Annotated in this window: 53 protein-coding genes, 2 tRNA genes, 2 pseudogenes and 1 riboswitch (1 of these 58 only partly in view); of the genes and pseudogenes, 26 read left to right on the top strand and 31 right to left on the bottom strand. The window is 70.4% G+C overall.

Translation table 11 applies throughout. The features are described 5' to 3' along the window. The first annotated feature begins 48 nt into the window (after window positions 1-48). Both ACGFMK_RS13825 and ACGFMK_RS13820 read left to right on the top strand, forming a co-directional pair. On the top strand, window positions 49-393 hold the full coding sequence (locus ACGFMK_RS13825) for a response regulator (RefSeq protein ID WP_392761990.1): 345 nt from the start codon (window positions 49-51) through the stop codon (window positions 391-393). A gap of 318 nt (window positions 394-711) precedes the next feature. Continuing rightward, complete coding sequence (locus ACGFMK_RS13820) at window positions 712-1,230, top strand: hypothetical protein (RefSeq protein ID WP_392761886.1); 519 nt, start codon at window positions 712-714, stop codon at window positions 1,228-1,230. Between the two features lie 243 nt (window positions 1,231-1,473). On the opposite strand, the gene ACGFMK_RS13815 is transcribed toward ACGFMK_RS13820, so the two are convergent. Together ACGFMK_RS13815 and ACGFMK_RS13810 are read right to left on the bottom strand one after the other, a co-directional pair. Beyond that, a complete protein-coding gene (locus tag ACGFMK_RS13815) occupies window positions 1,474-1,803 on the bottom strand; it encodes a TetR-like C-terminal domain-containing protein (RefSeq protein ID WP_392761883.1) in 330 nt (109 codons plus the stop codon). Between the two features lie 280 nt (window positions 1,804-2,083). Continuing rightward, window positions 2,084-2,980, bottom strand: coding sequence for an alpha/beta hydrolase (locus ACGFMK_RS13810; protein WP_392761881.1), 897 nt, complete (start codon window positions 2,978-2,980; stop codon window positions 2,084-2,086). Window positions 2,981-3,025: 45 nt separating this feature from the next. Here ACGFMK_RS13810 and ACGFMK_RS13805 point away from each other — a divergent pair, with 45 nt between their 5' ends. Continuing rightward, complete coding sequence (locus tag ACGFMK_RS13805; protein WP_392761878.1) at window positions 3,026-3,502, top strand: MarR family winged helix-turn-helix transcriptional regulator; 477 nt, start codon at window positions 3,026-3,028, stop codon at window positions 3,500-3,502. A 108-nt stretch (window positions 3,503-3,610) separates the two neighbouring features. On the opposite strand, the gene ACGFMK_RS13800 is transcribed toward ACGFMK_RS13805, so the two are convergent. Then, window positions 3,611-4,048, bottom strand: a complete 438-nt coding sequence (locus ACGFMK_RS13800; RefSeq protein WP_392761876.1) for a MarR family winged helix-turn-helix transcriptional regulator — start codon at window positions 4,046-4,048, stop codon at window positions 3,611-3,613. 164 nt (window positions 4,049-4,212) lie between these two features. On the opposite strand from ACGFMK_RS13800, the pseudogene ACGFMK_RS13795 reads away from it, so the two are divergent. Continuing rightward, window positions 4,213-4,962 (top strand): annotated as a pseudogene (locus ACGFMK_RS13795) (SDR family NAD(P)-dependent oxidoreductase); the annotation flags it as partial. An 8-nt stretch (window positions 4,963-4,970) separates the two neighbouring features. Here the strand turns inward: ACGFMK_RS13795 and ACGFMK_RS13790 are convergent. Beyond that, entirely contained in the window at window positions 4,971-5,333 is a 363-nt protein-coding gene (locus ACGFMK_RS13790) for a nuclear transport factor 2 family protein (protein WP_392761873.1), read from the bottom strand. A gap of 114 nt (window positions 5,334-5,447) precedes the next feature. Here ACGFMK_RS13790 and ACGFMK_RS13785 point away from each other — a divergent pair, with 114 nt between their 5' ends. The 3 genes from ACGFMK_RS13785 (at window position 5,448) to ACGFMK_RS13775 (ending at window position 8,089) form a co-directional block, all read left to right on the top strand. Beyond that, window positions 5,448-6,275: a MerR family transcriptional regulator gene (locus ACGFMK_RS13785; RefSeq protein ID WP_392761871.1), complete on the top strand. Its 828-nt coding sequence runs from the start codon at window positions 5,448-5,450 to the stop codon at window positions 6,273-6,275. A gap of 252 nt (window positions 6,276-6,527) precedes the next feature. Next, a complete protein-coding gene (locus tag ACGFMK_RS13780; RefSeq protein WP_392761869.1) occupies window positions 6,528-6,851 on the top strand; it encodes a hypothetical protein in 324 nt (107 codons plus the stop codon). Window positions 6,852-7,768: 917 nt separating this feature from the next. Then, window positions 7,769-8,089, top strand: coding sequence for a hypothetical protein (locus ACGFMK_RS13775; RefSeq protein ID WP_392761867.1), 321 nt, complete (start codon window positions 7,769-7,771; stop codon window positions 8,087-8,089). 1,016 nt (window positions 8,090-9,105) lie between these two features. Here ACGFMK_RS13775 and ACGFMK_RS13770 read toward each other — a convergent pair. After that, a complete protein-coding gene (locus ACGFMK_RS13770) occupies window positions 9,106-9,555 on the bottom strand; it encodes an ATP-binding protein (protein ID WP_392761864.1) in 450 nt (149 codons plus the stop codon). Between the two features lie 155 nt (window positions 9,556-9,710). On the opposite strand from ACGFMK_RS13770, the gene ACGFMK_RS13765 reads away from it, so the two are divergent. Next, window positions 9,711-9,881, top strand: a complete 171-nt coding sequence (locus ACGFMK_RS13765; RefSeq protein WP_392761861.1) for a hypothetical protein — start codon at window positions 9,711-9,713, stop codon at window positions 9,879-9,881. 736 nt (window positions 9,882-10,617) lie between these two features. Beyond that, entirely contained in the window at window positions 10,618-11,091 is a 474-nt protein-coding gene (locus tag ACGFMK_RS13760) for a hypothetical protein (RefSeq protein WP_392761860.1), read from the top strand. Between the two features lie 77 nt (window positions 11,092-11,168). On the opposite strand, the gene ACGFMK_RS13755 is transcribed toward ACGFMK_RS13760, so the two are convergent. Beyond that, on the bottom strand, window positions 11,169-11,522 hold the full coding sequence (locus ACGFMK_RS13755) for an STAS domain-containing protein (RefSeq protein WP_392761858.1): 354 nt from the start codon (window positions 11,520-11,522) through the stop codon (window positions 11,169-11,171). Window positions 11,523-11,649: 127 nt separating this feature from the next. Beyond that, window positions 11,650-13,479 (bottom strand): GAF domain-containing SpoIIE family protein phosphatase, encoded by a 1,830-nt coding sequence (locus ACGFMK_RS13750; protein ID WP_392761857.1) that lies wholly within the window; start codon window positions 13,477-13,479, stop codon window positions 11,650-11,652. Between the two features lie 41 nt (window positions 13,480-13,520). Between ACGFMK_RS13750 and ACGFMK_RS13745 the strand changes: the two are divergent. After that, window positions 13,521-13,835: pseudogene (locus tag ACGFMK_RS13745) on the top strand (hypothetical protein); the annotation flags it as partial. Between the two features lie 759 nt (window positions 13,836-14,594). On the opposite strand, the gene ACGFMK_RS13740 reads toward ACGFMK_RS13745, so the two are convergent. The 3 genes from ACGFMK_RS13740 to ACGFMK_RS13730 all read right to left on the bottom strand — a co-directional run bounded on the left by ACGFMK_RS13740 (window position 14,595) and on the right by ACGFMK_RS13730 (window position 17,178). Next, window positions 14,595-15,083 carry an ATP-binding protein gene (locus ACGFMK_RS13740; protein WP_392761852.1) on the bottom strand — a complete coding sequence of 163 codons (489 nt, stop codon included), beginning with the start codon at window positions 15,081-15,083 and terminating at the stop codon, window positions 14,595-14,597. 318 nt (window positions 15,084-15,401) lie between these two features. Next, a complete protein-coding gene (locus ACGFMK_RS13735; RefSeq protein WP_392761850.1) occupies window positions 15,402-16,577 on the bottom strand; it encodes a CU044_5270 family protein in 1,176 nt (391 codons plus the stop codon). After that, window positions 16,570-17,178 carry an RNA polymerase sigma factor gene (locus ACGFMK_RS13730; protein WP_392761987.1) on the bottom strand — a complete coding sequence of 203 codons (609 nt, stop codon included), beginning with the start codon at window positions 17,176-17,178 and terminating at the stop codon, window positions 16,570-16,572. Before ACGFMK_RS13730 ends, ACGFMK_RS13735 begins: the two co-directional genes overlap by 8 nt. Before the next feature lie 340 nt (window positions 17,179-17,518). On the opposite strand from ACGFMK_RS13730, the gene ACGFMK_RS13725 reads away from it, so the two are divergent. Then, a complete protein-coding gene (locus ACGFMK_RS13725; RefSeq protein WP_392761847.1) occupies window positions 17,519-17,857 on the top strand; it encodes a tyrosine-type recombinase/integrase in 339 nt (112 codons plus the stop codon). Between the two features lie 398 nt (window positions 17,858-18,255). On the opposite strand, the gene ACGFMK_RS13720 is transcribed toward ACGFMK_RS13725, so the two are convergent. Then, window positions 18,256-18,328, bottom strand: a tRNA-Lys gene (locus ACGFMK_RS13720). A 166-nt stretch (window positions 18,329-18,494) separates the two neighbouring features. Here ACGFMK_RS13720 and ACGFMK_RS13715 point away from each other — a divergent pair. Beyond that, window positions 18,495-19,691, top strand: a complete 1,197-nt coding sequence (locus ACGFMK_RS13715) for an Ig-like domain-containing protein (protein ID WP_392761846.1) — start codon at window positions 18,495-18,497, stop codon at window positions 19,689-19,691. Here the strand turns inward: ACGFMK_RS13715 and ACGFMK_RS13710 are convergent. Further along, entirely contained in the window at window positions 19,688-20,026 is a 339-nt protein-coding gene (locus ACGFMK_RS13710; RefSeq protein WP_392761845.1) for a winged helix-turn-helix transcriptional regulator, read from the bottom strand. The two genes, ACGFMK_RS13715 and ACGFMK_RS13710, sit on opposite strands and share 4 nt — an antisense overlap. A 75-nt stretch (window positions 20,027-20,101) precedes the next feature. On the opposite strand from ACGFMK_RS13710, the gene ACGFMK_RS13705 reads away from it, so the two are divergent. Then, window positions 20,102-20,779: an alpha/beta fold hydrolase gene (locus ACGFMK_RS13705; protein WP_392761842.1), complete on the top strand. Its 678-nt coding sequence runs from the start codon at window positions 20,102-20,104 to the stop codon at window positions 20,777-20,779. Here ACGFMK_RS13705 and proP read toward each other — a convergent pair. From proP to orn, 3 genes are all read right to left on the bottom strand, one after another. Beyond that, window positions 20,776-22,203: a glycine betaine/L-proline transporter ProP gene (gene proP / locus ACGFMK_RS13700; protein WP_392761985.1), complete on the bottom strand. Its 1,428-nt coding sequence runs from the start codon at window positions 22,201-22,203 to the stop codon at window positions 20,776-20,778. The genes ACGFMK_RS13705 and proP overlap by 4 nt on opposite strands. 119 nt (window positions 22,204-22,322) lie before the next feature. Continuing rightward, a tRNA-His gene (locus ACGFMK_RS13695) sits at window positions 22,323-22,398 on the bottom strand. A gap of 74 nt (window positions 22,399-22,472) precedes the next feature. After that, window positions 22,473-23,081, bottom strand: coding sequence for an oligoribonuclease (orn, locus tag ACGFMK_RS13690; protein ID WP_392761840.1), 609 nt, complete (start codon window positions 23,079-23,081; stop codon window positions 22,473-22,475). A 114-nt stretch (window positions 23,082-23,195) separates the two neighbouring features. On the opposite strand from orn, the gene ACGFMK_RS13685 reads away from it, so the two are divergent. Together ACGFMK_RS13685 and ACGFMK_RS13680 are read left to right on the top strand one after the other, a co-directional pair. Beyond that, complete coding sequence (locus ACGFMK_RS13685; protein WP_392761837.1) at window positions 23,196-24,725, top strand: helicase HerA-like domain-containing protein; 1,530 nt, start codon at window positions 23,196-23,198, stop codon at window positions 24,723-24,725. A gap of 73 nt (window positions 24,726-24,798) precedes the next feature. Next, complete coding sequence (locus ACGFMK_RS13680; RefSeq protein ID WP_392761835.1) at window positions 24,799-25,176, top strand: DUF3224 domain-containing protein; 378 nt, start codon at window positions 24,799-24,801, stop codon at window positions 25,174-25,176. A gap of 123 nt (window positions 25,177-25,299) precedes the next feature. Here ACGFMK_RS13680 and ACGFMK_RS13675 read toward each other — a convergent pair whose 3' ends face one another. From ACGFMK_RS13675 to ACGFMK_RS13665, 3 genes are all read right to left on the bottom strand, one after another. After that, window positions 25,300-26,313 carry a S1C family serine protease gene (locus tag ACGFMK_RS13675; RefSeq protein ID WP_392761832.1) on the bottom strand — a complete coding sequence of 338 codons (1,014 nt, stop codon included), beginning with the start codon at window positions 26,311-26,313 and terminating at the stop codon, window positions 25,300-25,302. A 109-nt stretch (window positions 26,314-26,422) separates the two neighbouring features. Further along, a complete protein-coding gene (locus ACGFMK_RS13670) occupies window positions 26,423-27,745 on the bottom strand; it encodes a M20 family metallopeptidase (protein ID WP_392761830.1) in 1,323 nt (440 codons plus the stop codon). A gap of 9 nt (window positions 27,746-27,754) precedes the next feature. Then, a complete protein-coding gene (locus ACGFMK_RS13665; RefSeq protein ID WP_392761827.1) occupies window positions 27,755-28,525 on the bottom strand; it encodes a class I SAM-dependent methyltransferase in 771 nt (256 codons plus the stop codon). 165 nt (window positions 28,526-28,690) lie between these two features. Here ACGFMK_RS13665 and ACGFMK_RS13660 point away from each other — a divergent pair, with 165 nt between their 5' ends. The 3 genes from ACGFMK_RS13660 to ACGFMK_RS13650 all read left to right on the top strand — a co-directional run bounded on the left by ACGFMK_RS13660 (window position 28,691) and on the right by ACGFMK_RS13650 (window position 32,059). Further along, the gene (locus tag ACGFMK_RS13660; RefSeq protein ID WP_392761824.1) at window positions 28,691-29,608 is read left to right on the top strand and encodes a DNA-3-methyladenine glycosylase family protein; all 918 of its coding nucleotides are present in this window, start codon (window positions 28,691-28,693) and stop codon (window positions 29,606-29,608) included. Window positions 29,609-29,863: 255 nt separating this feature from the next. Continuing rightward, a complete protein-coding gene (locus ACGFMK_RS13655; RefSeq protein WP_392761983.1) occupies window positions 29,864-30,586 on the top strand; it encodes a M50 family metallopeptidase in 723 nt (240 codons plus the stop codon). 240 nt (window positions 30,587-30,826) lie between these two features. Then, window positions 30,827-32,059 carry an aldehyde dehydrogenase family protein gene (locus ACGFMK_RS13650; RefSeq protein WP_392761821.1) on the top strand — a complete coding sequence of 411 codons (1,233 nt, stop codon included), beginning with the start codon at window positions 30,827-30,829 and terminating at the stop codon, window positions 32,057-32,059. 21 nt (window positions 32,060-32,080) lie between these two features. Here ACGFMK_RS13650 and ACGFMK_RS13645 read toward each other — a convergent pair whose 3' ends face one another. Then, entirely contained in the window at window positions 32,081-32,350 is a 270-nt protein-coding gene (locus tag ACGFMK_RS13645; RefSeq protein ID WP_392761820.1) for a hypothetical protein, read from the bottom strand. Window positions 32,351-32,405: 55 nt separating this feature from the next. Here ACGFMK_RS13645 and ACGFMK_RS13640 point away from each other — a divergent pair, with 55 nt between their 5' ends. After that, entirely contained in the window at window positions 32,406-33,497 is a 1,092-nt protein-coding gene (locus ACGFMK_RS13640) for a dihydrofolate reductase family protein (RefSeq protein ID WP_392761817.1), read from the top strand. Window positions 33,498-33,546: 49 nt separating this feature from the next. Here ACGFMK_RS13640 and ACGFMK_RS13635 read toward each other — a convergent pair whose 3' ends face one another. Further along, window positions 33,547-34,755, bottom strand: a complete 1,209-nt coding sequence (locus ACGFMK_RS13635) for a chitinase (RefSeq protein ID WP_392761815.1) — start codon at window positions 34,753-34,755, stop codon at window positions 33,547-33,549. A 414-nt stretch (window positions 34,756-35,169) separates the two neighbouring features. Here ACGFMK_RS13635 and ACGFMK_RS13630 point away from each other — a divergent pair, with 414 nt between their 5' ends. Next, window positions 35,170-35,568, top strand: coding sequence for a hypothetical protein (locus ACGFMK_RS13630; protein ID WP_392761813.1), 399 nt, complete (start codon window positions 35,170-35,172; stop codon window positions 35,566-35,568). Here the strand turns inward: ACGFMK_RS13630 and ACGFMK_RS13625 are convergent. From ACGFMK_RS13625 to cobN, 3 genes are all read right to left on the bottom strand, one after another. After that, window positions 35,543-36,625 (bottom strand): ISAs1 family transposase, encoded by a 1,083-nt coding sequence (locus ACGFMK_RS13625; RefSeq protein WP_392761980.1) that lies wholly within the window; start codon window positions 36,623-36,625, stop codon window positions 35,543-35,545. The genes ACGFMK_RS13630 and ACGFMK_RS13625 overlap by 26 nt on opposite strands. A gap of 269 nt (window positions 36,626-36,894) precedes the next feature. Then, window positions 36,895-38,100 (bottom strand): IS110 family transposase, encoded by a 1,206-nt coding sequence (locus tag ACGFMK_RS13620; RefSeq protein ID WP_392761977.1) that lies wholly within the window; start codon window positions 38,098-38,100, stop codon window positions 36,895-36,897. A 333-nt stretch (window positions 38,101-38,433) separates the two neighbouring features. Further along, entirely contained in the window at window positions 38,434-42,024 is a 3,591-nt protein-coding gene (cobN, locus tag ACGFMK_RS13615) for a cobaltochelatase subunit CobN (RefSeq protein ID WP_392761810.1), read from the bottom strand. Between the two features lie 49 nt (window positions 42,025-42,073). Then, window positions 42,074-42,185: riboswitch (cobalamin riboswitch) on the bottom strand. A 146-nt stretch (window positions 42,186-42,331) separates the two neighbouring features. Between cobN and ACGFMK_RS13610 the strand changes: the two genes are divergently transcribed. Next, a complete protein-coding gene (locus ACGFMK_RS13610; protein WP_392761808.1) occupies window positions 42,332-42,502 on the top strand; it encodes a hypothetical protein in 171 nt (56 codons plus the stop codon). 20 nt (window positions 42,503-42,522) lie between these two features. Then, entirely contained in the window at window positions 42,523-43,251 is a 729-nt protein-coding gene (locus tag ACGFMK_RS13605; RefSeq protein ID WP_392761805.1) for a hypothetical protein, read from the top strand. Here the strand turns inward: ACGFMK_RS13605 and ACGFMK_RS13600 are convergent. Genes ACGFMK_RS13600 through ACGFMK_RS13590 form a run of 3 tightly spaced genes read right to left on the bottom strand, consistent with a single transcriptional unit; the run spans window position 43,248 to window position 45,253 of the window. Beyond that, entirely contained in the window at window positions 43,248-43,481 is a 234-nt protein-coding gene (locus tag ACGFMK_RS13600; protein WP_326943654.1) for a helix-turn-helix transcriptional regulator, read from the bottom strand. The genes ACGFMK_RS13605 and ACGFMK_RS13600 overlap by 4 nt on opposite strands. A gap of 3 nt (window positions 43,482-43,484) precedes the next feature. Next, window positions 43,485-44,330, bottom strand: coding sequence for an ABC transporter permease (locus ACGFMK_RS13595; protein ID WP_392761802.1), 846 nt, complete (start codon window positions 44,328-44,330; stop codon window positions 43,485-43,487). Then, the gene (locus tag ACGFMK_RS13590; RefSeq protein ID WP_392761799.1) at window positions 44,327-45,253 is read right to left on the bottom strand and encodes an ABC transporter ATP-binding protein; all 927 of its coding nucleotides are present in this window, start codon (window positions 45,251-45,253) and stop codon (window positions 44,327-44,329) included. The genes ACGFMK_RS13595 and ACGFMK_RS13590 overlap by 4 nt, the downstream gene beginning before the upstream one ends. A 109-nt stretch (window positions 45,254-45,362) precedes the next feature. Here ACGFMK_RS13590 and ACGFMK_RS13585 point away from each other — a divergent pair, with 109 nt between their 5' ends. From ACGFMK_RS13585 to ACGFMK_RS13570, 4 genes are read left to right on the top strand one after another with little or no spacing between them, the layout of a single operon-like run. Further along, entirely contained in the window at window positions 45,363-45,677 is a 315-nt protein-coding gene (locus ACGFMK_RS13585) for a DUF6191 domain-containing protein (RefSeq protein ID WP_392761796.1), read from the top strand. 4 nt (window positions 45,678-45,681) lie between these two features. Beyond that, window positions 45,682-46,746, top strand: coding sequence for a precorrin-3B synthase (locus ACGFMK_RS13580; protein ID WP_392761794.1), 1,065 nt, complete (start codon window positions 45,682-45,684; stop codon window positions 46,744-46,746). Further along, window positions 46,743-47,366, top strand: a complete 624-nt coding sequence (locus ACGFMK_RS13575; protein ID WP_392761791.1) for a precorrin-8X methylmutase — start codon at window positions 46,743-46,745, stop codon at window positions 47,364-47,366. Before ACGFMK_RS13580 ends, ACGFMK_RS13575 begins: the two co-directional genes overlap by 4 nt. Further along, window positions 47,363-48,853: a precorrin-2 C(20)-methyltransferase gene (locus tag ACGFMK_RS13570; protein WP_392761789.1), complete on the top strand. Its 1,491-nt coding sequence runs from the start codon at window positions 47,363-47,365 to the stop codon at window positions 48,851-48,853. The genes ACGFMK_RS13575 and ACGFMK_RS13570 overlap by 4 nt, the downstream gene beginning before the upstream one ends. Before the next feature lie 60 nt (window positions 48,854-48,913). Here the strand turns inward: ACGFMK_RS13570 and ACGFMK_RS13565 are convergent, their stop codons facing one another. The 5 genes in view from ACGFMK_RS13565 to cobM are tightly spaced (at most 33 nt apart) and all read right to left on the bottom strand, a layout consistent with a single transcriptional unit that may run on beyond the window. Then, window positions 48,914-52,009, bottom strand: a complete 3,096-nt coding sequence (locus ACGFMK_RS13565; protein WP_392761787.1) for an arabinosyltransferase domain-containing protein — start codon at window positions 52,007-52,009, stop codon at window positions 48,914-48,916. A 33-nt stretch (window positions 52,010-52,042) separates the two neighbouring features. Continuing rightward, window positions 52,043-52,687: a 5,6-dimethylbenzimidazole synthase gene (gene bluB, locus ACGFMK_RS13560; protein WP_392761784.1), complete on the bottom strand. Its 645-nt coding sequence runs from the start codon at window positions 52,685-52,687 to the stop codon at window positions 52,043-52,045. Then, complete coding sequence (locus ACGFMK_RS13555) at window positions 52,684-53,409, bottom strand: cobalt-precorrin-6A reductase (RefSeq protein ID WP_392761781.1); 726 nt, start codon at window positions 53,407-53,409, stop codon at window positions 52,684-52,686. The genes bluB and ACGFMK_RS13555 overlap by 4 nt, the downstream gene beginning before the upstream one ends. Further along, window positions 53,406-54,422 (bottom strand): Gfo/Idh/MocA family protein, encoded by a 1,017-nt coding sequence (locus tag ACGFMK_RS13550; RefSeq protein WP_392761778.1) that lies wholly within the window; start codon window positions 54,420-54,422, stop codon window positions 53,406-53,408. Before ACGFMK_RS13550 ends, ACGFMK_RS13555 begins: the two co-directional genes overlap by 4 nt. Then, window positions 54,419-54,992, bottom strand: partial view of a precorrin-4 C(11)-methyltransferase gene (cobM, locus tag ACGFMK_RS13545; protein WP_392761776.1) — the 3' portion only. It continues 185 nt past the right edge of the window; the window shows 574 of its 759 coding nt (coding positions 186-759); the start codon falls outside the window, past its right edge; its stop codon occupies window positions 54,419-54,421. The genes ACGFMK_RS13550 and cobM overlap by 4 nt, the downstream gene beginning before the upstream one ends.

The following is a 54,992-nucleotide window of genomic DNA, read 5'->3' as shown; positions in this document are numbered from 1 at the left end:
CCGCTTCGAGGTGGGGGCACCACCACCCACGTCGAGGAGGCACCCGCGCTGGTCGAGTCCTGCGCGGCCGATCCGGCGCTCGTCGATCTGGCCATGCCGCCGCTGGGCGGAGCGGCCGCGATCCGCCAGATCAAGCGGCGGCACCCGGCCACCCGCGTGCTCGCGCCGGCCGGATCGGACGATCTGGAATTCGCCGAGCGGGCGCTGCGCGCCGGAGCGGACGGCCTGGAGACCCGGGACATCGGCGGCCGGATGCTGGTCTCCGAACGCACGGCCAAGCGCGTGGTCGCCTCGTTGCTGAACCGGATCGGCGCGGCCAACCGGGTCGAAGCGGCCGGCCTGGCCGGGGCCTACGGCCTGCTCGACCACGATCCCGCGGACCGTCCACAGTAGAGGCTCCGGCCGTCCGCCGCACCGATCATCATGTGCTTTCTCGTGCTCAACACTCCCTTTGCCGGTTGTGCGGTTCAGTCGATCCGCTGTGCCAGCCTGGCGAACCCCGTCGACAGCCCGGGAGCACCCGCCGTTCAGCCGTTCGGCGTCAGCGTTCGCGGGCTGAGAACCGTCGATCTGCCGGAGCGGGCTTGATGGACAAGCCGGATTACGTCATCGGGGTGATGGTGCGGCCCGCGGCTAAACGCCCCCGGCGCCACGAGCGTGACGTGATCGGTTGACCACGTTCGGCTGCCGTACATCCGAAGGAGACAGCACATGCGATCGTTGATCGGCAAGTTCGTCCAGGGAGTTGCCGGGTCCGGATTCGGGTTTGCGGTCGTGGGGCTATCGCTGGTGACAGCGAGTGTTCTGGCCCCACCCGCGTCTGCGACGCCCAGGACGGCACCCGGTTCCGATGTGCCCGTGTCGGCCGGGGCGCCGGCGTCCGCTCAAGCGATACCCGGCGGTTTCTACTGCGGCAACGCGACGTCGCCGGTGGTCTGCATCCCTTGCCGGCCCGACAAGGGAGAGCCCACGTGTGCCTACGCCCCGTTCGAAAGCGCAGCCACGGCGATGCGCTACGTCATGATCGACAACCACGCCTCGGGCGGTGAGCGGTGCCGCCTCTACGTGGACGGAGTGGGGCTCTACAACTGGATCTACATCGACGCCGGTGATTCCAGCGAACACGAGATCGGCACCATTCCGGCCGGGCGCGGATACAACGTACGGTGCCAGGCACGGGCGGCGCAGCCGTCCGATGCGGGAATCGGCGGAGTGATCTACTACTACTAGAAGGATCCGGCACGGCGGCGGCAGCCCTGTCGCCGCCGGAGGCGGAGCTTGCGGCCGGCGATGATTCCGTCGCCGGCCGCTCACGAAACCGCGGTCGTCGTCTCAAGCCCGGATCCCGTCGTACTCTGTCGCCGAAGATGCTGCGGCCCTGCGGAGGTCGACGATTCTGCCCGCATCGTGCCGTTGCTGGCCGCTGCATCCTGGTCACCGGCCGGTCGGCGACCGCGACGTTCTCGACGAGGGTCAGCGAGTGGCGGTGCCGTGGGTGCGGGCGGCGATGGCCTGCAGGCCGCGGTCGATGAAGGCGATCGTCCAGGCGAAGCTCTCGTCGACATCGACATCGATCTGGAATCCGCCGCCCGCCTCGAAAGTGGTGAATCCGTGCATCGTGCTGCGGAGCATGCGCACGGCGTGGATCTCCTGGTCGGGGTCGAGCTGGTAGCCGCGCAACATGGCGGCCGCGGAGTCGATCATCCGGCTGGCTGCGGCAATCAGTGGGTCGTCGGGCCCGCTCGACCGGGCCGCGTTGGCCGCCGCGAACCGGCCTGGGTGCGTCCTCACGTAGATGCGCATCGCCTGGCTCGCCATCGTCCGGCGTGCCATCCGTCGCGGCGAAGCGGCCGCCGGTGCGGCGCGGTCATGAACCACGTCCGGACGACGCCCGAGCCGGCTCGGGCCCAGTTGCAGCCGACCGCGGAAAGGCTACGTGGGCAGCTGGTGGAGTTCCTCCTCGTGCGCGTCGCGGTGCCGGAACGCTGATCTTGCGCCCGCCGTGGTCCTCGAACGGCGTGGTGCGACGTGCCCGGCGATGCATGCCGATTGCCCAGCCGGCCGGCGCGGTCGCGACCCCCGGTCAGTCGCGGACGCGCTGACGCAGGAAGAGCGCGGCCCGGTCGAGCGCTTCGTCGGCCTCGTCGAGCATGCCGGTGAACGACTGGAACACGTGCGGGACCTTCGCGGTGATGTCGAGGACGACGTCGACCTCCGCGTCGGACGCGCGCATGGCGAGCCGGCGCGCGTCGTCGAGGAGCATCTCGTTCGTGCCGACCTGCACCAGCACGGGCGGCAGACCGGTCAGGTCGGCGGTCACCGCCGGGCTGAGCAGTGGGTGGCGGCGGTCCTGATCCGCGACGTAGAAGCTGCTCATGCGGTCGAGGCTCGCGCGGTCGAGCAGGGGATCCGCGGCTGCTTTGGTCACCATGCTCTCGCCGGTCCGGGTGGCGTCCACACCTGGCGAGAACGCGACGATCGCCGCCGGCACGGGGAGCCCGGCGTCGCGCGCGGCGAGTGCGCCTGTGATCGTCAGCCCACCGCCGGCGGAGTCGCCGGCGAAAGCGATCGACTCGGGCGCGCGCCCCTGTTCGAGGAGCTCCCGGTAGGCCGAGACCACGTCCTGGACGTCCGCTGGGAACGGGTGCTCCGGCGCCAACCGGTAGTCCAGGGAGATGGCGGGGATCCCGGTTCTGACCACCAGGCCCGCGGTGAGGCCGAGTGCCGTGCGGGGAGAGCCGACCACGTGCGACCCGCCGTGCAGGTAGAGCAGGGTCCCGGAGCCGGGTTCGGCGTCCGGGCTGATGTGCAGCGCGGGGCGTCCGCCCAACGACGCGTCGCGCATGTGGATGCCTTCCGGCACCGGTAGCGAGGCCATCAGTTTCGCGAAGTTTTCGCGGGTCTCCGCGACGGACTGCGCTGCCCCGACACCGGCGCCGCGAAGCTGCGCGTCCAGGCGTTCACGCTGAACTGTGGACATCGTCCCGCCTTCCCTTGAGGAGTTCCTGCCACTACAGTATATGCCATGGCAGATAGTGCAAGGGCAGATTCTCTCTCGCTCGACACGCTGTTCGCGGACCTCGTGCGGGTGGAGACGCGGCTTTACAACGCGGTCACCGACCGCGTGAAGGCGGAGGCCGGCGTCGCGGGAGGCTACTTCGAGCTGCTGCGTCATGTTCGCGATCACCCGGACGCACGCGTCGCGGACCTCGCCTCCGCCTTCGCGATCGGCGTCGGAACGACCAGCAAGATCGTCGACCGCCTGGAGAAGCAGGGCTGGCTGGAGCGTCGCCCGAATCCGGCCAACCGCCGCTCGTCTTTGCTCATGCTGACCCCCGAGGGCGAAACGGCCGTGTCCCGGGCGGAGCCTGTCTGGCGGGTGGCGATCCAGGAGATCCTCGGCGGGGCTGTCACCGCTGATGAGCTGACGGCGCTTTCGGCGACTCTCCACGCCCTGCGCTCGAACCTGGAACGACGTCAACTGGGGCTCCCGGCCGGATGAGGTGAATCCCTCGCATGCGAGGTGCCTGCATCTCCGGGCGGCCCCCCGGTCGTCGGTGGCGGCTGGAGCACCACCGTCGCCTCGCCGTTAGCCTGGATTCGAGCGGGGTCACCTGGTGACGTCCGCGTCGGTCGTGCCGGCTTCGACGGTGTCCAGAAGGGCTCGCAGCGAGGCGAGCTGGCCGGCGTCAAGGGCGCCGAAAGCCTGCTCGACAGCCTTCTCGCCGGCGGCGACTCCGGTCGCGAGCGTGGCGCTTCCCGCCGCCGTCAGCACGACCAGCTTGGAGCGACGGTCGCCCGGGGCGGCCGTGCGCCGGACCAGACCGTCGCGTTCCAGTGCCTCCACGGCCTGGGTGATCGAGCGGGGGGCCATCGTGAGGTTCTCGGCCAGCGCGGCCTGGTTGACCGGTGCGTGCCGGTCCACCGCCTGCAGCAGCTTCAAGCGGGCCAAGGAGATCCCGTCCGCGGCCAGCTGCTCGTCGATCTTCCGGCGCACCTGGTGGGCGACCTCCAGATAGCGCAGCCCGAGGGCGGCCACCTCGCTCATCGTCACTCCTCGACTGGTTCGTGAGGTACCTCAGTACATGCTAGCGTTGCTGAGGTACCTCACGAACAAGGGTGTGACATGCACGTCGTCATCACCGGTGCCACCCACGGCCTCGGCCGGCTCGTCGCTCTCGACCTGGCGCGGCGGGGAGCCGAACTGACCGTCGTCGCCCGCGACCGCGAAAGGTGGACGATCTGCGCCGCGAGGTGGGCGACGCGGCGATCGTCTCGGCCTGCCAAGCCGATCTCTCGAACCTGCGCGACGTGCGACAGGCCGGGGAACGGATCCTCGCTGGCGCCGACGCGATCGACGTCCTGGTCAACAACGCCGGCCTGCACGCCTTCTCGCAGCGGGTCACCGGAGAGGGCTTCAGCGAAATGGTCGCCGTCAACTACCTCGCCCCCTGGGTTCTGACGACCACGTTGCTGCCCAAGCTGACCGGATCCGTTTCCGCGACGGTGGTGAACGTCGCCTCGCAGGCGTCCCGGCACTCGGGCGGCCTCGACCCGGCGCGGGACCTTCGGTGCACCGAGCCGTACACCCGACGCGGATCCAGCGCCTGGTACGGCCGCACGAAGCTGATGGACATCATGTTCACCCAGGAACTCGCCCGGCGGCTCGCCGGCTCGGGTGTCACCGCCAACTGCTGCGACCCGGGCTTCACCACGACCGGGCTGGGACGTGAGCTGCCCTTCTCGGGTGTCCTGCACAAGATCCTGACCGCGGCCCGGGTCGGCGACCCGAGCCGGGGCGCGGCGATCATCACCAGGCTCGCCACGGATCCGGCGTTCGCCGAGGTCACCGGCGGGTACTTCGCCCGCACCGGGCGAAGGCTCGAATGCCCGGCTCCGGGAAGGTCCGCGGAAGCGCAGCGCGAGCTGTGGAACGCCACCGAGGCGGCGCTCACGGACTGAGCACTGCCTCAGTAGGGGGCCGGGGTGTTGCGCACCACGATCAAGGTGGTGATCTTGCCGTCTTCGACGCTGAAGTAGTTGGTCAAGACGAGCTCGGCGGGCAGGTTCGTCTTGTCGTACTCGCCGTCGTAGCGGGCGCTGACGATGACCTGGCCGTGGTGGTGGCGCACGTCGATGACGTCCATGGTGACCCGGTCACCGACGATCTCGTGCGCGATCCACTCCCGGATGGACGCCGTGCCCGCGAACTCGCGGTGCACGTCGTTGACCACGGCGTCGTCGTGGAAAGTAGCGGCGATCCCGTCGAGGTCGAAGGCGTTCACCGCCGCGATGTGCGCTGCGACGACGCCGGGGAGGTCGGTGCGGTCCATGGTGGTTCCTTCCGTCGGGTTGTACCGCTGATGCTGGGCCCGGCGGTCAGGGGAGAGGCAAGCGGTGATCGGCGCGTGGACCTTCCGGCAGGGGGAAGGTCCAGAATGGAGGCCATGCGAGCAGGACTGACGGTCGGCGAGTTCTCCCGGGTGACGCACCTGAGCGCGAAGACACTGCGCCACTACCACGACGTCGGACTGCTCGAACCGGCCGACGTCGACTCCTCGACCGGCTACCGGTACTACTCGCTCGACCAGGTGCCGGCGGCGCAGGTGATCCGCCGCCTGCGTGACCTGGACATGCCGGTCGCCGACGTCAGGGCCGTCCTGTCCGCCGAGGACGTGGCCGGCCGCAACAAGCTGATCGCGGTGCACCTGGACCGTTTGGAGGCGAAGCTCGTCGAAGCGCGGACGGCCGTCGACGCGCTGCGGGACCTCCTGCGGCGATCCCCGGCCGGTCCGGTGGTCGAGCACCGTTCCGTGCCGGCTCAGCCGGCCATCGGGATCCGGGCGGTCATCGACCGCGTCGACGTGCTGAGCTGGTGGCAGGGCGCGCTGGGGGAGCTGAACGGGATCGTCGGCGCGCAGCGCCTTCACCGGACCGGGCCCAGTGGCGGCCTGTTCGACAGCGACCTGTACGAACACGAGCGAGGCGAAGCGGTGGTGTTCGTCCCCGTCGACGGCGCGGTGCGGCCGGTGGGTCGGGTCACGGACTTCGTGGTGCCTGCGGCGGAGCTGGCGGTCACGGTGCATGAAGGCCCGCTGGACGACATCGACCTCACATACGGCGACCTGGGCACCTACGCCGCCCGTCACGAGATCGGCGTCACCGGACCGCTACGGGAGTACTACCTGCGCGACCCGATCGAGACGTCGGCCGAACGCGAGTGGCGGACCGAGGTCGGCTGGCCGATCTTCCGCTCCGACAGCGCGCGCGGCTGATCACCGGTCCAGCATCGCCAGTCTGCCGGCCCGGCGTCCAGGACCTGCTCCACACCTGGGCCGCCCCAAACGCACCAGTGGGCGGTCAGCTGACCGAGCCGCTCACCACGCCCTTGCGCGGGCCTCGGCGCCGCATCCGGGCGGGTGATTGCCGAGTCGACCGGTGGGGCGTGGACCTGTACCAGCTACGACAGCCGGGACCGGCCCGTCCAGGTCAAGGTGCCCGCGCGCACCGATGCCCCCGTACGGACGGTGACCCACGACTACGCGGTCGGCGGGGTCCCGGTCACCTCCTCGGTGAGCGACGACAAGGGCACCCAAGGCAACGCCGGCCTGAACCCCAACCGGACGCGCCTGCTCGACCAGACCGCCGCCGGCACCGCGGAAACCCGGTACTGCTACGACGCGGCCGGCCGGTTGCTGGCCACCGAGGGTGCCGCCGCCCTGTCCGAATTTACCTACGACGCCAACGGCAACGCCACCGGCTGGAAGGGAGCCGATGGTACGACCACGTTGACCTGGACGGCTCCGACCGCAACATCGGCGTCAAGTCGACCGGTCCGAACTCGGCGCTGAACGCCGACATCGCCTACACCCGGGACGTGACCGACCGGATCGTGCGCCGCGACCCGCGTGACTGCGACAACAACACAGTCGTCCGGTACGGCTACACGAGCGACGGTGACACGGCGGACCTGACCTTGTCCGCCGATGGCCTGCTCGCGCTGACCCTGCCGGGTGGTGCCCTCTACACGACGAGGCTCCGATGGAGCGTTCACGCCGACCCGGTGCTGTCGACCGATTCGGCGGGCCCCCAGATCGGCGATCTGCGGGCCCTCGATCCGTACGGGCAGCCGTTGAGGGCCTCGGGTGCGGTCGACGCCCAGAACGTGCCGGACAACGCCCCGGGCTCGATGGACTACGGCTGGCTCGGGCAGTATCAGCGCCCGTACGAGCACACGGGCGCCGTGTCCATGGTGCAGATGGGCGCTCGGCCGCTTCCTCTCCGTCGACCCGGTCGACGGAGGAGCCGCCAACGACTACGACTACGTCGCGGGCGACCCGATCAACGCGATGGACCTCGACGGCAACTCCTGGTTCAGCTCCATCGTGAGTGTCGTGACCAAGGTGGCCGAAGTCGCCTCGTGGATTCCCTGACCGATCGGAACGATCGCGAGTGGGGCCGCCGCGGCCGGGAACGCGATTCAGGGGAACTGGGGAGCCGCGGCCCGGTACGGTGCGCAGGCCCTGGCCGGGATCGGAACGGCCGCCGCCGGCGCGGCGATCGGTGCTTACAAGGCCGTCAAGTTCGCCCGCGGGGTCGGCACGATCCTCAAGGCCGCCCGACGTGCACAAGGACCCTTTGCCAGGAAACTGTTACAAACGCCGCAGCGTCCGCTGGGTATCCCGCAACGGGAAACGTCAGTACCGCTTCTCCGGAGAACGAGGGACGGCGTGGTTGGCAGTACGACACTGACCTGCGGGAGGTGCCAATGGAGCACGACACGTCGAACGGCTTCGCGTTCGCTGACCGGATCGCCGAAGTGATGGACGGGACGCGCTTCGAGGGGTACCTCCACGTCACGGTTCCGGAGCTCGCCAAGAGCTCTCGCACCGGCGATGCCACGTATGTCGACATGGTGTTCGCACGACGGGACCTGGACCAGCCGGAGCACTGGCGGTACGAAGATCGCGCAGATCCGGGGACGGACAGCGCGCAGGAAAGAACTGGAGACGGCGCGGCTCGACTGGTACGGCGAGCGGTTCGGGTTGCGCTGGTTGGACAACGAGGCAACGGCGAAGGTCCGTCTTGAGGTGTTCCACGACGGGGCCGAGCTCACGTAGGACGGTCACTTCCTCGTGGGGAACTGCACGGTTGCGAGTCAACCGTGCAGTTCTTCGATCGTGAGACCGGCGGCAGACGCTCGAATTCGTGACGACGCCCAGCGAGCGAGGGAGTGGCGCTGCGGGCTGCAACGGTCGGCCCAGTGTCGGCGGCTGGGTCGTGAAGGCTTTGCAGCGCCCTAGCTTTGCGGCAACGTTTCGGCGCCTCGAGTCGGTTGGGGGCTCGCGCCGTGATCGTCCGGAAAGACTCAGAGGTGCCTGGCATTCGGATGCGAGGGCGAGTTCATCGACGTCGGTCTCGGTCTTGAGGAGTTCGATTGCGCGAGGTAGCAGCGAAGGTTGCTCGAGAAGCGGCATGGGGCTTGGCTCCCGACGTCGCCAGCCGCGGTTCGACACCGTTGTCATCGCGTTGCGGTAGGTGACCTCGCTCATGAACTTGAGGCTGACGTTCCACTGCTGTTTGAGCTGGCCCAGCCGACGCCAGTCAGCGAGATCGTCACGGACAAGCGGCTCGTCGCCGTCCTCGGGCAGCGAGTGATCGAGGTCGAGAAGTGCCGTGCGAACGGATGCCACCTGGCGGCGATGATCCTCCTGGGCAGCCTGCTCGAGGGTCTGCTGCTCGACGCGGCGGAGAACCGGCCGATCCCGAGTCCATCTGGGACGAACCGGAAGCGAAGACTGAAAACATCCGGCCCGCCAACCGGGCCGACAAGCTTTCGCTGCAGTCGTTGATCTACGCTGCGCATCGTCTCAAGTGGATCGACACGGACGCCGGTGTTCGTCGGTACTGCCAACGACCTCGGCCGGACCCGGCCCGCCGGGCCGGGCGACCGCCGGGAAACTCCGCCCGACGACACCCCTGGGCCCTGGGGGAGCCGGAGCAGGTCCAGCTGACCCCGTGATCACGGCCATTCGAGAAGCCGGACTTGCCCTGTGCCCGTGACAGCCGGCCGGCCGCGTCAGCAGCAGATCGCCGCCGGGTTCCCTACCGCGCGTCGAGGGTGATCTCGGCCCACACGGTCTTCCCCGTCGAGCGCTGCCACTGTCCCCACGCGACGCTCAGCCCCGCGACCAGCACCAGCCCGTGCGGCGCGGCACCCATGGACGGCTGGGAGCACGCGGGATCGAGACACGCGTCGTCGACCTCGATGCACAGCCAGTTCGGGCGCCGCAGCAACCGGACCTGGCGAGGGGGTTCGCCGTGGCGCAATGCGTTGGAAGTGAGCTCGTCGACCACCGTCACGACGTCGTGGCGCAGGTCGTCGGGGAGGTCGAGCAGGAGCCGGTCGGCCCAGGCACGCACCGCCGCCAGCTCGTTGAGGTCGTCCGCCACCTCCAGCGCGACGACCCGCAGTTCGTCGGTACTGGGCCGCGTCTGCTCGATCGTCATCGGGTGCTCGCCTTCCGCCGAGCCCCGCGACCACTCACGGGGCATCCGGCTGAGGAGATACCCCGTGGGAGTCCCGGATGAACATGGGCCACCGCCCACCAGGGTGACGTGCGGTTCCGCGATTACGAGGAGATCCCCGGGGGTACTCACGCGCGACGAAGTAGTGCAGCGAGAGGTTTGTCATGCGGATTCGCAAGAGGATGACCGTGCCCCTCAGTGACGTCGACCGCGCGGTCGCCATCCTCGCCGCCCGGGGCCTCGGCACCGCGAGGGCCGGTGCCGAGCTGAGGGAGATGGCGCGCGAGCGGCACATCTCCTTGGCGCGCTGTGCCGCCCTGGTCGTGACCTCCGTGGACAGAGCGGGCCGGTGAACCGCCTGCCGGCCGGGCGGAAGTTCCGGTCTGGAGCGAGGTGTCCTGGCTGAACGAAGCAACCTGAACCTGCGGGCTGCACCGAATCCCGGAGGCAACAGTCGACCCGGCGGGCGCGAACGTTCTCGTCGACCTGTCGGAGGTCACGTACCTGTCATGAAAGCCGTCGTACCGCAGATGAAGATCGCGCGGCGGTGCTTCGACCACGGACCGCTTCTCGTTCGAGTATCGGCCCCGTGCGTCAGAGGCTGTTCCGGCTGGGGGTGGCCGGGGTGGTGCGGCTGGAACCGGCCTCCCGAAGCCGGGCGTGACCGCAGTGCGTAGTGGTGAGCTGGCCGGGTGGCCTCCGCCACGCAGCAGCGCCGCACGCTCGGCGGCCGTCAGGCCACCCACACGCCGTAAGGTTTCCGTAGCTCTTCCCCGCCTCGATTCTCGGTGATCGTCGAGGGCAGACGGACCCGGCGGAGTGCCGGCGAGCACTCCGGCGGAACGTTCGAGGTGCTCGGCCGCCTGTCGGAAACGCTGACGACTCCGTCCGGCTTGCTGCCGGCTCCGGTGCTCGACGAGGTGCTCGCGGATATCGGTGAGCTGGCTGAGGTCGTGAGCCTCGCGGCAGCGCCGGCGCTGCCGCGAGCCTCATACCCCGGTATGAGGCTCGCGGCGGCCGCTAGTACCGCGGTCGGAAATCGGCGCTTTCAGGCGGTGGACGCACCGGACCCGGGCTTAGCTTCGCATGATGGAAACGCGAACCTTCAACGGAAATCCCCCGGGCACGCTGGTTGCCGCCTTCTTCGGTTACCTCGTCTCCACCGTCTCGGCGCTCGTCGGCGCGGGGCTGCTGCTCGGCTATCGGGACGAGCTCGCCGACGCGTTGCGCACGGGCGTGAACAACGGCGGGGCGCACCTCACCGAGGACCAGATCCAGCACTCGGCGACCGTCGCGCAGGCCGTCGGGATCGGTGTGCTCGTCGTGCTTGCCTTGCTGTACCTGCTGCTCAGCTTCAAGCTGAAGGCGGGCCGGAACTGGGCGAGGATCGTCCTCACGATCGTCACACTGCTGCAGGTCGCCTCCCTCCTGGCGACCTCCGGAACAGCCGTCAACTACGTCAGCACGGCGATCTCGGTGCTCGCGCTGGTGCTCTCCTACCTGCCGCCTTCGAACGCCTATGTTGCGCAGGTGAAGCACAACCGGGCCGGGGTGAACGGGTAGAGGTCGTCCTTGGCGCCCCGGGCCGGCTCGAACTCGCCTCGCTGGCTGATGGCTCGAGATGCCCGTAGGGGCACAGGCTAGTCGGCGACCGCGGTCTCGACGTCGGCGTAGGTGGTGAACTGGGCGCTCAGGCCGGTTACCTCAAGCACACGGGTGACAGCCCGCGTGGTGGCGACCAGTGCGATCGTGACGCCGGTGTCGGTGGCTCGACTGCGGTGATCGGCGAGCAGTTCCAGGCCGACCGAGGCGAGGAAGGTGACCGCGCGCAAGTCGATCACGAGCCTCTTGCCCGCTTCGGCGGCTTCCTCGTGCGCCTGCACGGCGATGGTGCGGGCTTCGGGTGCGGTCGCGAGGTCCAGTTCACCGGCGAAGGCGAGCACTATGGCTCCTTCACGCGGGGTGATCGAGCCGAGGAAAACTGGGGCGGTCACAGACGGACCTCGTTCCAGGCCGGGGATGCGATGACCGGCGGTACGCGGTCCGCGAGACGGGCGGGATGGCGATCTCCCCGGCAAGGGCGTGTCACCACATGGAGTCGACGGTACTGCGCGCGGCCGGTCACCGCCGATCGGTCGCGGGCAGGTGCGCGGCGAGCACGACGACGTCGTCGTCGTGCGGGGTGCCGTTCCCCAGCATGCGGCGGATGGTGTCGTCGACGAACCGGGCCGGGTCGGTGGGGTCCAGCGCGGCGACAGTGTCGCGCAGGCGGCGGATGCCGACGTCCAGGTCGCTCCCGCGGCGTTCGACCAGGCCGTCGGTGTAGAGCACGACGGTGTCGCCCGGCCCCAGCCGCACCTGGCGATCGGTGAGCGGGACTTTGCGCAGCTCGGGGTAGCCGAACATGAGGTCCGCGCCGGTCAGGACCGTGGTGGTGCCATCGGGGTGGCGCACGATCGGCGGGAGGTGCCCGGCGCTGGCCCAGCGCATCAGCCAACGGTCGCCGGCGTCGGGGCGCAGGTGGGCCTGCAGCACGGTGCCGGTCGCGCCGATCCCGGTGGTGGCGCAGGCCTGCTCGACCGCGGCGAGGATGGCCGAGGGTGGTCCGGCGGGACGCTCCCAGGCCGCCTGCCGGCCCATGCTGCGGACTTGGCCCATCAGCGTGGCGGCGTGGATGTCATGGCCGGTGATGTCGCCGACGGCCATTGCGACGGCGTCGCGGTCGGCGCCGCCGACGGCGTTGAGGTCGATGGCGTCGTACCAGTCGCCGCCGACCTGCTCCAGCCGCCCGACGGGCAGGTAGCGGGCGGCCAGCCGCACTCCGGCCAGGTCCGGAAGCCGGGTCAGCATCGCCTCCTGCAGCTCGCGCGCGACGGTGACGCGGTCTTCCACGAAGCGGGCGCGTTCCAGGGCGTGTCCGACGTAGCCGGCCAGCGTGGTGATCACGGCTTGCTCGTGGACGTCGACGTCGTGCGGGGTGTCCCAGCCGAACAGCAGGACGCCGGCGACGCCGTCCGGTCCGGGCAGCGGGACGCAGGTGATCGCGTGCAGGCCCAGTTCGGCGTAGCGGCGTTGCGCGGTCTCGGGGAACGCGGCGGCGATGGCTTCGGGGTCCGGGTAGAGCTGCAGGTTCCCTTCGCGGGCGGTCAGCGCGATCGGTGTGTCGTCCTCGACATGGGAGAACGCGTCGCCGGACTCGGGGCCGAGTGCTTGCAGAGGGTCGTCGATGCGGCGCAGGTCGCCGCCGCTTTCGGTGAGGGTGAGCCCGACGTAGGCCGGTTTCAGGTCACCGGAGACCAGGTCGGTGACGATCTCGCGCAGCTGCGAGATGTCGTCGGCGCGGGCGAGGGCCTGCGACGCGGTCAGCAGCAGCTGGGAGCGGGTGAACGCCACCCGCAGCATGGCCTCGGCGGTGTCGGTGCGGGCGCGTTCGTGGTGGGCGTCCCGGGTGGCGATGCGCAGCCGCACCTCGAGCGAGCAGCTGTGGGCGAGGTCGGCCAGCACGGCCAGCTCGTCCTCGCGCCACCGGCGGGGCCGGTGGTCGATGACGCACAGGCTGCCCAGGACGCGACCGGCGGCGTCGGTGACCGGGAGCCCGGCGTAGGCGCCGATGCCGATGTCCGCGACCACCGGGTTGTCCCGCGACCGCGGATCGAGGGCGCCGTCTTCGATGATCAGCGGCGCACCGGTCACCACCTCGTGCCGCCACAGCGACGCCGAGAGCGGCGTGCGGCGGGTGTGCGCCCACGGCTCGCCGAGTCCCGCCAAGCCTGGGAAGACCTGCTCCCGGTCCGTGACCAGGGAAACCAGCGCCACGGGGGCGCCGACGCGCTGCCGCGCGCGTTCGGCCAGCGCGTCGAGCGCCACGTCGGATTCGTTGCCCAGCCCGGTCTCGGCCAGCGCGGCCAGCCGGCCGGGATCGGCCAGCGGCGCGTGGGCGTCTTCGGTCATCGCAGCAGCACCTGCACCGTCGATTTCCTTGCTCGTGGGGCGTGACGAGGACCAAATACCCAACCGTGGTCTCGGCCACGCAGGTGGACGTCGGCGAAGCGTCCGGCGACCCGGTCGATGGCGAACGCCATGATCCAGTGTGCGGCTTCCTCGGCAGCCGCGTCGGCAAGGGCACCCGCTGGCGAATCACCGGGAATGACCGGGTTCGTCCCGCGCCCTTCGCGACGGCCAGCCAAGTGCGCACCGTCTCGTCCTGGGGTGAGATCGTCCAAGCCGGCCTGGCTCGGACACGAGTCCTGGTGGTCGGCGTCGGCAGCATCGGACTCGACGTCGCTCTGCGGCTCGCCGCCACCGGTCTGGTGAACGTCGCGGTGCTGGACTTCGACAGCTTGGAGATCGTCAACCTCGACCGCACGGAGGTCGCGCATCGGTTCATGATGCGAGCCACCACAGCAAAAGCCCCGACTTCGCGCAACTCGACGCGAGTGTCTGCGAACGGCGCGATGCGCGGCACGACGTGGCGGACACACGCCATCATGCCCGGACAGCCGTACCTGGTCTGCAACGGTCAGCTCGATCCGGCCGCGGTGCAGAAGGACAAGCTCGGACTCCTCGATGACGAGCGCTACATCCGAAACAGCGGCGGGAACCCCGCTCAAGAACGCCAGAATGTCGCCTTGCTCCCGGCAAGCGTCAGTGCCAATCTGCTGGCGCGGTTTGTCAGCCTCACGGTCGCCCCCGGCGGGCTCGGAGTACCTGGGCCATTGCGGTACGCGCCCGCTCCACACCGCCTCGAGCATCTCCGCGAGGCAACCCGCCCGAACTGTGTCCTCGAAGACGCGACTTCAACCGGTGACGGCCGGCTGGCCGCTGCGCGAAGGCTGGCGGGAACGATCCCGAGGACGGCGTGCGCTCTGGCGCCGCTGCTGTGCCGGGACCGCGAACCTGGGCCGCCGGCGCCCGGGCCCACTGTCCTGCGACTTGGCTGCATTGTGCCTCTCGCAAGACGGGTGGGCAGAGTCGAACGCCCCCTCACCGGCGTTCACCCCCTCCAGTTCTCACTGAGGGTGCCGCGTCGACGGTTCTCAGGCCACCGCGAGCGTGGGCGACGGCGGTCAGGCGCGAGGTGCGCGGGTCCACGTCATCGTGACCGTGGTGCCCGCTGCGGTGGATTCGATGGTTGCGGTCGTGGCGAGAGTATGAATCGGCGGAAGGCCGCGTCCGTGCAGAAGACCGGGGCGGGGAGCGGGCTGCCATTGTCCGTGGTCGGTGACGGTGACCCTGACGGTGTCGCCGTGCCAAACGGCGTGGAGGGTCACCGTGCCGATGCGGCCGGGGTAGGCGTGCTCGACCACGTTGGCCATGGCCTCGTAGACCGCCAGCTCCAGGGCCTGTACCTGCTCGACGCTCAGGTCGGTCTCGCCGGCCCACGTGGTGAGCTGCTCGCGCATGCGAACCAGCTGCGCGGGCGCGGCCAGCACCGCCTGATGTCGCAGGTTCGGCGCCCCGGGTTTGAGGTAGTCGTCGTCCGGTGTGTCCTCGGGCGCTGCGCTCGGCGTGGCGGGCAGCTCGGTGGCGGCGTCGGTGGGTGTGGTGACGGACATGGCAACTCACGCGCTCTCGGTGAGCGCGGCGGCGCGGGTGGGGAACACGCTCAGGCGCCCGCCCATCGGCATGAGGGACGTCAGCCACGTCCGGCTCGCCGGGCGTCCCGCAAGCGATGTTCGAACGAGGACGCCAAGCACGTTCATCCGTACACGACTGAGCCAACAACTCAGTACGCCGACAACCGCGACACCGACGCAACGGCGACAGCTTTGACTGTTTGATCGGAGGTGCGGGCTCGCAGATGCCGGTTCGCAACCGAGCGGAAAGTGGGCCCGGCACCCGCCCCGAGCGAGTGCCGAGCCCACTCTGGCCGGTCAGTTTCCCGCTGGAACGGTCCCCGCCTGGTCGGTGATGGCGGTGTGGACCGAACTGTAGGAGGTCACGGTGTCGGCTTTGATGCCTTCGATCCCCGCGTCGCCTCCTGGCATCAACTGGGTCGTCCGTTCCCCGATGAACTCGCCGGTGTCGCAATCGACGATGATCTCGTAGAGATAGCCACCGTCCGGGGGTGTGACACCCAGGGCGACGCCCTTGCGGCCGTCGAGGTTCGCCACCTGCGCGGTGATCTTCAGCCCGGGGATCTTGGCCACCGCGCGGTACACCGCTTCCTTGAGATCGGCGGGTACGACACCGGTCTTCAGCAGAGTGGCCGCGACTGCCAGCACACCTCCGCCGCGGGGCTTGTTCGCCAGATAGGGATCTTTGAGCATGAGGTCGTAGAGCTGTTGCGGGTCGCGGGGCAAGTCGGCCAGCTGCTGTTTGGTGGGTGCGCTCCATTTGCCGGCGCCCCGGCCGGCGAAGATCAACGCTTTCTCGGGGAACTGGCCACCCCGCGCGCGCCACTCACCGGACTGACGGATTTCGTTTTTGTTCTGGCCCTCGGTGGTGGGGGTCTGCTCGTTGCCCAGCAGCCACTGCTTGTTCCCCGTCTGACTGATCTTGAGCAGCCATTCACTGTCGAAATCGCTCGGCTGCCAGGTCTGCTTCAGCTCTTCGGCGAGGAAAGCGAACCGGGGCTCGTTGCTGGCGACCAGGTACCAGCCGCGGGTCTCGGTGTACCGGAATTTCCCTGCGGGAATGGGCGCCTCGCCCGTGACATGGATCATGTCGGCCGCTTTGTCCAGGGCCTGCTGCACCGACGCGAATTTCACCGCCGGCACCGACGACGTCGACTGGGCCGAGGGGGCACCGTGGTCTCCGCCGGTGCTCGCCACAGTGGCGCCGACGGCGACGACCACTACCGCGGCGGCCGCCGCGCTGAGCCACCAGCGCCGTCCGGCGGGGAGTCCTGGCTTTCGTGTCGGCTCGGTCACTGGGTCGGTGTCGGCCACCAGGGTGTCCTTTCCTTCGAGCGAGCGCACTGCGTTCAACAGTGTGTTTCGTGCCTCGGCCAGGGGCTGCCGGTTGGCGAGTTCGCCGGGGAGCATCGAGATCAGCCCTTCGTCCAGCTCTTCGTCGGTCCACAAGCGGTGGACGTTGTCCTCAGTCATCGGCCCGTACTCCTTCCTCATCGCGCGCGGAGCTGGCTGCCGCGGACGCCTTCAGCAAGCGCCGGATCCGGTGCAAGCGGGAGCGCACGGTGCCGGCGGGAACACCGAGCGCCTCGCCGATCTCGGTCGGCGCCAGTTCCGCCCAACTGGTCAGCAGCAGTACGTCCAGGTCGTTCGGCGAGAGTTGCGCCATCGCCCCAGCCAGGTGCTGCACCCGGGTCTGCGCGTCGATCCGTTCGGCTACCCGATCGGCATGCCCGTGCACAACCCGCCTGCTGTGCTCGTGCGCGGCCAGGCGCAACTGTTTGCGTTGGGCAGCGACCTCGTTGCGGACCTCCGTGCGCAGCAGGTTCGTCGCGATACCGAACAGCCAGGACCGGGCGCTTCCTCGCTCAGCGTCGTAGCGGTCGCGCTGCTGCAATGCGATCAGGAACGTCTCGCTGAGCAGGTCACCGGCAATGTCGACACCGATCCTCCCGACCAGATAGCGGTGCAGGACCGCGGCGTGCTCGTCGAACAGACGCCGGAAAGTCTCCTCGAGATCACCGCGGCGCAGGTCAGGCCGATCATCACCGCTTGCCGGAGTTGATTGCCGCGTCATAGTCACAGCAAGTATTGGGTTTGCGCGGCGGAAGCGTTCACGCGGGCCGCACGAACGGGTCTCCGAAGTGGGCCACCCACGTAACCCACTTCTGGTGGTCGGCGTTCGGTCGAGGAGCCATCCGGTCGCCGGCTCGGCCCGCCGAGAGATTGAGGTGGCGAACCAGATCGGACACGGTTCTGGTACTGGTCAGGCACAATCGCGTGCCAGGATGCGGCCAAGGGGCAGCTCGACGGTGACTGGGTCGACACCGATCTGGGTTGCCGCTGGCGACGTTGCATGGCCTGCGTCACGGCGCGGTCACGCTGGCGCTCCCGGCGGAGTCCCGGCTATTTCACTCATGCCTTCCGCAAAGCTCATCGCTGGCGCGGACTTGCCGTCGATCCGGCTGCATGACCTTCGCCATGGTGCGGCGAGCCTGTCGCTGGCTGCCGGGAACGACTTGAAGGTGGTGCAGGCGATGCTGGGGCACTCGAGGATCGTGCTGACCGCCGACACCTACACCAGCGTGCTGCCCTGCCAGGCGGCCGAAGCCACCGCCAATCTGGTCATGAAAGCGGCGCGGCGGACGGCGAAGAAGGTCCGCCGCGACTCCCGGAAAGCCACACGCCACTACGGAACGAAGAAGCACCGCAGGCCGGGGTCGACGCGGAAGTCGGCACACAAGGTCGCACCGTAGAAGGACCCCGTGCGCCAGCTGCTCTGAGAACCTGAAGAAGATCGTCGACGCAGCCGAGCCGCCCATGACCGAGCTGGAGATCGTAGAACGAAGCGAGTCGCAGTGGACCGTCGGCGGCAGTCCTGACCCAGCTCGTTGAATACCCGCGCTCCAGATTTGCAATAGTGAACAAGTGGTCGCCTCGCACCTGATTTCGGCGTGGGAGATGTCAGAGGCGTTGAGGCGGTGGAAATCGGACCGTCACTGCCGCGGCTGCGCCGTACAGGCGTCCTAAGAGGACCAAGTGCCCCGCGGGGTTGACCCCATTCGGTCCCTCGCCGGTCTCACTCATGATCAAAGCCCACCGGCAAGATCCTCGTGATCAAGGATACCCGCAGGTGGGCTTCGATTCAGTGGGGTGCGCCATCAGGGACTCGAACCCCGAACCCGCTGGTTAAGAGCCAGCTGCTCTGCCAATTGAGCTAATGGCGCCGGTGTCTGCCGGAGGTTTCCCTCGGCGACGTGGAAAAGATTAGCACCAGCTTCGCAGCCCGTTTCAAGGGGGGTCGCCTTACGTGGGTTCGGGTGTTCGCGCCCCGGTGTCCGGCCTGGTCGGGCACACTGGAGCCGGACATGGACGACGAAACAGGCGGGTGGCATGAGGCGTTCGACCGGCATGACGGTGCGGCTGCTGGTGGCCGCGGGGGTGATCGGCCTCACGGTGGCCGGGTGCAGCAGCGGTACTCCTTCGGGTGAACCGCCGTCGGCGGCGACGTCGACGCCCGCGCCGAAACCCGTGGTGAAGCCGGCCGTGCTCACGCTGAGCCCGGCCAAGGACGCCAAGGACGTCGCGCCCGGTGAGCCCGTGACCGTCGCCGTCGCCGACGGGAAGGTCGGGGACGTGAAGCTGACCGGGGCCGACGGGAAGGCCGTCGCCGGGAAGCCGCGGGCGGACGGCGCCGGCTGGGAGTCCGCCGAGCCGCTCGGGTACGGCAAGGCCTACAAGCTGACCGCGACGGCGACCGGTACCGACGGGAAGCCGGTCACCGCGGAGTCGAGCTTCACGACCGTCAAGCCGGCACGTCAGCTGGGCGTCTCCGTCAACCTCGTCGAGGGTGAGACCGTCGGCGTCGGGCTGCCGCTGATCTTCACCTTCACCGGCAACGTCGCCGACAAGGCCGCGGCCGAGAAGGCGCTGAAGATCACCGCCGAGCCGGCCACCGAGGGCGCGTTCCGCTGGTCCGGCGACAAGCAGGTGACCTGGCGGCCGAGGGACTACTGGAAGAGCGGGACCAAGATCAAGGTCGACGCCGCCGTCTACGGCAAGCCGCTCGGCAACGGCAGCTACGGCCGCGAGGACAAGGCGATCAGCGGCACCGTCGGCGACAAGCTCGTCGCGGTCGCCGACGGCCAGACCCACCAGATGACGGTCTCGGTCAACGACCAGGTGGTCAAGACCATGCCGACCTCCATGGGCAAGCCCGGCCACAACACGCCGGCCGGCAACTACACCGTCATGAGCGAGCACACCGGCTACACGATGGACTCCGGCACCTACGGCGTTCCCGAGGACGCGCCCGGCGGGTACCGCACCTACGTCCAGTACGCGATCCGCCTGTCCTACAGCGGCATCTTCTACCACTCCGCGCCGTGGTCGGTCCGGCAGCAGGGCCACAGCAACGTCAGCCACGGCTGCCTGAACCTGTCCACCGAGAACACGAAGTGGCTGATGGACACGTCCAAGAAGGGCGACATCGTCACCGTCCAGAACAGCGGGGGCCCCAAGCTCGAGCCGACCGACGGCTGGAGCGTCTGGCAGCTGTCCTGGGACGAGTGGCGGGCCGCCGCGAACTAGCGGTTGTCGTACGCCGCGCGGGCGGCGTCGATGTGCGGCAGGTGTTCGATGCTCCACTCGAGCAGCGGCGCGGTGGCTTCGCGCAACGTCCGGCCCATCGGCGTCAGCTCGTAGCTGACGTGCGGTGGCATGACGGCCAGGACCGTGCGCGTCAGGATCCCGTCGCGCTCGAGGTCGCGCAGGGTCACGGTGAGCATGCGCTGGCTGATGCCGTCGATGGACCGCTTGAGCTCGGTGAACCGCCGCGGCCCGTCCTTGAGCATGCGCACGACCAGCAGCGCCCACTTGTCCCCGACGATCCCGAGGACTTCACGTGCCTGGCACGGGTCCTGCATGGTTACCTCCTGAGAACCGGGGCACCATTTAGTGCCGTATTGCCCGGTGCGCGCCGAGTGGATCACGATGGTGACATGTCCACATTTCTGCTGGTACACGGCGCCTGGCACAGCGGGCGCTGCTGGGACCGGGTCGTTCCCCTGCTGGAGTCCGCCGGGCACCGCGTGTTCGCGCCGTCGCTCACCGGCTACGGCGACAAGGCCCACCTGCTGAGCCCCGAAGTCGGGCTCGGCACCCACATCGACGATATCGCCGGCCTGATCGAAGGCGAGCGGCTCGACGACGTCGTGCTCGTCGGGCACAGCTACGCCGGGATGGTCGTCTCGGGCGTCGCCGACCGGGTCCCGGAGCGGATCGCGCGCCTGGTGTTCCTCGACGCGATGGTCCCCGAAGACGGCGAGACCGCCGCCGACGTCCTCCCCATCACGAAACAGCTGATCGACCAGGCCGTCGACGGCTGGCGGATACCGCCGATGGGCCTGTTCGGCGTCACCGATCCCGACGACGTCACCTGGCTGCGCTCGATGCTGTCGGACCAGCCGGTGCGGTGCCTCACCGAGCCGGTCCGCCTGGACAACCCGGCGGCGAAGGCGATCCCGCGCACGCACATCCACTGCGTCGCCGGACAGCCGAAGGGCATCACCCGGCGTCCCGTCCCGGCGGGTGAACCGGTGCGGGAGCTGCCGACCGGCCACGACTGCATGATCACGATGCCAGTCGAGCTGACCGAGCTGCTGCTCGAGGCGGCCTAACCCGAGTCGCGGACGAGCTTGCGGGCCTCGGCCTCGGTCTCGACCGCCGGGCCGGAGCCCCAAAGCGGCTCGTTCGCCGTCTCCCGGCTGAAGTACACCGCGACCGCGCCGACCGCGCCCGCCGCCATGAGGTACCAGGCCGGCCAGAAGTCGTTTCCGGTCGAGGAGATCAGGGCCTGCATGACCAGCGGTGTCGTGCCGCCGAAGAGGGACACGGAGATGTTGAACGCGATGGACAGCGCGCCGTAGCGGATCGCGGTCGGGAACAGCGCGGGCAGCGCCGCGGGCATCGAGACCTCGAAGCAGAGCAGCAGCAGGCCGAGGCCCATCAGGCCGAGGAAGGTGAGGACCAGGCCGCCGTCGTGCACCAGCAGCATCAGCGGCCACGACAGCACGAGGTAACCGAGGCAGCCGGCCATCATCACGGGCTTGCGGCCGACCTTGTCGGTGATCCGGCCGCCCACCAGGATGATCAGCATCATCACGACCATCACGACGATGATCAGCAGCAGGCCGTGCGTGGCGTCGAGGTGCAGCTGCTCGGACAGGTACGTCGGCATGTACGACAGCAGCATGTAGTCGGTGACGTTGAACACGAGCACCAGCCCGACGCAGATTAGCAGCGCGGGCCAGTAGTCGGTGAACATCTTCCAGAACGGCTCGCCGGAGCGGCCGCGCTTCTCGGCCTCTTCGGCGTGCTTCTGGAACGCGGGGGTCTCTTCGAGCTTGAGTCGCATGTAGAGGCCGATGATGCCGAGCGGGCCGGCGACGAGGAACGGGACCCGCCAGCCCCAGTCGAGCAGCGTCTCGTGCGGGACCCAGGTCTTCATCGCGGTGACGACGGTCGCGCCGAGCACGTACCCGGACAGCGTGCCGAACTCCAGCCAGGAGCCCATGAAGCCACGGCGTTTGTCGGGGGAGTACTCGGCGATGAACGTGGTCGCGCCGCCGTACTCGCCGCCGGTGGAGAAGCCCTGCACCATCCGGGCGAGCACGAGCAGGATCGGCGACCAGACGCCGATGGAGGAGTACGACGGGATCAGCCCGATGCAGAGGGTGCCGATCGCCATCATGATCATGGTGACGGCGAGGACCTTCTGCCGTCCGATCCGGTCCCCGAGCGGCCCGAACACGAGCCCGCCGAGCGGCCGCATGAGGAACGCGGCGGTGAACGCCCCGAACGTCCCGATCAGCCGCACCCCGGGTGCCACGCTGGCGGGGAAGAACACCTCGGAGATGGTGTCGGCGATGTAGGCGTAGACGCCGAAGTCGAACCACTCCATGGCGTTGCCCAGCGCGGCGGCCCCCACCGCCCGCTTGAGCAGCGACTGGTCGACGACGGTGATGTCCTCGTACCGCAGCTTCTTCTTCCGACCCCGGATCTTCGGCCCTGAAATTCCCACCGCTCCACGGTGCACCGGCAACCGGCCGCTCGCACGCTGAGCCATCCGGTCGTGAGGGTTGCCACCAACGGCCGATCACCGTGGGAAACAAAAACCCCAGCTTGGTGAAGGGCCACGAAGGCCCGACCAAACCGGGGTGATGGGGTGAGCGACGGGTTTCGAACCCGCGACCTCCTGGACCACAACCAGGTGCTCTACCAGCTGAGCTACGCCCACCATCTGAGGCAACCGCGTGCGATCACCTCGATGACGTAATCGTAGCGGGTGCCCGCACTTGGTTTTTCAGGGGGTTACCCCTGGTGCTGTTCCTGCACCTCAGCGGCCGCGGCCTTGGCTTCGTCGCTGGTGGGGCCGGGCTGGGGGACGAAGGCGACGCGCCGGTAGTAGTCGAGTTCGCCGATCGATTCCTTGATGTCGGCGAGGGCGCGGTGGGCCAGTCCCTTTTCCGGCTTGGCGTAGTAGATGCGCGGGTACCAGCGGCGGACGAGCTCCTTGACGGAGGAGACGTCGACGAGGCGGTAGTGCAGGTGCGCGTCCAGGGCCGGCATGTCGCGGGAGATGAAGCCGCGGTCGGTGGCGATGGAGTTGCCGGCCAGCGGCGCGGTGCCCGGTTCGGGGATGTACTCGCGGATGTACTCGAGGACGCGGCGTTCGGCTTCTTCGAGGCTCACGGTCGAGCGGCGCACTTCTTCGGTGAGGCCGGAGTGGGCGTGCATCTCGCGGACGATCTCGGGCATGCCGTCGAGTTTTTCCTCGTCGGCGTGGATGACGATGTCCACACCCTCGCCGAGCACAGTCAGCTCCGCGTCGGTCACGAGGGCGGCGATTTCGATCAACGCGTCCTTGCCGAGGTCGAGCCCCGTCATTTCGCAGTCGATCCAGACTAGGCGGTCGGTCACCTGGTGACCCTAACCCGACACGGGGATGAGAGGTGCGTTACCTGCGCGTACGGCGCGTTTACGCTCGCGAGGCCGCCATCGGTGTGGTGCAGGACACAGATCGGGGAGTCGCGAGTGACGGAGCAGGGGTCCCCGGCGGGCGAGATCGCCGCCGGTTATGCGAGTGAGGGTGCCGCGCTGGAGCTGGGCGCGGTGGTGATCGACGGCCAGGCGGACGCGAGCGCCGCCGTGCGCCTGCCGCTGGCGACGCTGAACCGGCACGGGCTGGTCGCGGGGGCGACCGGGACGGGCAAGACGAAGACGTTGCAGCTGGTGGCGGAGCAGTTGTCGGCGGCCGGGGTGCCGGTGGTGCTCGCGGACGTCAAGGGTGACCTGTCGGGGCTCGCGGCGGCCGGCGAGGCGAACGACAAGGTGTCGAAGCGCTCGCAGGAGCTGGGTGACGACTGGGCGGGCACGGCGTTCCCGGTGCAGTTCCTGTCGCTGGGCACCGGCGGGAAGGGCTCGCCGATCCGGGCGACGATCACGAGTTTCGGGCCGGTGCTGCTGTCGAAGGTGCTGGGGCTGAACGAGACGCAGGAGTCGACGCTCGGCCTGATCTTCCACTGGGCCGACCAGCGCGGGCTGGCGTTGCTGGACACGAAGGACCTCCGGTCGGTCATCACGCACCTGACCAGCGACGAGGGCAAGGCGGACCTCAAGGGCATCGGCGGCGTCTCGGCCGCGACGGCGGGGGTGATCCTGCGTTCCCTGTCCAACCTCGAGGCCCAAGGCGGTGAGGACTTCTTCGGCGAGCCCGAGCTGGACGTCCACGACTTGATGCGGCAGAACGACGGCAAGGGCGTTGTCACGCTGCTGGAGCTGGACAACCTGCAGGCGAAGCCGGCGTTGTTCTCGACGTTCCTGATGTGGCTGCTGGCCGAGCTGTTCGAGGAGCTGCCCGAGGAGGGCGATCTCGACCAGCCGAAGCTGGTGTTCTTCTTCGACGAGGCGCACCTGCTGTTCAACGACGCGTCGAAGGCGTTCCTCGAGCGCATCGAGCAGACCGTGAAGCTGATCCGGTCGAAGGGCGTCGGCGTGTTCTTCTGCACGCAGCTGCCCACCGACATCCCGAACAACGTGCTTTCGCAGCTGGGCGCGCGGATCCAGCACGCGCTGCGGGCGTTCACGCCGGACGACCAGGCGGCGCTGGCCAAGACGGTCAAGACCTACCCGAAGACGAAGTTCTGCGAGCTCGACACGGCGTTGACGTCGCTGGGCATCGGCGAGGCGATCGTCACGGTGCTGTCGGAGCGGGGTGCGCCGACGCCGGTGGCGTGGACGCGGCTGCGGGCGCCGCGGTCGAAGATGGGCTCGATCGGCGCGGAGGCCATCGCCGCTTCGGTCGCTTCGTCGGACTTGCACGCGAAGTACGCCGAGACGATCGACCGGGAGTCGGCTTACGAGAAGCTGGCCGCGAAGGTCGCCGCGCCCGCCCCGGAAGCTGCTCCCGAAGCCCCTGCCCCCGCGCCGAAGAAGGAGAAGGAAGAGCCCGGGTTCGTGGAGTCGGCGATGAAGAACCCGGCCGTGAAGTCGTTCATGCGGTCCGCGGCCAGTGCGCTGGGCCGGGAGATCACGCGCGGGCTGTTCGGCAACCGGAAGCGCTGAGAAAACCTGACGCGACCTGTCAGGTATCGCTGCGAAGGTGGCACTCACCTTCGAAGAACAGGGGAAACTAGCCATGACCAGCACCGCCACCGGGTCGTTCGTCCTCGACAAGTGGGAGCCGCAGGCGACCGACGAGGCCGCGGGCACGGAGTTCGCCCGCGTGGCGATCGCCAAGACGTTCACCGGCGCGGTCGAGGGGACCAGCACGGTCGAGATGCTCACGGCGTCCAACGCGACTTCGCGCGCGTACGTCGCCTTCGAGCGTCTCGCCGTCTCGGTCGACGGCCGCAAGGGCGCGTTCGTCCTGCACCACACGGCCGACGACAGCGGCCTGACGCTGAAGATCCTCACCGGCTCCGGCTCGGGTGAGCTGACCGGGATCTCCGGCACCGCGAACATCGAGATGGACGCGGAGCAGAACCACACCCTGACGCTCACGTACGAGCTGTAGCCAGCGCAAAGGCCGTTTCGAGAGCCCCCGATTGACTCTCGAAACGGCCTTCGCCGGATGTCCTCCGCGCCCCGACGCGGGAGGACTGGGAGGGCCGCCCCGATTACGGCCCGTCCACGCCTTTCAGTTGTTCACGATCTGGTCGACGATCTTCTTGGCGTCGTTGATCGGGATGGCGAAGCCGATCCCGACACTGCCCGCGGAGCCGTTCGCCGACGCGGTCGGGCTGTAGAGCGCCGAGTTGATCCCGATCACGTTGCCGTTCGCGTCGACCAGCGCGCCGCCGGAGTTGCCCTGGTTGATCGAGGCGTCCGTCTGGATCGCGGTGTAGCTGGGCGAGTCGCTGGTCTGGTTCGAGGTGCGGTTGAACGGCGACTGCTGCTGCTGTCCGCCGCCCTGGCCGATGTCGGACAGGTTCCGGTTCAGCGCGCTGACGATGCCGGTCGTGACGGTGTTCTGCAGCCCGCCCGGCGAGCCGATCGCGACGACCTCCTGGCCGACGGCGAGCTTGCTAGAATCACCCAGACTGGCGGCCGTCAGGCCGCTCGCGTTCTTCGCCTGGACCACCGCGATGTCCGCCTTGGTGTCCGCGCCGACCACGCTGGCCTGGTACTTGGTGCCGTCGGACGTCGTGATGACGACGTTCTGGGCGCCGTCGACGACGTGCGCGTTGGTGAGGATCCGGCCGTCCGCGGTGAGGATGACGCCGGAGCCGATCGCCTCGCCCTGGCCGGTCGTGACGTTGATCTGAACGACGCTCGGCGTCACCTTCGCCGCGACGCCGCTGACGTCGCCGGAAGTGCTGTTGGCGACCGTCTGCCCCGTTGCCGCCGGTGCGCTCACCGACGTCGTGCCGTCCGCGGAGGTCGCGGTCAGCCCGACGATCGCGGCGCCGCCGACCCCGCCGACCAGCGCCGCGCCGAGCGCGGTGGCGCCGACCAGCATCGCGACCCGGCCGCCCTTGCGCGGCTTCTTGACCGCCTGCGGTGCCGGCGGCGGCTGCGGGGTGAAGAGCGGATTCGGCGCCGCCTGCTGGTGGTAGGCGTACTGCGCGTACGGCCCGTACTGCTGAGTGCTCTGGTGCGGCTGGTGCCCACCGGTGGAGGCGGGGCCGGGCCGACTCTCGTTCTCGGTCATGAACCAAGATTCGCGCCTGTGCTTGTGAACAACCTGTGGAAATCCCTCAGGCTTTGCTGAGAAGAATCAGCTGAGAAAACTCAGGCGGTTCTCAGGCTTTCCGCGTGCCTCAGTCGAAGAAGGACGGAACGTCCAGCGCACCTCCCGCGGCCTCGAACTCGTCGTGGACGGCCTTCCGCAGCTCGGCGTCGCCGAGGTAGTCCGCGGCGGTCAGGGCCAGTCCGAGCGCGCCGTCGCGCACGCCCGCGTCACCCGTTTCCGAACCGGCCGCGGCCGCGAACTCCTTGGTGTGCAACGCGACCGTCGGGCCGGAGATCCCGAGCATCGGGTGCAGCGCCGGCATCCGGTAGGAGAGGTTGCCGAGGTCGGTCGACCCGGTGAGCGACTCCGGGACGATGCCCGGCGGCAGCGGCCTGCGGCCGGTGCCGGCCTGGTTGACCGACCAGCGCCCGGCGAGCGCGGTGTTGAACCGGATCGGCAGGTAGGCGGCCTGGGCGTCCCAGATCAGCTCGACGCCGCAGCCGGTCATCGCCGCCGCGCCCTCGGCGATCGACGTCATGCGGGCGGCCAGGTCGCGCAGGGTCTCGGGGTTCTGGGAACGCAGGTAGAACAGCAGTGCGGCGCGGGCCGGGATGACGTTCGGCCTAGCGCCGCCGTCGCTGAACACGCCGTGCACGCGATCGCTCTGCGGGAGTTGCTGCCGCAGCGCCGAGACACCCTGGTAGGCGGCGACCGCGGCGTCGAGGGCGTTGCGGCCCATGAACGGCTGGGCCGAAGCGTGCGCGCCGACGCCGTGGAAGACCATCTCCAGCTGACGGCGGCCCAGGAAGGGGTGCAGCGCGACGTCGTGGCTGAACGGGTGCAGCATGATCACCGCGTCCACGTCGTCGAAGACGCCCGCGCGGGCCAGGATTTCCTTGCCGCCACCGCCTTCTTCGGCCGGTGTGCCGATGAGGCTGACGCGCCCGCCGAGCCGTTCGGCGACCGTGGCCGCGCCGAGGAAGCCGCCCGCGGCGGTGGTGCAGATGACGTTGTGGCCGCACGCGTGGCCGAGGCCGGGCAGCGCGTCGTACTCCGCGAGGACGGCGATGTGCGGGCCGTCCCGCCCGGGTGTGCTCACGCGCAGCGCGGTGTCGAGGCCGCCGACGCCGACGGTCGCCTCGTGGCCATGACGGTTCAGGAGGTCCGCGAGGGCCCGCACCGAGCGGTGCTCCTGAAAGCCCTCCTCGGGGTGGGCGTGCAGATCTTGGCTCAACGCCACCAGATCGGGTGAGCTGCGTTCGACCGCGGCGGTCACCTCGGCCCGCGTCGCCTCGTCCGCGCCGGTGTGCGCCGACGGCAGCGGTTCGGCCGCCGCCACCGCTTCGGCCGTGGCTTCGACCAGGGAGCGGAGGTAGCTGTCGTCGGGCGGGACGGGATCTGCGTGGGTCATGGGGCGATGCTAACCGCCACCCCCGACAGTGCGCGCCGATCGGCCCGCCACGATCTGCGTCACCCCGGCGTACCGCTCGGTGATGCCGGTGAAGCCGCGGGCGCGCAGGCTCGCCGCGATTTCGCCGCGGTCGAACATCTTCTGCCCGCTGACGATCCCGCCCAGGGACTCCAGCAGCCGCACCGGTTGCCGGCCGCGGCGGGCGCTGGTGAGCAGCACGATCCGGCCGCCTGGTTTCAGTACGCGTGCGAAGGAGTCCAACGCGGTCTCCGGTTCGGCGAACATGTGAAGCGCGGCGAAGCAGCAGACGGCGTCCACTGTGGACTCTCTTAGCGGGAGCCGCACCGCGTCCGCGCGCAGGTACGCGACGGTGTCCGGGCCACCCTCGGCGACGGCTTTGGCGAGCATCGTGCGCGCGCCGTCGAGGCCGATCGCGAGCCCGCCCTTCTCGACGACCGCCCCGAACGCACGGGTGAACCGGCCGGTGCCGCAGGCGACGTCGAGCACGGTCTGGCCCGGCTTCAGGTCGAGGAGCTTCGTGGCGAGCCGGACCTCGCCCGCCATGCTGGGGCCGGCCGGGCCCTTCAGCGCGCGGCCGAGCGCGGGACGCCAGTACCGCTCGTAGACCCGCGGGAGCAGGGCGGTGCGCATCAGGCGCTGCGTGATCCCGGTCGGCGGGCCGGCCTGGTCCGCGGGGCCGAGCAGGTCGAGGAAGCCCGCGCGGGCCTCCGCCGGGGTCTGCAGCAGCTGGTCGAGCCGGTCGAGGGCGGTCGTCGGCACAGGCACTCCCGTTGTCGGATACCGGCAGTATGTCAAAGCCGCGGTCACTCGACCGAGTGAACAACGCCGGGCTCAGGCGTTCGAGGCTCGGAAATTGTCGGTGGTCCTTCCTAACGTCGTCGGCGAGGTTCGGATCCGCCGAGCTCACCGCTCCGAGGAGGAGACATGACAGCTTCGACCCTTTCCCCGCCCAGTGCGGAAATCCTGATCCACGGTGGCTTCGACCTGGCCGCGGCCGCCGGGTTCCTGATGGGCTTCGCGCCCGCCGGGCGGCCGGAAGCGGGCGCGGAGCCCGGAGCGCTCCGTGTGGCGTTCCCGGTCGACGGCGCGTGGACACCGGCGGGCGCGGTCCTGAGACAGAGAGCGCCGGATGCCGTCGAGGTGGAGGTCCACGGCCCCGAGGAGCACACCGAGGCGGTGGTGGCCCAGGTGACGCGGATGTGCTCGCTGGACGTCGACGCCACGGCGTTCCCGGCGGCGGGCCGCCGCGATCCGGTCGTCTCGCTGCTGCAGGACCTGCACCCGGGCCTGCGCCCGGTGCTGTTCGCGTCGCCGTACGAGGCGGCGTGCTGGGCGGTGCTGAGCCACCGGATCTGGATGACCCAGGCGGTGCGGCTGCGCCGCCGGCTCACCGACCGCCTCGGCACGGAGGTCGACGTCGGCGGCGTACGCCTGCCGTCGTTCCCGGCGCCGAGGGAGCTGGCGAAGCTCGAGTACCTGCCGGGTGCGCCCGCCCACAAGCTGCAGCGCTTGCGTGGAATAGCCCAGGCCGCGGCAGACGGCTTGCTGGACGCGGCGGCCCTGCGGGCGATGCCGGCGGAAGACGCCCTCAACCAGCTGCAGCAGCTGCCGGGCGTCGGCCGGTTCAGCGCGGAGCTGATCCTGATCCGCGGCGCCGGGCACCCGGACGTCTTCCCGCGAGGCGAGAGCCGCCTGCACGAGATCATGCGCGAGGCCTACCACCTCCCGGACGCGGGTGTCCCCGAGCTGGCGGAGATCGCGGAGGCCTGGGCACCGTTCCGGAGCTGGGCGTCGTTCCTGTTCCGGGTGGAGGGCGAGGCCCGGATGCGGGAGTCGCGATGACCTGAGCCCGTCTGTCCTGCTCGTACAGGGTTCGTTGCCGAACGAACTCCTGCGTCGAGCACCTGCCCCGACGCGCTACGGAGCGGGCCACCCCGACCCGCAGGAAGGAGGTACACCGACGATCCGACCCAATACCGGAAGCCGCGAACCCGCCTGAGGCGGGGACTCACCGTAGCCAGATGTCGCCTGTGGTGAGGTGTCCGGGTGAGCTCGCCCGTTCAACTCGCGCTCGGCAGCACGGCTCGTGACGTCCCGGTGGCCCTCCAGGCCGCTGCCGACCCGGCCGGGACACTGCTGGAGCAGGCCCAGACGCCCGCCGTGATCACCCTGGTCGCCGGGGGTGTGGCGCTGCTGGTGGTGCTCGTCGGTGGCACACCGTGGCGGCGGGCGCGCAACGTCGTCACCATCGTGCACGAAGCCGGGCACGCGCTGGCCGCCGTGCTGGTCGGCCGGCGGCTCCAGGGCATCAAGCTGCACTCGGACACGTCGGGCGTCACCGTCTCGCGCGGCAAGCCCGAGGGGCCGGGGATGGCGTTCACCGCGATGGCCGGGTACCTGGCGCCGTCGGTGCTCGGGCTGCTGTTCGCCAGCCTGCTGGGCAACGACCTGGTCGGCACGGTCCTCGTGCTCGTCGCGCTGCTGCTGCTCGGCGTGCTGGTGATGGTGCGCAACACCTACGGGGTGTTCACCGTCGTCGTCAGCGCGGTCGTGCTGGCGCTCGTCGCCTTCGTCGCGCCGGTCGAGGTCCAGGCACCGTTCGGCTACCTGCTGACGTGGTTCCTGCTGTTCGGCGGGGTCCGGCCGGTGATCGAGCTGCAGACCAAGCGACGCCGCGGCCAGGCCCGTGACTCCGACGCCGACCAGCTCGGCCGCCTCACGGCCGTGCCCCCGGTGCTGTGGGTCCTGGTGTTCGCGGTGGCGACGGTCAGCTGCCTCATCGCCGGCGGCCTGTGGCTGCTGGAGCCCGTGGCCGCCTGACCGGCACCGGCGACCGGCTGGGGCCGGTGACCGCGGATCGGCTGCCCGAACCACGGCGCGGTGTCGTCCGGTCCGCGGTGTCGTCCGGTCCGGCGTGGGGCACCTGGCGTCCTCGATGTGCGGGCGGCGCTGTCTCGTCGCGGGCAGCCGTCGCTCGTGGTCGTGACGGAGCCCCTGGCCACCGGGCCGGGTGCATGCGGCAAACTGGTCTCTCGCTGGTCCGCCGGAGGGAGCCGAACGATGGACGAGGTCGCCAAGGCCGTGGAGGAATGCGCACGGGCGGCGAAGCTGGCCGCGCCGTCGCTCGCCGCCGCCAGTGCGGAGGCCGTCGACGCCGCCCTCGCCGGGATGGCCGAGCGCCTGCTCACGCACCGGGACGAGATCCTCGAGGCGAACCGGGCCGACGTCGAGCGCTCGAGCGCCGAGGGGATGAGCGCCGGTCTGCTCGACCGGCTCACCATCACCCCGGAGCGGCTCACCGGGATGGCCGAGCAACTGCGGCTGCTCGCCGGTGCCCCGCACCAGGAGCGCTCGGTCGAGGTGTCCACGCTCGACGGCGGGCTGCGGCTGGTCGAACGGCGCCGTCCGGTCGGCGTGATCGGCGCGAACTACGAGGCGCGCCCGAACGTGACCGTCGACGTCGCGTCGCAGCTGGTCAAGTCGCGCAACGCCGGTGTGCTGCGCACCGGCTCGGCGGCGCTCGGTTCGGCGCAGCGGTTGCGTGACGTCGTCATCGCGCCGGCGCTCACCGAGGCGGGCATCGACGCCGACTGCGTCCAGCTGGTGCCGCGGGTGGAACGCGAGGCGGCGTCCGCCTTGGTGCGGCTGCCGGACCTGGTGCCGCTCGTCATCCTGCGCGGCAGCGGTGACAGCACCCGCGCTCTCGCCACCGAGGCGGCGGTCCACGGCGTGCGCACCCTCGCGCACGCCGACGGGGGCGGCGTCCTGTACGTCGACCGCGGCGCCGACGTCACCAAGGCGCGCGACCTGGTCTTCGCCAGCCTCGACCGGCTGGGGGTGTGCAACCGGCTGAACCTGTTGCTGATCCACGAGAACATCCACGACGACGTCTGGCCGGGCATCGCCGACGCGCTGGCCGAGCGGGGCGTCACGCCGTCGCTCGCGCCGCACGAGCACGCGATCGGCTACGAGTGGGCCCTGGACTCCGACCACGAGGCGACGGTCACGGTCGCCAAGGTCGGCGCCCTGGCCGACGCCGTCGAGATCGCGAACGAGCAGACCTCCGGCCTGGCCGCGGGCATCGCGACCGAGGACGAAGCCGCCGCCGACGCGTTCTTCGACGGCTACACCGGTACGGGCGTCTTCTGGAACGCTCCGACCCGCCTCCTGGACGGCTTCAAGCTCCTCGCGGTCCCGGAAACGGGCATCAACCTGGACAAGGTCCCGGGTCCCCGCGGCCCGGTGACGTACACAGACCTCTACGTCCGCCAGTACGCGGTCCTGCCCGCCTGAGCGGCGCGGGCGCCGCCGACCCTAACGGCGGCGCCGGAGCTGCCGCACCGGCGCGATACCCGTCATCGTGTGGAGGTCGGCCGCGGTGTCGGCCGCGTTGGCCACCAGCTCCGGGCGGTCGTCGAGGTCGTTCAGGTGGCGGAAGATCGCCGTGGGGCCGTCGCCGACCGCGATGACCGCCACCAGGCGGCCCTCCGGGTCGCGGGTGAGGCCGGTCGTCACCGCCACCCGGCGGCCCACCGTGTCGAGCGTGGTGATCGTCCGCTCCTTCTGCCAGCCTCGCGTGGTCATGGTTCCTAGGACGTCCCGATCGCCCGCGGTGTTACGGCCCGGCATACTGGGCCGGGTGATCGACCGGCCGCACGTCCTGCTCTCCGCCGCGCAGTCGCTCGACGGTTTTCTCGACAACACGTCACCCGAACGGCTGGTGCTGTCCACTGAGGACGACTTCGCGATCGTCGACCGGTTGCGGGCCGAGGCGGACGCCGTCCTGGTCGGGGCCGGAACCGTGCGGGCCGACAACCCGCGGCTGCTCGTGCGGTCGCCCGAGCTGCGGCGGCAACGCCTCGATCAGGGGAAACCCGAGCAGCCGGTCAAGGTCACCCTGACCACCCGCGGCCTCGACCCCGGTGCGCAGTTCTTCACCGCCGGCGACACCGAAAAGATCGTCTACGCGCCGCCGGGAGCGGCTGACGCGCTCAAGGACGTCGCCACCGTCGTCGACGCCGGGGATCCGCCCGACTTCGGTCGCGTCCTGGACGACCTCGGGGCGCGCGGCATCAAGAACCTGCTGGTCGAGGGCGGTGGCGGCATCCACACGCGGTTCCTCGCCGAAGGACTCGCCGACGAGCTGCGGCTCGCGATCGCGCCGTTCTTCGTCGGGCAGCCGGACGCGCCGCGGTTCGTCGGGCCCGGGCTCTTCCCGCGGCCGCTGCGCCTCACCAGCGCCCGCGAGCTCACCGGCATGGCGATCCTCGAGTACCGCGCGGCCGACGAGCCGACCGGCCGGGACGTCCAGCGGCTGCGGGAGGCCATCGCGCTCGCCGCCGAATGCCCGCCGAGTCACACCTTCCGCGTCGGGGCCGTCGTCGTCGACGCCGACGACGAGGTCATCGCGACCGGGCACTCCGGGGAAGGCGATCCGCTCAACCACGCGGAGGAAGCCGCCCTGGCCAAGTGTGTGGGCGATCCCCGGCTGGCCGGGGCGACCATGTACAGCTCGCTCGAACCGTGCAGCAACCGCAGCTCGCACCCCCGCAGCTGCACCCGGCTGATCCTCGACGCCGGGATCCCGCGGGTCGTGTTCGCCTGGCGCGAGCCCCCCGTCTTCGTCGACGCCCAGGGCACCGAGCTGCTGCGGCAGGCCGGGCGGCACGTCGTCGAGGTGCCCGCGCTGACCCCCGAGGTCCAGCGCGAGAACACCCACCTCGAGTTCTGACGCGAAAGGCCGCCCCGGGCGAACCCGGGGCGGCCTTCGGGGAACTAGCTCAGCAGGCGCCGTTGTCGACCCAGACGCCCCACTCACCGGTCGTCCCGGGCTCTTCGCCCTGGGTCCACCACTTCGCGGTGAACTTGTGGCTGTTGTGCTTGACCACGTCGTCCTTCACGTAGACCTTGGTGCGATCCCACTCCGCCGCCGTGCAGGAGCCGCCGCCCGGGGTGGTCGGCGTCGTCGGGGTGGTCGTCGGCGTCGTCTGGGGCGGGGTGGCCCCGGCGAAGCGGACGCTGAACTTCGTGAAGTCCCAGTCGTTCTGCGGCACGTTGCTGCAGACGCCGTTGTCGGTCGTACCGACGCAGGCGCGGTCGCGGTTGACCGACCAGAACGTGAAGCGGCCCAGGCCGTGGCTGGTCGCGTAGTCGTACACCGTCTGGAAGTCCGAGGTGTAGAACATCTCCGCCGCGTCCGACTTGCCGTTCATGCCGGAGAAGCCCTCGTGCGAGTACGCCGTCGCGCTGTCCCAGCCCATGTGCGACATCAGCAGGCCGTGCATGGCCTCCAGCGCGGACACCTGCGACGAACCGCCGTTGAAGCCGCCGTCGAACGGCATGATCGAGAAGTTGTTGGGGGAGAAGCCGATCGACTTCGCCTGGTCGAGCAGCTGCGTGCCGAACCAGCCGGTGCCGGCCGCGGTGCCCGGCATGGTCACCGACACGAACAGGCCGGGGTTGTTGGCCTGCAACGTCTTCGCCGCCCCGAGCTCGTTCGCGATGGCCGCGGTGTTCTCGTACTCGGGCTCTTCGAGGTCGAAGTCGATCGCCTTGAGCGAGTACTTCGAGATGACCTGCTGGTAGGCGGCGGCCGTCGCGGCCACGGTCCCGCAGGTCTGGCCGAGCTTCGTGCCGCCGTAACCGCCGACGGACACCGAGACGTCACCGCCCGCGCCGCGGATCCGGGAGATCACGCCGGCGACGTTCGTGTCGGAGGAGACCGCCGCGGTGCCGTCCCAGGTCGGGCTGCAGCCGCCGCCGTTGGGCGCCAGGATGAACGCCAGCTGGAACGCCTTGAGCCCGGTCGCGTTCATCACGGTGATCGGGTCGGGTGGATTGTTGCTCACGGGCATCAGATACGGCGCCGCGGCGTACCAGTTGTTGCCCAGCGCCGCTGTCGCGGAGGGCGCGCCGATCACGAGACTCACAGCTGTACCGATGAAGGTGGCGGCGGCGAGCCCGACGGCGGCCAGTCTGCTTCTGCGCATGATCTGTCCTCCCGGTGGGGTTCGAGGGTGGACAGATCATTGGACTAGACCATTTCAAAGTCAAGACGAAGGCGGGGTTACGGGCGAAACCCGAGAAATGTCGCATTCGACACACGACGAAAGGCGGTTGTGCCACCCACGGTGCCGCCCTCGCCGGCTGGTCGGCCCGCACGCCGCTGTCACGGCTGCTCGAGAAGATCTCGTGGGACGGCCGCAGCGTGTCCAAGTACCGCGACGGCCACCACGGCAAGGAAACGTCCTGACGGCCGAGGTGCTGACCGCGTTGGACTACCTGCCCGCGACGCCCACCTGGCCAACGTTCTCCGGCACGCGCACGCCCCTTCGGCGGCGTCCGAGCCGGCCGCGGCCGAAGCGGAGACCGCCCTCAATCCTGCGGCCCTGAGCGACAGCCAATTGACCCTGGAGCGGGATGCGACGAGCACCTCGCCGAACACCGTTGTGCTGCTGAAGGCAAAGGCCATTCGCGCGGGCGCGTTCGGGCCGGAGCAGCTGGCTCGCGAATATCTCGCGGTCACCGCGATGGCCGGGCGCGGCACGCCGCTGCTGCCGCTCGATCTCGGAACGCCGACGCCCGTCACGATCGGGCGGCCGGTCTCGCCGCACATCTCACGTAGACGACGCCACGGGGACGATGAGCGCGTCGCGGCACGTGCGGCCGGCATGTGCGCAAGCCGGAATGGAGACCGGTTCTGCAGCCCATCACCAGACCGCGCGAAGGCGGCCCCCACCCTCCGCCGGCAGGGTTCCGGCAAAGTCGTTGTGTTGCTTAGACGGGTATTCCGAGCAGGGTGAGGGCCCGGGTGGCGTCGCGGGCGGTGTGACGGAGTGCTTTGGCGATGTTGGTGTGCTCGGCTTGACGGTGTGCGCTGGTGGCGAGGTTGCTCAGGCTGGCCATGGCCCGGGGTGCGGTGCCGGTGCGGGCACGGGAGCGGTCTTCGTTGTAGGTGACGTCGCGGATCCAGTGGAGTTTGTTTTCGATGTGCCAGTGACCGCGGACGTAGCCTCCGATCTGGGCGGGGTGAGCGTAGCGGCCGGTGAGGCTGGTAAGGCCGAATGCGGCGTGGGCGGACCGTTTCCGGCTGGCGTGGTGGGTGGTGTAACACTCGATGAGGAACGCGTGGCTGGCGTGGGGGAAGTCGATCGTGGGGTAGCCGAGGAACTCGCCCAGCGGGGCGAGCTGGACGGTGCGGCGTTCGCTGCGGCCGTGCCCGCTGCCGCTGGTGATGTGGGCGGGTATCTCGTGCCAGGGCAGGGTGTCGAGCAGGCCATGCAGACGATGCTGGTTCTCCTTGACGGTGAACACGTAGTCCGCGCCGCGTTGATGCAGGTAGCGGGCATGGTCGGCGGTGGTGTGCGGGGCATCGGCGGTGACCACCCGCCCGGTCAGGTCGATGGTGTCCAGCAGTGGCTGGAACCAGGTGATTTCGCTGCTGCCGGCCGGGACCTGGCGTTGACCGAGCACTGTTGCCGTGTCGTAGGTGATCGCGGCGAGCAGGTGCACTCCGGTGCCTCCGGTGCGGGCAAAGGTGCCGCGCGGGGATGTGCCGTCCACCGCGATCGCTGCCGGTGCGGTCTCGGCCAGGTCGGTGTCGCCGGTGTCGTGCTCGGTGAGCCAGGTGCTGATGAGGTCGTCGAGGATGTCGCCGTCGACCTGGGTGGCTACGCGTCGGACGGTGGCTTCATCGGGTGGGGCGTAGCGGTTGTGGCGGGGATCGAATCGGGTGCCCAGTGCGGCCAGGATCGGCTGTGGTGCGTCGGCGGCCCATTCGCCGATCGCGGTGAACGACTGCGTGCCGGCTACGACGGCGGCGGCCGCGAGCGCCAGGATCGACCCGATCGAATGGCGTATTCTCGCCGGTCTCGTGGGTCAGGTATGTCGGCGAGCTGTGTGCGCAGGTCAGCGGCCCAGTATGGATCGATGTGGGAGTCGATGACCCGGGTCAGGCGATCACGGACGACGGGGATCAGGGCACGATTGCGTAGCGGGCACGGCTCTCTCAGACGATCATGGGACCTGGACAATCACATGATCGATGAGGGTCGTGCCCGCTCTGCACTCAGGCCACACGACTTTGCCGGAACCCTGCCCTCCACCGGGGGGGTGTCCCTATGTGGTTGTCAAGCCGCAGCAGGGGCGGGAGCTGCTTCGGGGTGGCGGTAGTGAGTCCCGTTGCGCAGCATCGCGTAGAGCACATCGCAGCGGCGGCGGGCCAGGCAGATCAGCGCGGCGTTGTGCTTCTTGCCTTCAGCTCGTTTGCGGTCGTAGTAGGCCCTGCCGGCCGGGTCGTGCAAGGCCGCGAACGCGGCCAGGAAGAACGCCCGTTTCAGCTTCCGGTTGCCGGTCCGAGCCGGATGCTCGCCCTTGATGCTGGTGCCGGAACTGCGAGTGACCGGAGCAATGCCCGCGTAGGCGGCCAGGTGCCCGGAGCTGGCAAAGTTGGAGGCGTCGCCGACCTCGAGCAGGATGCGGGCTGCGGTCCTGACACCGATGCCGGGCATCGAAGTCAGGACCCCGGCAAGAGGGTGCGCATCAAGTATCCCCTCGACCTGCTCAGCAACCTGTTTGCGTTGCTGCAAGACGGTTTTCAGACTGTCAGCCAGCCGCGGCAGCACCGTGTCCGCGGCTGCGGCGCCCGGAACGGTGACGGTCTGCTCGCCCAGCGCGGCCACGATCGCCTCGACCAGCTTGTCACCCACCCGCGGCGCGTGGACCTTCGCGATCGCGGTCAGTTTGCGGCGGCCGGCCTGGGCGATCCCGGCGGGGCCGCCGCAACGGGAGAGGATCTCCAGCACCGCGGGATGCGCGATCCTGGATCCGATGGCCCGCTCAAGAGCGGGATGGATGCCAGTGAGCAAGCCCCGGATGCGGTTGGCGATCCGGGTGGCTTCGCCGGCCAGGTCGTCATCGAACCCGACCAGCACCTCCAGCTCGGCCAACGCGTCATCGCCGACGTCGACCGGGCGCAGCGTGTGCGGCAGAGAGCGGGCGGCGTCGGCGATGATGAACGCGTCCCGGGCGTCGGTCTTCGCCCGGCCGGGGTAGAGATCGGCGATGCGGCGCATCGCCAACCCGGGCAGATAGGCCACCTGATGACCGGCCGCGCGGGCGACCGTGACCGGCAACGCCCCGATCGTGGCGGGCTGGTCGACCACGACCAGCAACGGCCCGTGCGCGACGAGCTTGTCGAACAGCGCACGCAGTTTCGGTTCGGTATTGGGCAACGGTCCATCGTGCAGCCGCTTCCCGTCCGGATCGAGACCGACCGCGTGGTGGGCTTCCTTACCGACGTCCAGGCCGAGGAACACCCCGAAATCGCTGCTCATCCACCAGCCGTTCGTTCGTCGTGTCGTGGTCACCGGGTTGGGCATCGATGGCCGGCACCCACGTTACGACGAGACCTACCCGGCGGTGGCCGTGTCCCTATCAGCGGTCCCTCGATGCCACCAGGCCCGGTGACACCACCCCCCGGATCATGCCTGCGACTGGGGACGTTAGTCATGCCGAACCTGGTGACCACAACTCCCTGATCAGGAGCCACGAAAAAGGTAACGGGGGGCGTGCCCTGCTCCAGTCTATCGGCGGGGGCCGACAAGAAGCCGTGATCCGGTCGGGGACGGGAGAGTTGTCCACACCCCGGACGGGTGTGGACAACCGCCTCACTCCGACTCGAGGTCGCCCTCCAAGGACAGGTAGACCTCGCGCATCTGCGCCAGCAGCTCGGGGTCCGGGTCCTCCCACAGGCCGCGGTCCGCTGCCTCGTTCAACCGCTCCACGATTCCGCGCAGCGCCCACGGGTTGGCCTGGCGCAGGAACTCCTGGTTGGTCTCGTCCAGGACGTACGACTCGGTCAGCTTTTCGTACATCCAGTCGCCGACCACTCCGGCCGTCGCGTCGAAGCCGAACAGGTAGTCCACCGTGGCCGCCAGCTCGAACGCGCCCTTGTAACCGTGGCGCCGCATCGCCGCCAGCCAGCGGGGGTTCACCACACGGGCGCGGAACACCCGGGCCGTCTCCTCGCCCAGCGTGCGCGTGCGGACGGCGTCGGGCGTGGTGCTGTCGCCCACGTACGACGCCGGGGCCGTGCCCGTCAGCGCCCGGACCGTCGCGATCATGCCGCCGTGGTACTGGAAGTAGTCGTCCGAGTCGGCGATGTCGTGCTCGCGGGTGTCGGTGTTCTTGGCCGCCACCACGATCCGCTTATACGAGCTTTCCATGTCCTCGCGCGCCGGCCGGCCGTCCAGGTCGCGGCCGTACGCGAACCCGCCCCAGACCGCGTACACCTCGGCGAGGTCCTTGTCGTCGCGCCAGTTTCCGGACTCCATCAGCGGCAGGAGCCCGGCGCCGTACGCGCCCGGCTTCGAGCCGAAGATCCGCGTGGTTGCCCGCCGTGAATCGCCGTGCGCGGCCAAGTCGGAAGAGACGTGTGCGCGGACGAAGTTCTCCGCAAGAGGCTCGTCCAGCGAAGCCACCAGCCGGACCGCGTCGTCCATCATCGTGATGACGTGGGGGAAGGCGTCGCGGAAGAAGCCGCTGATGCGGATCGTGACGTCGATGCGCGGCCGGCCCAGCTCGGACAGCGGAATCGCCTCGATGCCGGTGACGCGCCGTGACGCCTCGTCCCACACCGGCTGGACGCCCAGCAGGGCCAGGACCTCCGCCGCGTCGTCGCCCGACGTCCGCATCGCCGACGTCCCCCACACCGACAGCCCGACCGAGCGCGGCCAGTCGCCGGTGTCCTCGCGGTAGCGGCGCAGCAGCGAGTCCGCCAGCGCCTGCCCGGTCTCCCACGCCAGCCGGCTCGGGATGGCCTTCGGGTCGACCGTGTAGAAGTTCCGCCCGGTCGGCAGCACGTTGACCAGCCCGCGCAACGGCGACCCGCTCGGCCCGGCCGGGATGTAGCCGCCGTCCAGCGCGTGCAGGATCGCGTCCAGCTCACCCGTGGTCGCGGCCAGCCGCGGCACGATCTCGTTCGCCGCGAACTCCAGGATCAGCTGCACCTGCTCGTCCGGGCCGCCCAGCTTGTCGTCGATGATGCCGCGCACCGCGGTGACGTCCCAGGAGCGCCACTCCATCGCCTCGACCAGCGAGCGGGCCGTCTTCTCGATCTTGTCCACTTCGGACGTCGGCGCGTCGGAGTTCTCCTTGAGCCCCAACGCCGATCGCAACCCGGGGAGGGCGCCCTGTTTGCCGCCCCAGACCTGCTGCGCGCGCAGCATCGCCAGCACCAGGTTGACGCGCGCCTCGCCGGTGGGCGCCGCGCCGAGGATGTGCAGGCCGTCGCGGATCTGGGCGTCCTTGACCTCGCACAGCCAGCCGTCGATGTGCAGCAGGAAGTCGTCGAACTCCGCGTCGTGCGGGCGCTCGTCGACGCCGAGGTCGTGGTCCAGCTTGGCGGCCTGGATGAGCGTCCAGATCTGGGCGCGCACCGCGGGCAGCTTCGCCGGGTCCATCGCCGCGATGTTCGCGTGCTCGTCGAGCAGCTGCTCGAGGCGCGCCATGTCGCCGTACGACTCGGCGCGCGCCATCGGCGGGATCAGGTGATCGACGATCGTCGCGTGCGCCCGCCGTTTCGCCTGCGCGCCCTCGCCGGGGTCGTTGATCAGGAACGGGTAGATCAGCGGCAGGTTCCCGAGCACGGCGTCGGGCGCGCACGACGCCGAGAGCCCGGCCGTCTTGCCCGGCAGCCATTCCAGCGACCCGTGCTTGCCCAGGTGGACGACGGCGTGCGCGCCGAACTCCTCCTCCAGCCAGCGGTAGGCGGCCAGGTAGTGGTGGCTCGGCGGCAGGTCCGGGTTGTGGTAGATCGCGACGGGGTTCTCGCCGAACCCGCGTGGCGGCTGGATCATGATGATGACGTTGCCGCTCTGCAGCGACGCCAGCACGATGTCGCCGTTGTCGACGTACAGCTCGCCGGGAGCGGGACCCCAATGTCCCTCGATGCCTTCGCGCAGCTCGTCCGGCAGTGCCTCGAACCACGAGCGGTAGCGCGCGGCGGGCACCCGGATCGGGTTGCCGGCCAGCTGCTCCTCGGTCAGCCACTCCGGGTCCTGACCGCCGGCGGCGATCAGGGCGTGGATCAGCGCGTCGCCGTCGGGCTGGTCGGTGCCCGTCGGCTCGACGCCCGGGAAGGCGTCCTCGCCCAGGTCGTAGCCCAGCTCGCGCATCCGCCGCAGCAGCTCGATGACCGACGCGGGCGTGTCCAGCCCGACTGCGTTGCCGACGCGGGAGTGCTTCGTCGGATACGCGGACAGCATCAGCGCGATGCGCCGCTCCGACGCAGGCGTGTGCCGGAGCCGCGCGTGGGCCAGGGCGATCTTCGCGACGCGGGACGCGCGCTCGGCGTCCGGGATGTAGCGCGGCAGCCCGTCCTCGTCCAGCTCCTTGAACGAGAACGGCACGGTGATGAGCCGCCCGTCGAACTCCGGGACGGCCATCTGGTTACCCGCGTCCAACGGGGAGAGGCCGTCGTCGCTCGCCGCCCACGTCTCGCGGTCGCTGGTCAGGCACAGCGCCTGCAGGATCGGGACGTCGAGCGCGGCCATCTCGGCGACGTCCCACGCCTCGTCGTCACCCCCGGCGCCCACCTCGGACGGCTTGGTGCCGCCCGCCGCGAGCACGGTGACCAGCAGCGCGTCGACTTTGCCCAGCTCGGCCATCATCGCCGGCTCGCGGGTCCGCAGCGACGCGGTGAAGACCGGCAACGCGCGCCCGCCGGCGGCCTCGATCTGGTCGGCGAGCGTGTGCACGAACGCGGTGTTCCCGGACAGGTGGTGCGCGCGGTAGTAGAGGATCCCGACGACCGGGCCGTCCGCCCTGGAAGAAGGCCGCTCGAGGATGCCCCAGCCGGGCTGCTCGGCGGGCGGCTCGAAGCCGTCGCCGGTGAGCAGGAGCGTGTCGGAGAGGAACCGGTGCAGCTGCGTGAGGTTCGCCGGGCCGCCCTGCGCGAGGTAGGCGTGGGCCTCGGCGGCGATACCGGCGGGGACGTTCGAGAGCTTCATCAGCTCGGCGTCCGGCGTCTGCTCCCCGCCGAGGACGACGACGTGCGCGCCCGACGCGAGCAGCGTGTCGAGGCCCTCCTGCCAGCTGCGCGGGGTGCCGAGGATGCGGACGATCACGATGCGGACGCCGGCGAGCAGGCCCGGCAGCTCGGCGACGTCGAGCCGCGACGGGTTCGCCAGCCGGAACTCGTCCTCGCACGAACGCGCGCTGAGCAGGTCGGTGTCCGAAGTGGACAGAAGCAGGATCACGAGGTCCTCCTCGGGGTCCGCGCCCCGGGTAGTACGGGCGCGCCGGCCGGAGTTCCTGGCTCCCGGAGACCCGCCGACGCACTTCCTCCCGTGGAGGCGGCATCGGACCCAGGTCTCCGGTGACAGTGGCGGGACCGCCCCGGACTCTCACCGGGTTCCTCCACCTGCCGACGCGTGGGTATCGGACTCACTCTCCGGTGCGCCGGGGCGTGGCGTCAAGGTGACGTGTGCGGCTATGGTGGGAGCAGCGCACCGACCGCCGCGCCGGGGTGGGGATCCTGTCAACCGGGCGGTCCGAGGAGTTCGCGTGACCACCGTTCCGTGGGGGTTCGTGGCGTTGACGCTCATCCTGCCGGCCTGGACCGCGGGGATCGTTCTGGCGCTGGTCCACAAGATTCTCGCGGCTCCCGAGCGCGACATCCGCATCCGGATCCGCGTCGTCCCCTGGCCCAGGGTGGAGATCGACGTCAAGCGGTGAGCGGCTCACGACCTGGCGGTGTGGACTCCCTGCTGCGCGGCTTCACGGCCGCGCAGTCGGCTCGTCAGCCGTACCGGGTGCCCACGCCGGCCGAGCTCCGGACCGCCGAGAGCGCGTTCGCCGCCTTCCTCGACCACCGGTCCCACGACCTCGGTGAGCTGGGGTTTTCCGTCGAGGGTGACACCCTGGCGGTGCAGGAGCCGGGTACCGAGCGCGCGTGGGGGCTTTACGTGGTCGACCGGTCGGCGCCGTTGTCGCTGGTCGTCGAGGTGCCGCACGCGTCGTCCGACCTGCGGACCGACCGGATCGGGCTCGCCCTCTTCCGGCAGGTGCCCGGAGCCGTCCTGGCGATCGGCGGTGCCCACCGCCGTCGTGAGGACCCCGCGCACGAGACCCGCAGCGTCTTCCACGTCGTGACGACGCTGCTCGCCCGGCGCGGCTTGCCGCAGGTCCAGCTCCACGGCTTCGGCGACACCACCCTGACCTCGGCCGACGTCGTGCTCTCGGCCGGCGCCGCCGAAGCCGGGGACGCGGCCCGCCGGGCGGCCGACCGGTTCGCCGCCGCCGGGTTCCGCGTCTGCCGGGCCTGGGACGAACCCTGCCGTGGCCTGGCCGGGACGACGAACGTCCAGAGCCAGGCCGCCGCGGGCACGCCGTTCCTGCACGTCGAGCTCAGCCGGACGGTCCGCGAGACCCGCCGGGCCGACGTCGTCCGCGCGCTGCTGGACGCCGACCTCCGCAAGCCCTAGGCGGACCGCTCTCCGAGACGGGGGAACGGCTTCGTCGAGAACAGGACCTCCACGTTGACCTCGAAGAAGTCCGCGATCCGCAGCGCCAGGTAGAGGCTCGGGCTGTACTCGCCGCGCTCGAGGTAGCCGATCGTCTGGTAGTGCACGCCCAGCGCGTCGGCCAGCTCGCGGCGCGAGATCGACCGCTCCGCGCGCAGCATCGCGATCCGGTTGTAGACGACCTCGCTCATGACTCACCCCACACGCTGCATGGCCTTCTCCCGGCGTTGCGCCACCGACGAACCCGACTCACGCCGCGCCATGCGGCGAAGCAGGACCGGCGCCAGGACCAATCCGATCACGGCCCACGCGGCGAGCACGGCGAGGGTCGGCACCGGCCGCCACGACCGGCCGATCTCGGCGACGATCGCGCTGTCCGGCAGCAACGCCGAGCGCATGCCGAGGCCCAGCCAGTACATCGGGAACACCTGCGCGATGTACTGCACCCACACCGGCAACGCGATCACCGGGTAGAAGATCCCGGAGATCGCGCCCAGCCCCATGACCGGCAGCACGATCAGCCCGGTGGACCGCGGACTGCTGATCAGCGAGCCCAGGGCGGCTCCGATCGGCAACGTCGCGAGCAGCCCGAGTACCAGCACCCCCAGCAGGTGCAGGTAGGACCAGAGGCCGTCGGGCGCGAGCGAGGGGTACAGGAACAGGCATGGGATCAGCACGACCAGCAGGGACGCCACCTGCCCGAGTGACAGCGTCGTGGTTTTGCCGACCAGGTAGCCGAGCATGCCGTTCGGTGTCGCCTTCGCCCGCAGCAGCGTGCCGTCCTCACGGTCGATGACCAGGTAGCTCGCCGCGCCGGTGAGCCCGGTGAACACGATCCCGGCTCCGAGCACTCCGGGCACGGTCGCCGCGCCGAGGGAGAACCCGGTGCCGGGCACCGTCGCGTCGCGCATGAAGAACACCACGCCGAGGAAGAGCGCCGCGAAGACGATCTGGCCGACCAGGTCTTCGCGGTTGGTCCAGGTCTGCTTGAACTCGATCCAGCCCCGGGCCAGCCCGGCCCGCACCACGGCGGTGTTCATCGCGTACCCGCTTCCTGCAGGCCGAGCTCGGTTTCGCCGCCGGCTTCGGCGCGGTGGACGAGCGTCATGTAGGTGTCCTCCAGCGACGCGCGGCGGACCTCGAGATCCGCCACCGCCTCGCCGTGCTGCTTGAACAGGTCGTGGACGTACTTCGTGGCCTCGGTCGTCGAGTGGACGAAGTGCCGGCCGCCGATCGTCCAGCGGACCTCGGCCTCACCGGCGATCTGGCGGGTGAGCGCGTCGGCCGAGCCGTCGGCGACGATCCGGCCGCCGTTGAGGATGAGGATCCGGTCGGCCAGCTTCTCGGCCTCGTCGAGGTCGTGCGTGGTCAGCAGGATCGTGGTGTCCAGCTCGTCGGACAGCCGGTGCACCAGATCGTGGAACTCGCGCCGGGCCTCCGGGTCGAAGCCCGCGGTGGGCTCGTCGAGGAAGAGCAGCTCCGGCCGGCCGACGATGCCGATCGCGACGTCGAGCCGCCGCCGCTGGCCGCCCGACAGGGTCTTGATCTTCTTCTGCGCGTGTTCGGTGAGCCCCACCGCCGCGATGAGCTGGTCGGCGTCCCACGGCCGCGTGCTCGACGGTGTCGAGTACGGCGCGTAGTACCGGCCGAGGTGCGCGAGCAGCTCGCGGACGCGCCACTTCCCGTGGTCGCGCCAGGACTGGAGCACGACTCCCAGGCGTGCCCGCCAGTCCTCGCCGCCGTGCGCCGGGTCTACACCCAGCACGCTCACCTCGCCGGCCGACCGCATCCGGAAGCCTTCGAGGATCTCGATCGTGGTCGTCTTGCCCGCGCCGTTCGGCCCGAGCAGGCACACGACCTCGCCCCGGTACGCCTCGAACTCGACGCCGTGCAGGACGTCGTTCGCGCCGTAGCGCATCCGCAGCCCGCTCACGCGGACGGCGGGGTCCGCTGGATCTCTCATGGTCCGAACCCCCATCTGACTGATGCGATCGAATGTAGCACATCTACTACATCCGGTGTGACTTCTGCTGCACCCGGAACTTGACCGGCGGTCATCCGGTTCGCCGGGCATGGGAACTTGGCTGGGGCTGGCCCTTCCGGGCGGCGTGGTGATCCTGCTGGTCATGGCCGCGATCGAGCTGCGGCCGCGCAAGAGCGGCTCGCGGTTCAAGGCGCGGCTGTCCGCGACCTGCATCGAAGAGACCACCGCGTTCCTCTACGGCACCAAGCGGCGTGAGCTGGAACACCGGGAAACGATGTCGATGCTCGTCGAGCAGGACGCCGACGGCGCGCCTCCCCGGCGTGACGTAGACCTGGACGCCGGAACCGCCGTCCTGCGCCCGCGTCCGGCCCCTCGGGAGCCGGAGAACCGCGAGTTACAGTGACCTCATGCCGACCCCCGCGCGCGTGCGAGCCGACGCGTGTCCCGGTGTTTTCGCCACTCACGACGCCGCCGACGGCCCGTTGGCGCGGGTCCGGCTGCCCGGCGGTGCGGTTTCCCCCGCGCAGCTGCGGGCGCTGGCCGACTGCGCGGACGCGTGCGGCGACGGCGACCTCCACCTCACCTCGCGGGGCAACGTCCAGCTGCGCGGCGTCACCCGGCCCGGCCTCGCCGCCCGGCTGACCGACGCGGGCCTGCTGCCGTCGCCGTCGCACGAGCGGGTCCGGAACGTGCTGGCGTCGCCGTTGAGCGGACTGACCGGTGGCCTCGCCGACGTCCGCGGGCTGGCTTTGTCGTTGGACCGCCTCCTGTGCGCGACACCGGAGCTGGCGTCACTGCCCGGACGGTTCCTCTTCGCCTTCGACGACGGCCGCGGTGACGTCGCCGGGGAAGGCGCCGACGTCTGCTGGCGCGCGACCGGGTCTTCTTCGGGAACCCTGCTGCTCGCGGGGGGCGACACTGGCCGCCGGGTGACTCGCGCTGACGCCGTCTCGACGCTGATCGGCGTCGCGCTGGAGTTCCTTCGGATCCGCGGGTCCGCTTGGCGGGTCGCCGAGCTCGACGACCCGGCGTGGCGCGGAACGCCGGTTCCCCGCGCGGACATCCCGGTGCCGGCCGGGATGATCTCGGAGTCCGTCGCGGGCGTGGTCCCGCGGTTCGGGCGGCTGTCGGCCGCGCAGGTGCGTGCGCTGGCGTCCTTCGGGCCGGCGGTGGTCACGCCGTGGAAGTCCCTGGTGCTGCCGGACGTGCCCGCCGACGTCTTCGAGCGGCTGGGTTTCGGCGGCGAGGCGCTCGGGACCAGCGCGTGCATCGGACGGCCGGGCTGCGCGAAGTCGCGGGCCGACGTCCGCGCCGACGCCGTGTTCCGGCCCGGCCTGCGCGCTCATTTCTCGGGCTGTGAACGGCGGTGCGGGAAGCCGTCACAGTCCCATGTGGACGTTGTCGCCGAGGCGGGCGGCTACCGGGTCGACGGCCGGTGGGTGCCGTTCGAAGAGCTGAAAGGAACCCTGTGATCGACTATCTGCGGGACGGTGCCGACATCTACCGGCATTCGTTCGCCACGATCCGCGAGGAGGCGGACCTGGCGATCCTGCCCGGCGACGTGGCCGGCCTGGCGGTCCGGATGATCCACGCCTGCGGCATGGTCGATCTGGTCGACGACCTGCGTTACACCCTCGACGTCGTGGAGTCCGGCCGCGCCGCGCTGGAGGCGGGGGCGCCGATCCTGTGCGACGCGCAGATGATCGCCAGCGGCGTCACCCGGCGTCGCCTGCCCGCGGGCAACGAAGTCGTCTGCACGCTGTCGGAGCCGAGCGTGCCCGGCCTCGCCGAGCGGATGGGCACGACGCGTTCGGCGGCGGCGCTGGAACTGTGGCGGGACAAGCTGCCCGGCTCGGTCGTCGCGATCGGCAACGCGCCCACGGCGTTGTTCCGCCTGCTGGAGATCCTCGACGAAGGCGTCGGCGCCCCCGCGGCGATCATCGGCGTGCCGGTGGGGTTCGTCGGCGCGATGGAGTCCAAAGTGGAATTGGCCAACCGGGCACCGGCGCCTTACCTGGTGGTGCACGGACGCCGTGGCGGCAGCGCGATGGCCGTCGCCGCGATCAACGCTCTTGCGAGCGCGGAAGAATGAGCACTGGGACGCTGTACGGCGTCGGGCTCGGCCCCGGCGATCCGGAACTGATGACGGTCAAGGCCGCGCGGCTGATCTCGGAAGCCTCGGTGATCGCGTACCACTGCGCGCGGCACGGTCGGAGCATCGCGCGGTCGGTGGCCGAGCCGTACCTGCGTGAGGGGCAGGTCGAGGAGAAGCTCGTCTACCCGGTCACGACCGAGACGACCGACCACCCGGGCGGCTACGAAGGCGCGATCGCCGACTTCTACGAGCTGAGCGCGAAGCGGCTCGCCGAGCACCTCGACGCGGGCCGCGACGTCGTCGTGCTCTGCGAAGGCGACCCGTTCTTCTACGGCTCGTACATGTACATGCACGAACGGCTTTCCGGCCGGTTCCCGGCGGTGGTCGTGCCGGGGGTGACGTCGGTGAGCGCGGCGTCGTCGGTGCTGGGCCGCCCGCTGGTCCAGCGCGACGAGGTGCTGACGATCCTGCCGGGCACGCTGCCCGCCCCGGAACTGGCCCGTCGCCTGGCCGACACCGACGCGGCGGCAGTTTTGAAGCTGGGGCGGACGTTCGGCTCGGTGCGGGAGGCGTTGGCGGAGGCCGGAAAGCTGGACGACGCGTTCTACATCGAGCGCGCGACGTGGGGGGAGCAGCGGATTTCGCCGTTGGCGGACGTTGATCCTTCGACGGTGCCGTACTTCTCGCTGGCTTTGCTGCCTTCGCCGGCCTACGCTTCCCGCCAGTCTCCCGTTGTTTCGCCGCCGGTGGACTCTTCCGGTGGCGAGGTGGTCGTCGTCGGCCTGGGCCCGGCGGGCCCGGAGTGGCTGACGCCGGAGGCTTCGGCGGAGCTTTCGGCCGTGGACCACGTCGTCGGGTACGGCCCGTACGTCGCGCGGGTGCCGCAGAAGGCGGGCCAGCAGCGGCACGCGTCGGGCAACCGGGTGGAGGCGGACCGGGCCCGCGATGCGTTGTCGCTGGCTGCTTCCGGAGCGCGTGTCGCGGTGGTGTCCTCGGGCGACCCGGGGGTGTTCGCGATGGCGTCGGCGGTGCTGGAGCAGGTGTCTTCGGGCCACGGTGCCGGCGTTCGCGTCCGGATCGTCCCGGGCGTGACGGCAGCGCAGGCCGCGGCGTCCCGGGTCGGCGCACCGCTGGGGCACGACTACTGCGTGCTCTCGCTGTCCGACCGGCTCAAGCCGTGGGAGATCATCGAGAAGCGCCTGGACGCGGCCGGCGCGGCGGACCTGGTGCTGGCGCTGTACAACCCGGCGTCCCGCACCCGCACGACCCAGCTGGCCGACGCCCGCTCTGTCCTGCTGCGGCACCGCGCGCCGTCGACCCCGGTGGTGGTGGCCCGGGACGTCGGTGGCCCGGAGGAGGACGTCCGGATCACCACGCTGGGCGACCTGGATCCGTCCACTGTGGACATGCGCTGCCTGCTGATCGTGGGCTCGTCGCGGACCCGAGCGGAGAACGGCATCGTCTGGACTCCCCGGAGTTACTGAAAGCCGTGAATGTCGCATTGAGGGACTTAGAGTCCCTCAATGCGACATTCACGGACCTTGTCAGCGGGTGGGGTCCTTGCCGTTCGGCTGGCTCGGGCCGGGGCCGGGTGACCACCAGCCTGGGACGGTCTTTTCCCCGTGGATCACCGTCGGGGCGATGCCCTCGGTGAACGGCTCGATCTGCAGCAGCTGGCCCCACGACTGGCTCGGCTGACCGATCAGGTAACTCGGCACCTCGGGTTCCTCGGCCAGCTCCTCCAGCCAGCCGATCGGCCCGCCGTTCGTCGAGGACGCCCACTCCGCCTCGTCCGCCAGGCCGCCTGCCGTGATGCGGTACTCCGGGACCTGGGAAATCCCGTCGTGGGACGTCACCGGCTGGGCGCACGGGTAGACGAACGACGCCGGCCAGTCGATGTACACCGGCTTCGACCCGATCTTGTCCGTCAGCGTCGTGAACGTCGGGACGCGCGGGGCCGACGCGGCGATCCAGCCGTCCTCCGTGAGGTCGTTGTCGACGATGTTGATGCGCACCGCGTTCGTCTCCGCGGGGAGGTCGCGCAGGTTGATGCGGGTGTCGTTCCAGCCGCCCGTGCCCGATCCCGGCGGCAGCACGAACTGGCTGCGCAGGATCTTCACGCCCTCCGGGGTGTTGACGCCGTAGTCGAGGCTGACCGACGTCGGCCGCCGGGGCGCGCCCGCCGTGGCCACCACCACCTGGCCGTCGCCCGGCTTCTCGGTCAGCGCGAACCAGTCGCTGCGCAGGCGGCCCGCGCGCGTCTCCGGGTCGAGGTAGCTCGACCACATCGGCACGTTCTCCGGCGTGAAGCCGTGCGGCGGCTCGGCGAGGGGGTCCTTGTCGTCGACCGGGCGGGTGTGGAACCCCGTCTGGACGCGGCCGTTGTCACGGTCGGGGTTGGGCAGCGGCGAGTTCTCCGGCGGCTTGGTCTCGTCGGCGACCGTGCGCTGCTCGGTCTGCGGGTGCAGGATGCTCGTCGCCGCGTCGCGCTCCACCATCACGTGGTCGGAGAGGTTGCAGCTCTGGCCGAACAGGTGCCCGACGTTCGCCGCGCCCAGGCTGTAGCTGCCGGCCTGGTTGTGGATCGCCCACGCCATCGTGACGAACTCGCCGCCCGCCACCAGGCCGCAGACCACCACCAGCGACAGCGACCCGAGCCGCAGCGCGCGCAACCGGCCTTCCTGCACCGGCGGCGCGGCGGTGGGCCGATGGGCCCGGACGTTCTCGACGAACGCGTAGATCCCCGCGATCGCGGCCGCCACCAGCAGGATCGTGGACAGCCCGATGCCGCCGATCGACGGCGCCACGTTCGTCCACTGGACGCCGAGGCGGGAGACGAACCAGTACGTGTTGGGCCCGGTCGCGGCGAGCGCGCCGACGACCAGCAGCCCGGCGAGGAACGCCGCGCGATTGCGTTTGGACCGCAGCACGGTCGAGCTCGTCGCGAGTGCCGTCAACGCCGCCATCGACGCGCCGACCGCGGCGAACGCGCCGAAGTGGTGCGTCCACTTCGTCGGCGTCAGCGCCAGGAGCAGGAAGAACAACGCCGTCGTGCCGATCAGGCGGCGTGCGGGGCCGAGCGACGCGCCCTGGATCCGGCCACGGCGCAGCAGCATCACCAGGCAGGTGGCCGTGCACAGCACGATCAGCAGCACCGGGAACCGGCGCGGCGCCGAGCCGTCCGGCAGGTCGGCGAACAACAGCTGGTAGCGCGCGAGCTCCTGGAACCACGACAGGTTCGGGCCGACCTGCGTGCGGATCCGCGTCGCCTCCTGGACCGTCGCGAACGTCTGGTCGGCGAACACCACGACCAGCACCAGCAGCCCGGCCGCGGCGACCGGCGCGAGCACCGGAAGCCAGCCGTTCTCGTTGGCACGCTGGCGGACCAGCTTGAACAGCGGGCGCGCGGCGACCAGGAACGGCGCCACCGCGATCAGCCCGGTCGGCGTCGCGGCCAGGGTGAACCCGGCCGCGGTCAGGCCGAGGCACAGTGGCAGCAGCCGCCGGGTCACCAGCGTCCGTTCGACGGCGCAGATCGCCAGCAGCGACCCGAGCGCGGCGACCGGTTCGGGGCGGACGCCGTTGTTGTAGGGCATCCACCAGACCAGGAACACCGTCGCCGCCGCCCAGCTGGCCGGGCGGCTGGTGCGGACCTGGGCGCCGAGGCGGGGCATGACCTCGCGGCTGATCAGCAGCCAGCACAGGACGCCGAGCAGGAACGACGGCAGGCGGATCCACGGCGGCACCACGCTGACGTGCGCCATCAGCTCGAACACGTGGTAGAACCAGCCGAACGGCGCCTCGGCGACGCCGAACCAGCGGTGGTAGTTCGTCAGGAACCCGGTCTGCTCGGTGACCCGCGCCATCGTCAGGATGTAGCCGTCGTCCGAGGTCACGGGCCCGATGAAGACCCACGCGCCGAGCGCGGCGATCACCGTCGCGTCCCGCAGCGTCAGCCGCCACCAGCCGACCGGCGCCCAGCGCGGCGCGCGGCGGGCGAAGCCGGAGTCGCGCCGCCAGACCGCGATCATGCAGCCGATCAGCGACAGGATGGCGACCACGCCGACGCCGACCTTCAGCGCGGTCGGCGACGTCTGGTAGCGCGTGTCCGGCACGATCGAGACGTGCAGGCCGGTGATCGGGTCCTTGCCCGAGTTGATCGAGGAGTAGATGCCGACCACGCGCGGCCGGACGTCGCCGCCGGTGTGGAAGATCGGCGTCCCGGCCACGGCGAGGGTCATCTGGGTCGCGTCGACGTCCAGCTCGACGTCGCACTTCTCGGCCGGCAGCGGCTGCTGGGCGATCTGCTGGCCCTGGCTGGAAGCGAACAGCACGCCGTTGTCGACGCGCAGCTGCAGGCCGACGCCCTTTCCGGCGTTCGGGTCGGTGCGCCCGTCCGGCACGGTGGCGAAGAGCAGACCGGGACCGTTCGTGCGGGCGTCGACCGAGCGGATGGCCGCGCACGGCAGCTCGGCGCGCAGGTCCTGGGCCCAGTACCCGGTCAAGGGCGCGTTGACGGAGCGGGTGTCGCTGCCGGTCGGCCAGACGACCTCCGCCGTGTCCTGCACCACCGGCAGGAAGGGGAAAGCCAGCGCGCACAAGGCCGAGAGCAACCCCAGCGCTACGGCAATCAGACGCATCGGCGCAACGCTAACGGGTCAGACCGAGGCGCTTTACGCAGACCCCGGGTCTCGCGGCGTGAACCGCCCGTGGTGTATCGCCGCGCTCAGGGGACGGCGGCTGCGCCAGCCGTGGCGCTCCAGGTCGGGCACGGTTTCGAGCCGGGTCACCGGGCCGACGCACAGCCACGCGAGCGGGCGCACGCCGGCGGGGATGCCGAGCAGGTCGCCGAGGAACGGTTCGCGGTAGAAGCTCACCCAGCCGACACCGAGGCCTTCGGCGGTCGCGGCCAGCCAGAGGTTCTGGATGGCCAGGCAGACCGAGTACAGGCCGGCGTCGGCGATCGCGTGCCGGCCCAGGACGTCGGGGGCGCCGCGCGCCGGGTCGTAGGTGACGACGATGCCGAGGCTCGACTCGAGGATGCCCTCGATCTTGATGTTCGCGAACGTGCCGGCGCGCTCCTCGCTGAGCTGGCCGGCGAAGACCTCGCGTTCCTCGTGGACGTGCTTCGCGAACCGCTCGCGGGTCGCGCGGTCGTCGACCAGCACGAAGTCCCACGGCTGCGTGAGCCCCACGCTGGGGGCGGCGTGCGCGGCCTCGAGGATCCTCGTCAGCGTCGCGTCGGGGATCGGCTCGCCGGTGAACTCGCCGCGGACGTCCCGGCGCTTGCGCAGGACCTCGTAGAACTCTTCGATCATCGCTTCAGGACCCAATCGACGGCTTCGGCTACGGTCTCGGCGCGCTCGGTGACGGGCCGCGGCGGCCGCCGGACCAGCAGCACGGGCACGCCCAGTTCGCGGGCTGCCGTGAGTTTGGCACTGGTGAGGTCGCCACCGGAATCCTTCGTGACGAGAACACCGACACCGTGGCGGGTGAGCAGTTCGCGCTCGCTGTCCACTTCGTACGGTCCGCGCGCGAGGAGCAGCTCGCGGTGCCGGGGCAACGGCGGCTCGGGCGGGTCGACGCAGCGGATCAGGAACCAGAGGTCGTCGAGGGGCGCGAAGGCGGGCAGCCCTTGGCGCCCGCTGGTCAGGAAGACGCGTTTGCCCAGGTCCGGAAGCTTTCGCGCGGCGTCGGCGAGGTCGTCCGCCCAGTGCCAGAGGTCGCCTTCGCCCGCTTGCCAGCCGGGCCGGGCGAGCCGCAGCAGCGGGACTTTCGTCAGTTCGGCGGCTTTCGCGGCGTTGGCGCCGATGCGCTCGGCGAAGGGGTGCGTCGCGTCCACGACAGCGCGTACGTCGTTCTCGCGCAGGTAGGCCGCGAGACCGTCCGGGCCGCCGAAGCCGCCTACGCGCACTTCGCCGACCGGGAGCCGTGGCCGCGCGACGCGTCCCGCCAGCGAAGACACGACGCGCACTCCGCGGTCTGTCAGCACCGAAGCGAGCTTCCGCGCTTCGCCTGTTCCGCCGAGGACGAGGATCACGAAGGACGTCCGTAACCGACAGCTTCGCGCCAGCGGTCGAGCGTCCGCATGTTGGCCAGCGTCTCCGCCCAGGTCAGCTCGGGCGCCTGCCGGTCACCGATGTGCGCGGCGACATGATCCGCTTCGCGCGCGAAGAGCCCCTGGCTCGCTTCGATCTCGATGACCTCGGGTTCTCCGTCGAGTGGGGTCAGGATGATCTGCGACGTCACGGGCTTGCGGAGCGCGTGGATCCACGCCGGGCGCGGCACGCTGAGCCGGCCTCGGCTGCCGTAGACGTGGATCCCGTCCTCCTGCGCCAGCCGGAAACCGCACGACAGCCGCGCGAGGATGTCACCCGGCAGCCGCAGCAGGCCGGTCGCGTACTCGTCGACGCCGGCCGCGGACAGCTTCGCCATCCCCGTCACCTCTTCGGGCTCGACGACGTCGACGCCGAGCGCGGCCTGCGCGACCAGCCTCGCCAGCGACGTGCAGTAGCAGCCGACGTCGAGGATCCCGCCGCCGCCGAGCGCGAGGTCCCCGAGCCGATCGACCTCGGTTTCTTCGACGTCGTAACTGAAGGTCACGTCGACCGCGCGCACCTCGCCGATCGCGCCCGACGAGATCAGCTCGGCCAGCCGCCGCGTCTGCGGGTGCAGCCGGTACATGAACGCCTCCATCAGGAAGACGTCCTGCTTGCGGGCCGCGGCGATGACCTCTTCGGCGTCGGCGGCCGTGACCGTCAGCGGCTTCTCGCAGAGCACGTGCTTGCCCGCTTCGGCCGCCGCGATGGCCCATTCCTTGTGCATTGGATGGGGCGTCGAGACGTAGACCGCGTCGATCTCCGGGTCGGCGAGGAGGTCTTCGTAGCTGCCGTAGGCCTTCGGGATCTCGAAGCGCGTCGCGAATTCCCGGGCCCGGTCGGCGGACCGCGCGGCGACGGCGGTCAACACGCCGTGCTTGCTCTCGTCGACGCCCGCGGCGAACTCGGCGGCGATCGTTCCGGCGGCCAGCAGCCCCCAGCGCAGTTCCGTCACAACGACTCCGGTTGGTTCGCCCGGTCGCGGGCACTGGAATAGAGGAAACTGTCCGGAAACCCGGCGGCGGCGAGCACCCGGCCGACGAAGATGGTCGCCGCCCGCGTCATCCCGGCCTCCCGCACCAGCTCGGGCAGTTCGGCGAGCACCCCGCGCACGACGGTTTCGCCAGGCTGGCTCGCGAGCGCCACGACGGCGACCGGGCAGTCGGCGCCGTAGTGCGGGGTGAGCTCATCGGTGACCCGTTCGACGTGGTTGATCGCCAGGTGCAGCGCGAGGGTCGCCCCGGTGGCGGCGAACGCGGCGAGGGTTTCGCCCGGCGGCATCGCGGTCGACCGGGCCTGGACGCGCGTGATGATCAGGCTCTGGCCGACCTCGGGCACGGTCAGCTCCCGCCCGAGCACCGCGGCCGACGCGGCAAAGGCAGGCACGCCGGGGACGACCTCGTAGGGCACCCCGGCGACGTCGAGCCGCCGCACCTGTTCGGCGACGGCGCTGTAGAGCGACGGGTCGCCGGAGCACAACCGCACGACGTCCTGCCCGGCCTGGTGCGCTTCGACGAGCCTCTCG

The organism is Amycolatopsis sp. NPDC049252, from assembly GCF_043197175.1.
In the GTDB taxonomy this organism is placed as follows: Bacteria; Actinomycetota; Actinomycetes; order Mycobacteriales; family Pseudonocardiaceae; genus Amycolatopsis.
The sequence above is the reverse complement of the archived record's forward strand: the minus strand, read 5'-3'. Positions and strand labels throughout refer to the sequence as shown.

What these genes read in the sequence shown, in the direction of transcription:
- ACGFMK_RS13820 (WP_392761886.1), top strand. Translation starts at nt 712, where the DNA reads ATGCGATCGTTGATCGGCAAGTTCGTCCAGGGAGTTGCCGGGTCCGGA.
- ACGFMK_RS13815 (WP_392761883.1), bottom strand. Translation starts at nt 1,803, where the DNA reads ATGCGCATCTACGTGAGGACGCACCCAGGCCGGTTCGCGGCGGCCAAC.
- ACGFMK_RS13810 (WP_392761881.1), bottom strand. Translation starts at nt 2,980, where the DNA reads ATGTCCACAGTTCAGCGTGAACGCCTGGACGCGCAGCTTCGCGGCGCC.
- ACGFMK_RS13805 (WP_392761878.1), top strand. Translation starts at nt 3,026, where the DNA reads ATGGCAGATAGTGCAAGGGCAGATTCTCTCTCGCTCGACACGCTGTTC.
- ACGFMK_RS13800 (WP_392761876.1), bottom strand. Translation starts at nt 4,048, where the DNA reads ATGAGCGAGGTGGCCGCCCTCGGGCTGCGCTATCTGGAGGTCGCCCAC.
- ACGFMK_RS13790 (WP_392761873.1), bottom strand. Translation starts at nt 5,333, where the DNA reads ATGGACCGCACCGACCTCCCCGGCGTCGTCGCAGCGCACATCGCGGCG.
- ACGFMK_RS13785 (WP_392761871.1), top strand. Translation starts at nt 5,448, where the DNA reads ATGCGAGCAGGACTGACGGTCGGCGAGTTCTCCCGGGTGACGCACCTG.
- ACGFMK_RS13775 (WP_392761867.1), top strand. Translation starts at nt 7,769, where the DNA reads ATGGAGCACGACACGTCGAACGGCTTCGCGTTCGCTGACCGGATCGCC.
- ACGFMK_RS13770 (WP_392761864.1), bottom strand. Translation starts at nt 9,555, where the DNA reads ATGCCCCGTGAGTGGTCGCGGGGCTCGGCGGAAGGCGAGCACCCGATG.
- ACGFMK_RS13765 (WP_392761861.1), top strand. Translation starts at nt 9,711, where the DNA reads ATGACCGTGCCCCTCAGTGACGTCGACCGCGCGGTCGCCATCCTCGCC.
- ACGFMK_RS13760 (WP_392761860.1), top strand. Translation starts at nt 10,618, where the DNA reads ATGGAAACGCGAACCTTCAACGGAAATCCCCCGGGCACGCTGGTTGCC.
- ACGFMK_RS13750 (WP_392761857.1), bottom strand. Translation starts at nt 13,479, where the DNA reads ATGACCGAAGACGCCCACGCGCCGCTGGCCGATCCCGGCCGGCTGGCC.
- ACGFMK_RS13740 (WP_392761852.1), bottom strand. Translation starts at nt 15,083, where the DNA reads ATGTCCGTCACCACACCCACCGACGCCGCCACCGAGCTGCCCGCCACG.
- ACGFMK_RS13735 (WP_392761850.1), bottom strand. Translation starts at nt 16,577, where the DNA reads ATGACTGAGGACAACGTCCACCGCTTGTGGACCGACGAAGAGCTGGAC.
- ACGFMK_RS13730 (WP_392761987.1), bottom strand. Translation starts at nt 17,178, where the DNA reads ATGACGCGGCAATCAACTCCGGCAAGCGGTGATGATCGGCCTGACCTG.
- ACGFMK_RS13725 (WP_392761847.1), top strand. Translation starts at nt 17,519, where the DNA reads ATGCCTTCCGCAAAGCTCATCGCTGGCGCGGACTTGCCGTCGATCCGG.
- ACGFMK_RS13715 (WP_392761846.1), top strand. Translation starts at nt 18,495, where the DNA reads ATGAGGCGTTCGACCGGCATGACGGTGCGGCTGCTGGTGGCCGCGGGG.
- ACGFMK_RS13710 (WP_392761845.1), bottom strand. Translation starts at nt 20,026, where the DNA reads ATGCAGGACCCGTGCCAGGCACGTGAAGTCCTCGGGATCGTCGGGGAC.
- ACGFMK_RS13705 (WP_392761842.1), top strand. Translation starts at nt 20,102, where the DNA reads ATGTCCACATTTCTGCTGGTACACGGCGCCTGGCACAGCGGGCGCTGC.
- ACGFMK_RS13680 (WP_392761835.1), top strand. Translation starts at nt 24,799, where the DNA reads ATGACCAGCACCGCCACCGGGTCGTTCGTCCTCGACAAGTGGGAGCCG.
- ACGFMK_RS13675 (WP_392761832.1), bottom strand. Translation starts at nt 26,313, where the DNA reads ATGACCGAGAACGAGAGTCGGCCCGGCCCCGCCTCCACCGGTGGGCAC.
- ACGFMK_RS13670 (WP_392761830.1), bottom strand. Translation starts at nt 27,745, where the DNA reads ATGACCCACGCAGATCCCGTCCCGCCCGACGACAGCTACCTCCGCTCC.
- ACGFMK_RS13660 (WP_392761824.1), top strand. Translation starts at nt 28,691, where the DNA reads ATGACAGCTTCGACCCTTTCCCCGCCCAGTGCGGAAATCCTGATCCAC.
- ACGFMK_RS13650 (WP_392761821.1), top strand. Translation starts at nt 30,827, where the DNA reads ATGGACGAGGTCGCCAAGGCCGTGGAGGAATGCGCACGGGCGGCGAAG.
- ACGFMK_RS13645 (WP_392761820.1), bottom strand. Translation starts at nt 32,350, where the DNA reads ATGACCACGCGAGGCTGGCAGAAGGAGCGGACGATCACCACGCTCGAC.
- ACGFMK_RS13635 (WP_392761815.1), bottom strand. Translation starts at nt 34,755, where the DNA reads ATGCGCAGAAGCAGACTGGCCGCCGTCGGGCTCGCCGCCGCCACCTTC.
- ACGFMK_RS13620 (WP_392761977.1), bottom strand. Translation starts at nt 38,100, where the DNA reads ATGAGCAGCGATTTCGGGGTGTTCCTCGGCCTGGACGTCGGTAAGGAA.
- ACGFMK_RS13600 (WP_326943654.1), bottom strand. Translation starts at nt 43,481, where the DNA reads ATGAGCGAGGTCGTCTACAACCGGATCGCGATGCTGCGCGCGGAGCGG.
- ACGFMK_RS13595 (WP_392761802.1), bottom strand. Translation starts at nt 44,330, where the DNA reads ATGAACACCGCCGTGGTGCGGGCCGGGCTGGCCCGGGGCTGGATCGAG.
- ACGFMK_RS13590 (WP_392761799.1), bottom strand. Translation starts at nt 45,253, where the DNA reads ATGAGAGATCCAGCGGACCCCGCCGTCCGCGTGAGCGGGCTGCGGATG.
- ACGFMK_RS13585 (WP_392761796.1), top strand. Translation starts at nt 45,363, where the DNA reads ATGGGAACTTGGCTGGGGCTGGCCCTTCCGGGCGGCGTGGTGATCCTG.
- ACGFMK_RS13580 (WP_392761794.1), top strand. Translation starts at nt 45,682, where the DNA reads ATGCCGACCCCCGCGCGCGTGCGAGCCGACGCGTGTCCCGGTGTTTTC.
- ACGFMK_RS13570 (WP_392761789.1), top strand. Translation starts at nt 47,363, where the DNA reads ATGAGCACTGGGACGCTGTACGGCGTCGGGCTCGGCCCCGGCGATCCG.
- ACGFMK_RS13565 (WP_392761787.1), bottom strand. Translation starts at nt 52,009, where the DNA reads ATGCGTCTGATTGCCGTAGCGCTGGGGTTGCTCTCGGCCTTGTGCGCG.
- bluB (WP_392761784.1), bottom strand. Translation starts at nt 52,687, where the DNA reads ATGATCGAAGAGTTCTACGAGGTCCTGCGCAAGCGCCGGGACGTCCGC.